The following is a 50,140-nucleotide window of genomic DNA, read 5'->3' on the forward strand; positions in this document are numbered from 1 at the left end:
GGCGCTGCTGCATCACCGGGCTGATCTCGAAGCGGCACAGAACCTGCAATGGCTCTGCTATTATTCCACGGTCGGGGTCTATGGCGATTTCGGCGGCCATTGGATCGATGAAACCGCCCCGCTCGTGCCGCGCAATCAGCGCAGCGATCGCCGCCTGTCGGCCGAACAGGCCTGGCGCAATTATGCCGCACGGCGCGGTGTGCCGCTGACCATTCTGCGGCTGGCCGGTATTTACGGCCCCGGCCGCTCCGCCTTTGACAAGCTGCGCGACGGCACCGCCCATCGCATCGTCAAACCCGATCAGGTGTTCAACCGCATCCATGTCGCCGATATCGGCCGCGTCACGGCTCTGGCCGCCCGCCAGCGCCTCAATGGCACGTTCAATCTGGCCGATGACGAACCCGCCGCCCCGCAGGACCTGATCACTCACGCCGCCGCTTTGCTTGGCATGGACCCGCCACCGGCAATCGAGTTCGACAAAGCCGACCTCACCCCCATGCAGCGCAGTTTTTACGCTGACAATAAGCGCGTCTCCAATGCCGCGATCAAAAAAGCCCTGGGGATCACATTGCTCTATCCCAATTATCGTAGCGGCCTTGCCGCAATTCTCGAGAGTGAACAGCCATGAGCGCGCCCCAGCCCGCCAAATCCGCGCCCGAACGCATTGTGCTTGAAGGCCGTTATACCAGGCTCGAGCCGCTTGATCTGCACCACGCCGCCGATCTGTTTGCCGTGGCTACGATGCCCGGTGGCGCTGAGCGCTATCATTGGCTGTTCAGCTATCCGCCGCAGACCCTGGCGGAACAGGAAGCGCGGATCATTGAGACCAATGCCGGGCCGGAGCGCTATGCCGCCGTCATCGACAAGGCGAGCGGCAAGGCGCAGGGCCAGCAGGGCTGGATGCGGATTTTTCCCGAACATGCCTCCATCGAAATCGGTGGCGTCTATTGGGGCCCGACCATGGCGCGCACACGGGTGGCCACGGAGGCGCTGTTCCTGTTCGCCCGCCACGCCTTCGACGATCTGGGCTATCGGCGCTTCGAATGGAAATGCAACGCGCTCAACCTGCCCTCCAAAGCGGCAGCCGAGCGCTTCGGCTTTCAATATGAGGGGCGGTTCCGCAAAGACCGTATCTTCAAGGGCCAGAGCCGCGACACGGATTGGTATTCCATGATCGACGATGAATGGCCCGCCCTGCGGGCGGAATATGAGCGCTGGCTGAGCCCGGATAATTTTGACGCCGATGGGATGCAGAAGAGCAAGTTGCGGACGCGGTAGTTTTGTCACCTGTGGTTTGGAAGGGCCGCCATGCCGTCTGACCCACCGCATCTCCCTCGGACTTGATCCGAGGGCCTTTCCTAACCCGGCGCAAGTGCTGAGTGGCCCTCGGGTCGAGCCCGAGGGAGAGCGGTGGGGAGGAGAGTTTCAGAGCAGCCCACTGGGCCGGCTTCCCTAAATGCCCTCCACCAGATGCATTACCGCGTCCCGCAGCCGTGCCAAATCCTCGTCCCGGCTCAGCCGGTGATCCCCATCGGGGATCAGCGTCAGCGTCACCGGATCGTGCAGGATATGGGTGACCAGCTTGATCGCCTGGGCCTGGGGCACGTCGGGGTCCTGCCCGCCCTGCAGGATGGTCACGGGGCATCCCGTCTCGATCACGCTGCCGAACAGCAGGTGCCTCTCGCCATCTTCGATCAGCGCACGGGTGATGCGATAGGGATTGTCGGAATATTGGCTGGGCTGGTCGATATAGCCATGGTTCTGCAGGCTTTCATGCTCGGCCGGGGTAAAGCCGGGCAGCATCAATTCGCGCGTCATGTCCACGGCCGGGGCGATCAGCACGAGGCCCGTGCAGCGATTGTCGCCGCGCCGCCGTAGGGCCTGCACCAGTAGCAATGCCAGCCAGCCGCCCATGGAGGAGCCGATAATGATCTGCGGCCCACTGGTGGTGGCAAACACCGCCTCGGCCTCTTCGAGCCAGCGGCTGATCGTGCCGTGATCGAAGGCGCCGCCCGAGGCGCCATGGCCCGAATAATCGAACCGCGTCACGCAAAGGCCCTTTTGTGCGCCCAGACCATCCAGCGCCATCGCCTTGCTGCCCGTCATGTCGGAGCGGAAACCGCCCAGCCAGAACAGGCCCGGCCCCGTTCCGGGGCGCTGTTCGACCGCGATATCGCGGCTGGCGGCGCCTGAACCGACTGCAAGGGAGAAAGCGTTGATGGTGGACATAAGGCCGGCACTCTGCGATTGACTGGGCGGAAGCGTTTCAACAACGCAACAGGGCGCAATATACCCCGTTTGCCAGTTGACTTATGTTCCCGCTAACACGATTTTATGGCCGATTTCACCACTTGGCTTAACAATACAAGGATCCCTGCCATTCGCCGTCCCATGAGACCCGTCGCGCCCCAGAAAGATGGGCCGCTCTCGAACGAGGATATTGCCAGCCCCGACGTCCAGCTTATCGATGCCGAGGGTGAGAACCGCGGGATCGTCAACACCCGTGCGGCTCTTGCAGAAGCGCAGGAGCAGGGTCTTGACCTGGTCCTGATTTCCCCCAATGCCAATCCGCCCGTCGCCAAGATGCTCGATCTTGGCCGCTTCAAATATGCCGCGCAGAAAAAAGCTGCCGAGGCGCGCAAGAAGCAGAAGGTGATCGAGGTCAAGGAAGTCCAGCTGCGTCCCAATATCGATACGCACGACTACGAGACCAAGATGAAGGCCGTCCAGCGCTTCCTCGACGATGGCGACCGGGTCAAGGTGACCATGCGCTTCCGTGGCCGCGAAATGGCGCACCAGGAACTCGGCATGCAGCTGCTGATCAAGGTCAAGGACATGATGGAGCCCGTGGCCAAGGTCGAAAGCCAGCCCCGCTCCGAAGGCCGCCAGATGGTCATGGTGCTGGCGCCCAAGTGAGCGCTCGGCCAAGCTAATGCAAAGAGGCAGGTCCCAAGGGGCCTGCCTTTTTTCTTTTGGGCGTTTGGCCCCCGGTACTTTAACCAACCGCATGGGTGGGGGTGCATAGCGTGATGCCTCATTCCTCCACCGCATCTTCCTCGGGCTTGACCCGAGGACCACTCTGGATGAGCACCGTGTGGCGAATGGCCCTCGGGTCAAGCCCGAGGGAGATCCGGTGGGTGGGCGAGTGAGGCGGGCGCCTTAACCCAGCGCCGCCACCACATCCTTGGCATAGGGAATAGCCGGCTGCGCGCCGGGCTTGAGGCAGGCCAGACTGGCGGCCACCGCGGCGCGCTTCATGGCGGCTTCGAGATCCAGCCCGCTATCGAGCCCGGCGGCCAGATAGCCGCAGAACGTGTCGCCGGCGCCCACCGTATCGACCGGCTTGACCTGCATGGCCGGCACATGGATGAGCCCCGTCCGCGTCGCGGCCTTGGCCCCATCGGGCCCAAGCGTGACGATCACTGTCTGGTCATGCCTGGTCGACCATTCCAGCATGGCCGCATCGAGCTGGTCGATCCCCGTCCCGGTCAGCAGGCCGAATTCGGTTTCGTTGGCGACCAGGATGGCGGCCTTGGGCGCGATGGCCTTGGTGCTGTCGAGAAACGGCGCGGTATTGAGGATGGAGGTGACATTCTGCGCCCGCGCCAGGTCCAGCGCCCGCTCGGTCGCGTCCTGCGGGATTTCCTGCTGCAGCAGCAGCACAGCGCCGTCGCCCAATCCGGCCAGGGCCTTGTCGGCATCGGCCGGGGTCAGCGTGCCATTGGCCCCGGGCAATACGGCGATGACATTCTCGCCATGGCCATCGACAAAAATCATGGCAATGCCGGTCGGGCCGCTGGAAATCTTGAGATCGCTGAGATCGACGCCATCCGCCTTGAGCAATTCGAGCGCCATTTCGGCAAAGGCATCAGCGCCCACCGCCGAAAAATGCCGGACTTCGGCGCCGGCGCGTCGCGCCGCCAGCGCCTGGTTGGCCCCCTTGCCGCCCGCCGCCATCGAGAAAGTGCCGCCCGCAACCGTCTCGCCGGGCTTGGGTAGGCGGCTGACCGTCCCGACCTGGTCCAGATTTGTTGAGCCGAAAACGGTGATCATAGAGAGCCTCCCTGGCGCATTATGCGGCGGCTTTTAGCACGGTATTGAAATTGCGCGAGGTCCAGAGCCGCTTGCTGCCAAAATGTTTGCTGACCTGATCCATGCCGAGGCCAAATCGCCCATTGGGCAGGCGGAAGGCCAGCATGAACACTTCCCGCTCGGTCAGGTCCACCACCTCGAAATCGCCGGCAATGCCGCAGGGCATGGGCAGGGTGCGCGCATCGGGCTCGGCCAGAAAGGTCACATAAAGCTTGGTATCGGCATCCTCGAGGCGGCCCTTGAACGGATCGCGCGCCACCAGCGCCCGCATCTCCGCCTGGCTGCGCAGCACGGTGCCGACCTCGAAGCCGAAATGGCGTTCCAGTGCCGCCTCGATTCTGCCGCGCTCAGGCGCCTCGCCATCGAACAGCACATTGCCGCTGGCCAATAGCGTTTTGACATTGGCAAAGCCCATCGCCTCGAATGCGGCGATCAATTCGGCTGATTTGACCTGCCGCTTGCCCAGATTGACGCCGCGCAGCAGCGCCACATGGCGGCTCACGGCTTGGCCTTTTGCGGATAGACGGTTTCGCCTCGTTCCAGCATGGCGACGAAGCCCGCGATCTTGCGGGCCCGGGCCGCCGGCGTCTTCAGGGAGATCACCCGGAAGATCAGGGCGAAGCGGTTCTGCGCGCTCAGCGTGCGGTAAAACGCCATTGCCGCGGGGCTGGCCTCGATCGCCGATAGCAGGTCTTCCGGCGGGTCCATACTGGTGCGATAGCTCGCATCCCAGCGGCCATCGGCCTTGGCGAGTTCCACATGTTTGAGCCCGTGCTCCGTCATTTTGCCGGTTTCGACGAGGCGCGCCACATTGGCCTTGTTGATATCGCTCCAGGCGCTCTTCTTGCCGCGACGAGTGTAGCGCTGCACGAAGGATACATCGTCCCAGCCCTTGCGGATGGCGTCGATCCAGCCCCAGCACAGCACGACGTCGATCGCCTGCACCGCGTCGATCGAGGGGGTGCCGCTGGCCTTCTTGAAGATGCGGATCCACACCTCGTCCGCTTTGTCGTGGTTGGCTTTCAGCCAGTCATAAAAAGCGTCCTTGTCAGCAAATTCCATGACCTTGTCGGGATCGACGACGACGGGCGCCATCTAGACCTCCGCCACGCCGGCATCCGCCAATATGACTTCGAGCCTGGGATCGAGCAGATCGGCCACCGGCAGGGCGATGCCAAAAATATCGCTCAGCACGTCGCGCATTTCCACGACACTGGTCAGCAATCGCTGCTCGGGCTCACCCTCGAGCGGCTCGATGGTCAGGCGATTGTTGAACAGGCTGATGCGCTGCCCCTTGGGCGACAATGCCACCCGCAATTGCCTGGTGAAGGGCGAAACCGGATCCCCCGCGATCACTGCGTTGAGCGGTTCGTAATCCGCATCGGCCCATTCCTGCGTGGTGAAGCTATAGAGCACGCGCCATTCGTCCCCCAGTTTCACCTCGAGCCGCCAGTCCGGCTCGCCCCCGGTGAGGCGATAGGTTTCGTGCGGGGTCTGTTGCTCCACATCGGCGCGCAGCCGCAGCGGCGCGGTCAGCGTCAGCCCGCCAAAGCCGACATCGGCAATATAGGTGGCGCCGTTGATATCGACGGCGACCAGCATGTGGTCGGGCCGGTCCTTGATCGCCTCGGGCTCGCCCCACAACACCTTCGCAGCCAGCCCGCGCACGGGATAGTCGAGCTCAGCCAGCATGCGCTTGAACAGCAGATTGTGCTCGAAGCAATAGCCGCCCCGCTTTTCGCCGAGCAGCTTCTTCTCCAGGCTCTGCTGGTCCAGCGCCACCGGCAGGCCGAGCAGCGGGCTCAGATTTTCAAAAGGTATGGCCGCGGGGTGCAGCGCATGCAGCAATTCCAGTGTCGCCAGGCTGGGCGCAATCGATCCGGCAAATCCGATTCGCTCGAAATAGGCGTTGAGATTGACCTTTTGGCTCATCGGCCACCCTTGAGGCTGTTTCCGTCGCCGGCGCAATATGGGCGATGAAGGTGGGCTTTGTCACTCTGGCTCGCAGGCTTTCCTGCCCCAGCCATGGCATTGCTATTGTTTTCAAACGCAGGTAAATAATGCGCCCGACCTTGATTGTAACTACAATAGTAGATACATTACATGCCATATGAATGGGACGAGGCCAAGAACCGCGCCAACCGGCTCAAGCACGGTATCAGCTTTGAGGAAGCGCAGCTGATTTTCGCCGGTCCGGTCTTTTCCTGGGTCGATACCCGTTTCGACTATGGCGAGACCAGAATTGTGAGCATCGGCCTGATAAGCGGAATCGTGGCGGTCACGGTGGTGCATACCGACCGTAATGGCACCACTCGCATCATCTCAGCACGACTAGCCAACCAGCGGGAAAGGACAGTTTATGACAGCCATCTCCGATAAACGCCTGGCCGAACTGGCCAAGCGCCGCGACGAGCAGATCGACTATAGCGACATCCCCGAACTGGATGATCAATTCTGGGCCAATGCCCAATTGGTTGAGCCGGACGGCACGCAGCAGGTGACACTGCGCGTCAAGAAGTCAGTTCTCGAAGCCTATAAGGCCACCGGCAAGGGCTACCAGACCCGCATGAACGCCGTGCTGGAATCCTATGCCAAGACCCTGCGGAAATAGGGTGGGTCAGCCGGCATAGGCCACCCAGCCTTTGAAACTGAGCCCGGCATAGAACAGACTCACCTCTGCAAACCCCGCCTCGCGCAACATGGCTTCTTCTTCATCCGGTGCCAAAATCGTGAGCCGGGTGCCGATGGCCTGCCTGGCGCTCGCCAACTGAGCCGGGTCAGTCCCCGGAGCGGCCGAATAGGCGACGTGGCGAGCGATCCATTGGCTGCGCTCCGGCTCGCTTTGGGGGAAGCTGATATGGGCCAATAGGAGAGGTGCGCCGGGCTTCAGGCGGCGGCGAATTTGGCGGAGCGTCGCCAGCCGCTCTTCGCGCGGAATGAAATGGAAGGTGAGGAGACACGTGGCGCCGTCGCATTCTCCATCCGGGGCGCCCTCGATATAGCCATGGTGCAATTGCATGCGGCCGGCATGCGGCTCGATGGCCTGTCTCGCCAATGCCAGCATATCGGCCGAGGGATCGACGCCGAGGAACGACCAACCCGGCTGCGCCTCGGCCAGTGCCTTCAGTTCCAGCCCGCCACCTGCACCCAGCACCAGCACGCGTCCATCTGCCGGAACCCGCTCCGCCAGCAGCAGCGCCACCATGCGGTGCAGGCTCGCAAAACCCGGCACCTGCCGCGGCGGCCCCTCGGCATAGGCGCTGGTGGCGTGGCCATCAAAGGCGTTCGGCTTCATCTTGCACGGCTCCGTCAAATGTAACTTACAATGTTACGTGAGCGTCGGAGCGTTAACAAGACCGGTGGTCACCCCTATTCAAAGATCGCGGCCAGTCGGGCCAGCACATCTTCAATAATGTGGGACGGCGCGGCCTCGCCCGTCTTGCTGGCACTGCGGGCCACCAGATCGACGGCCTTGACCTGATCGAGCTGGATAACGCCGGTCACCGAGGTTCCCGCCCCCGAAAGGCTGACATAGGTGCCGCCGAAGCGCGAGGCATTGCCGATCGTGGTGATCGGGGCGACATAGGGCAGGTGGGTCGCATTATAGTCGCGCGTGGTGAGGATCAGCACATAATGCTTGCCGGTCTGCTCGCGGCCGGAGGAAGGGCGAAGATCGAGATGATAAATCTCGCCGCGCTCGGGGATCTGCTTTCTTACCAAGTCTCACGCCCCGCGGGCGGAGCGTCCAGCCAGTCGCGGTCGGCTTCGGCCAGCGCATCGATACCTGCGGCCTTTTCCTCGGCCAGCAATTGCTGCAGCGAGTATTTGGGCTTGGCAGGCTTGGCGATCAGCGCGCCGTCTTCCACGGTGATATCGAAGACCGCGCCGATCTTGACGCTCATCGTTTCCAGCATTTCGGGCGGAATTGCCAGCATGGCCGAACCGCCGACCTTGCGCAGCTTTGCAGCAGTCATGGCAGCAACCTCATAAGTTATATCAGAATATAACTTATGCGACCGCTTGCTACAAGATGGCCAAACTACTGCGCCTTGCGCACGCGGATGACCACGTCGACATGGCTCACCTTCATGCCCTTGGGGGCGTCGGGGAGGGCGGCGAATTCGACGGAGCTGGCGGGGATGTCGATCATCCGCTGCTCGTCTTCCACATAGAAGTGGTGGTGGTCGGAGGTGTCGGTATCGAAATAGGAGCGCGAGGCATCCACCGCCACCTCGCGCAACAGGCCCGCTTCGTGAAACTGGTGCAGCGTATTGTAGATGGTAGCGAGCGAAACATTGACGCGGGACTGGCTCGCCTCGTCATGCAATTGCTCGGCGCTGACATGGCGGTGCGGACCGCCGAACAGCAATTCGGCCAGCGCCACGCGCTGCCGGGTCGGACGGAGACCGGCCATGCGCAACACGGCCGTAAGGCAGGGCTTGCGCGAGGGAACGGACCGGGCGGTCTGGGTACGATCTGACATTGGGTCCTTTTACTTCACCAAAGGGCCGGAAAACCTAAGCTCCTTATAGCTATGGCGGCTTTTTCGCACAAGCGTCACAGGCGCCGCAGGGGCAATGGTGCGGCCAAAGGCGGTATGGCGGCTCTATTGACCCTCCGGGCCGCCCTCTATACGAGACGTGCCCTAGGGTTAACCGAGGGACTTTTGATGGCCGATCGGCAGAGTGCATTTGGGTATGAAGAGCTTTTGGCGCATGGCCGCGGCGAATTGCCGGGCCAGATGGATGCCCGCCTGCCGGCCCCGCCCATGCTGATGTTCGACCGCATCACCCAGATCGACGAGACCGGGGGCGCCTATGGCAAGGGCCAGGTACGGGCCGAGCTCGACGTCAATCCGGACCTGTGGTTCTTCAAATGCCATTTCATCGGCGATCCGGTGATGCCGGGATGCCTGGGGCTCGATGCCGTGTGGCAGATGACCGGCTTTTTCCTCGGCTGGATCGGCCAGCCCGGCAAGGGTCGCGCCCTTGGCGGTGAAATTAAGTTTACCGGTCAAGTGACCGATGATGTCAAATTGGTCGAGTACGGTATCGACATCAAGCGCGTCATGCGCTCTCGTCTGACGCTGGGCATTGCCGATGGCTGGGTCAAGGCCGACGGCAAGGTGATCTATGAGGCCAAGGACCTGCGGGTGGGCCTGTTCAGCGATAGCCAGCTCAAGGACCAGAAGGGCGCCTGATAGCCTGGGGCGGACAATCCGCCTCACTTGAAAACCGATACGAAGCGCCCAGCTTAAGGGCGCCCCGAACTTGACGGAGCGAGGTTGCAATGAGACGAGTTGTCGTCACCGGCATGGGTATCATTTCCTCGATCGGCAATAGCCTGGACGAGGTCACCGCCAGCCTAAAGGCCGCCAAGCCCGGCATTGTCTTTGCCGAGGACCAGGCCGAACTGGGCTTCCGCAGCCAGGTCAAGGGCGATCCGCGCCTCGATCCGTTCGAATTGCTCGACCGCCGTGTCACCCGCTTCATGGGCCGCGGCGCCGCCTGGAACTATCTGGCCATGCAGCAGGCCATTGCCGATGCGGGGCTTGAAGAGAGCGACATTTCCAACCCCATGACCGGCATTGTCATGGGCTCGGGCGGCTCCTCCACCCGCACCATTGTCGAGGCCGCCGACACGACCCGCAAGAATACCAGCCCCAAGCGCATCGGGCCCTTGGCGGTGCCCAAGGCCATGGGCTCGACCGCCTCGGCCACATTGGCCACCGCGTTCGGCATCAAGGGCGTCAATTATTCCATCACCGCGGCCTGCGCGACGTCCAAGCATTGCATCGGCAATGGCATGGAACAGATCATGCTGGGCAAGCAGGATGTGGTGTTTGCCGGCGGCCATGAAGACCTCGACTGGACGCTGTCCAACCTGTTCGACGCCATGGGCGCCATGAGCTCCAATTTCAACGACACGCCGGAAAAGGCCTCGCGCTGCTATGACGTGGCGCGCGATGGCTTCGTCATTTCGGGCGGCGCCGGGGTGCTGGTGCTCGAGGAATATGAACACGCCAAGGCGCGCGGCGCCAGGATCTGGGCGGAACTGGTCGGCTATGGCGCGACCTCGGACGGCCTCGACATGGTCGCCCCCTCGGGCGAGGGCGCGGCGCGCTGCATGCAGATGGCGCTGAAAAATGTCGGCCCCAAGGTCGACTATATCAATCCGCACGCCACCTCGACCCCGGTGGGCGACCTCAAGGAAATCGAGGCCATCCGCGCCGTGTTCGGCGATGCCGGCAAATGCCCGCCTATCTCGGCGACCAAATCGCTGACCGGCCACAGCCAGGGCGCCACCGGCGTGCATGAAGCGATCTATTCGATCCTGATGATGAAGCATCGTTTCATCGCGGCCAGTGCCAATATCGAAAATCTCGACCCGGCCTTCGAAGACATGCCCATCCTGCGCCAGCGCCGCGACGATGTGGACCTGGGCGTGGTGTTGAGCAATTCATTCGGTTTCGGCGGCACCAATGCCGCGCTGGTGTTCAAGCATATTGATGCTTGAGGAGGCACGACCTCGTGGTTCGACAAGCTCACCATGAGGTCTACTTTCTAGACCGCGATATTCCGAGTAGACCTCATCCTGAGCCTGTCGAAGGACGAGGTCGTGGCACCGGCCTAATACGAAAACTCCGAAAACCGGGCGTCCTTGCCATCGTAGGTCAACACCCGCCCGATCAGCGGCGTACCGATGCCGGTAATCAGCTTGATGGCTTCCATGGCCATCAGCGTGCCGATCACCCCGGTCAGCGGCCCCAATATGCCGGTGGCCTCGCATGATGGCAGGTCATCGTCGCTGGCGTCATCCGGATAGAGCGCGGTAAAACCCGGTCCACCGGGGGCGAAGACCGTGACCTGGCCGTCAAACATCGAGACGGCGCCGGAGACCAGCGGCTTGCCCAGGCGCTCGGCTGCTGCCGCGACGAGGCGTCTTGTGACCAGATTATCAGTGCCGTCGAGCACCAGGTCATAGGCGCCCACCAGCCGGTCGACATTGCTGCCATCCACCCGCTCGGCATGGGGCACGATGCCGGCATGCGGATTGAGCGCCGTGGCAAAAGCGGCGGCGCTCGCGACCTTGCCGGTGCCGATGCCGGCGGTAGTGTGGATCACCTGTCGCTGCAGATTGGAGAGCGAGACGCTGTCGTGATCGACAATGCCCAGCGCCCCGACGCCCGCTCCCGCGAGGTAAGCGATCACCGGGCTGCCCAGCCCGCCGGCGCCCACCACCAGCACGCGGGCCCGTTGCAATGCCTGCTGGCCGCCCCCGCCCATGCCCTTGAGCACCAGGTGGCGGGCGTAGCGGCGGCTCTCCTCGGGGGAAAACACCATGCTAGTCGCCCAGCGGCACGGCGATGAAGCGCCGGTCGGGGCCTTCAAAGCCACCGGGATAGACAGCGACAATGGCCACGGCCTTGTCGATCTGTTGCGCCCAGAAGGGCTGCAGCACCGCATAGAGCCGGTATTCCTGCGCACAGCCGCGCGATTCGGGAATGCTGGTCTCGTCATGCACCAGCCGCGTGTTCTCACCCTCGCTCAATGTCAGCTGATAGCCCAGGGGCGGCATGCTGAACCAGTCGGCGCAGGGCAGCGGGGAGGTGACGATATGGCTGGCGAGGCTCAGCCGATAATCGCCGCGCGGCTCGTCGCGGCCATAGCCGGGCAGGCCGAAACTCAACTCGCCCGGATTGCTATCCAGCGCGCCATCGCCATTGAGCGCCAGTACTTCGACCGCCCCATCGATGCCCAGCCGATCCAGCACCGGCTTGGCCTGCTGTTGCGCCCGTTGCCGGACTTCGGCAAGGGTCGTGGTCTCGTCATCCACCCGGATGCGGACCGGGGTGTCCTTGACCCAGGCGTCCTTGGCCGTGTCGATGACGTAGAGATTGGCATAGGCAAAGCCCGAGCCATCCTGGATGCCGAATTCCTCAAAGGCAAAAAAACCGCCATCCTCGGAAAAGCCGATGAAGTCGATGCCCGCCCGATCACCAGCCCAGGCCGGCACGGCCAGCAGCATCAGCAGGGCGCTAGCCCACGCTCCGGCCAGTCGAGCCAAATCCCTTGGCGCCGCGTTCCGTTTCATCCAGCGTCTCCTCAAGCCTGAACCGCACGTCGCTGACCGGCGCGACCACCATCTGGGCGATGCGGTCGCCGCGCCGCACCGCGAAATCATCTTCGCCCAGGTTGATCAGGGGTACCATGACCTCACCGCGATAATCGGCATCGATTGTCCCGGGCGCATTGAGCACGGTAATGCCGAACTTGACCGCGAGGCCGGAGCGCGGCCGCACCTGCGCCTCGTAGCCCTCGGGCAGGGCCATGGCAAAGCCGCAGGGCACCAGGGCCCGCTTGCCGGGCGCCAGCACCAGAGTGTCGCCCTGGGGCAAGGCCGCGACAAGGTCCATTCCCGCCGCCCCCGCGCTCTGCCGCGCCGGCAAGGGCAGGCCCTCGCCATGGGCCAGCCAGACCAGACCGATGGAAAATGGGGCCTCAGCCATCACTGCACTCCGTCTTTGAAAAAGCGCAAGCCAATCGGAACATTCATGGCGCGCGCACCACGGCATAGATTTCGTCGGGCAGCACGGCGGTGCCATCGATCAGGTCGAGAATGGGAATGACCATTTCGGCGGACGAGCCATCGGGAGAGCGTTTCATATTGGTCTCGGTAACGGCGAGGCCGGAAAAGCGCAGGGTGATGGTGCGCTTGGCAAAGAAGGCGTCGAGCATCTGCTTGGTCTCGGCATCCAGTTCCTCGCCCATATCCACTTCGGTCTTCATCTCGGTGGTTGAAACCGAGATACGCACCAGCCCACGCCCGGCGCTGCGGAAATGCACCGGCGCTTCCACTTCGCCGAGGTCGAGGCTGGCAAAACGCCCTTCCTGATCGACCAGACAGGTGGCGCTGCCATCCGGGTTTTCGGTGAGCTTGCCGCTGGTGCAGAAGCGGTCATCGTCCTTGCTGCCGGCAGGGCCCGAATTCATCTTGAGCATGGCATAGAAATCGGCCGCCATGACCTGGGTGAGGCTGGCCTTGGCCGTGGTCGGGCTGGTCAGCGCGATATCCACCTTGGCGTCGATACAGCCGGTGAGCATCAGGCCCAGCCCGACCATGGCGGCGAGCTTGGCAAGCATTTGGGCGGCCATGATCGTCCTCTTGAAAAGTGCCGGCAATCTAGGGACCGCTATCGGGGAGGGCAAGTCAGGAGGTCGAGAGCAGCACGCGCACCGTGGCCACGGCAAAGAAAATCGTGCCCGCCGCCGCCACCAGCAATAGGGCCCAGCGCGTCAGCCGATCGGGCGGGCGCTTATTGGCGTGATAATCGTTCAGCGCCAGCTCGGCCTGCCCCAGAATGACCGGCACGCGCTGCGCGGCCTCGGCAAAAATGCCGAGCTGATCCCTGATATCCTGCACCCGGCCGAGCGGGCCCTCTTCCTTGCGCAGCCAATCACCGACCACCGGCTCGGCCACGGTCCAGATGTCCAGCGACGGGTCGAGCGCCCGCGCGACGCCCTCCACCAGCACCATGGATTTTTGCAGCAGCACCAGTTCGGGCCGGGTCTGCATGTTGAACAGGTCGGTGATGACAAAGAGTTGTCCGAGCACCCGCGCCATGGAAATGTCCTGCGCCGTGCGGCCATGCAGCGGCTCGCCGATGGAGCGGATGGCCAGCGCAAAATCGTCGACCGACTGGTCCTTGGGCACATAGCCGATATCGAAATGGCGTTCGGCCACCAGCCGATAATTGCGGGTGATGAAGCCATAAAGGATATCGGCGAGAAACCGGCGTTCGCGGCGGTTGATGCGGCCCATAATGCCGAAATCCACCGCGATCACGTCGCCACTGCGCGGATCGGCAAAGAGGTTCCCCGGATGCATATCGGCATGGAAAAAGCCGTCGCGAATGGCATGGCGCAGAAAGCTCTGCAGCACCTTGGCCGCCAGCGCCTTGCGATCCACCCCCGCCGCATCGAGCGCGGCATGATCGCGAATCGGAATACCATCGACCCAGGTCGTGGTCAGCACATTCTGCGCCACATGATCCCAGCTGACGGTCGGGATGACGAAGCCGGTATCGTCCTTGATATTCTCGGCCATTTCCGAAATGGCGGCGGCTTCGAGCCGCAGGTCGAGTTCCAGCCGGGCCGAGCGGTCCAGCGTTTCCACCACTTGGGTCGGCTTGAGGCGCTTGGTCGAGCGCACGAAGCGTTCGGCCAAAGCCGCGCCGGCATAATAGCTCTCGATATCGGCCATGAAGCGCTGCGCCACGCCGGGCCGCAGGATCTTGACGGCCACGGTCCTGGGCAGCCCATTGGCCGGCACCAGCCGCGCCTTGTGCACCTGGGCAATGGAGGCCGCAGCAATGGGCGGGCTAAGTTCAGTCAGCTCCGCCGCCTTGCTTTCCAGCGCCTCGCTGAGGATGGCCGGCACCAGCGCGGCATCGAACGGGTCCATCTTGTCCTGCAGGCCCGCCAGATCATTGGCGATCTGCGGCCCCACCACATCGGGCCGCGTCGCCAGCGTCTGGCCGAATTTGACATAGGTCGGCCCCAGCAGGTTCAGCGCCTTGTTCAGCCGCTCGACATGCCCGGTCTTGCGCACGCTGGGCCGCTCGATTAGCCGCCCCAGAAAAATCCCGAGCTTCAGCGGCCCCGGCAGGTCCTTGGCCGAAACAATCGACAGCGCCCCCTCGCGCGCCAGCACATAGCCGGCCCGCGCCAGCCGGTAATAGGCGGAGATCAGCATGCTTCACCTCTCCCTTTGGGGGAGAGGTGCAGTACGACCATGATGCTCAATCCAATCACGGTGTCGTTCCCGCGAAAGCGGGAACCTCCGTTTAGGGGGCTCCCCAAGCAAATAGAGGTCCCCGCTTCCGCGGGGATGACATTGTGGGTTTGGCCGATACGGGCGAACTGCAACATCGGGTTCAAATCTTCCACCCGGAAAACAGCGCCGCGATATTGCCGGTATAGGGCGTGTGTTTCACCCGCTTGAACCCGGCCTGCGCCAGCATCCCCGAGAACATTGGCGGGCTGGGGAATTTGCGGATCGATTCGACGAGATATTGATAGGGCTGACCGTCTCCGGTGACCATCTTGCCCATGGGCGGGATCACCCGGTCGGAAAAGGCATTGTAGAGACTGTCGAGCCCGGGCACATCGACCTGGGAAAATTCGAGCACCAGAATGCGCCCGCCGCGCTTGAGCACGCGATGCGCCTCGCCCAGCGCCTGTTGGATGCGCGGCACATTGCGGATGCCGAAGGCGATCGTATAGGCGTCAAAACTGTTGTCGGGAAACGGCAGCTCTTCGGCATTGGCCTCGACGAAACTGGCCTGGGCCGGAAAGCGCCAGGCCTTGGCCCGCTCGGCGCCCACCCGCAGCATGTCCGAATTGATGTCGGAGACCACGACCTCGGCATAGCCCACCGAGGCATTGATGATGCGCTCTGCCACGTCCCCCGTGCCGCCCGCCATGTCGAGCACCTTATAGGGGCGCGAACCGGTCTTGGGCGGGGCGAGATCGGCCACCATGGCATCCTTCCAAATGCGGTGAATGCCCCCGCTCATCAGGTCGTTCATCAGATCGTAGCGGTCGGCCACGTCGTGAAAGACCTTGTTGACCAGGCCCTGCTTGTCTTCGAGCGCCACGGTCTGTTCGCCGAAATGGGTGGTTTCACGCGCACCATTCATGGCATTGCTCGCTTCTCTTTTGCGTTTCGCGCGCACCATATAGAAGCGTTCCATGCTTTGCCAATTGCGCAAAGCGGCACAGTGGACACGAGGTTGAGATGCCCGAACTGCCCGAGGTCGAAACTGTCCGGCGTGGTCTTGAGCCCTGGATCGAGGGCGCCACCATCGACAAGGTCACGCTCAACCGCCCCGACCTGCGCTTCCCCTTCCCCAAGGATTTGCAGTCGGCCCTTGAGGGCCAAAAAATAGTTTCGGTGGGCCGCCGCGCCAAATATCTGCTGATCGGGCTCTCCAATGGCAAGACGGTCCTCAGCCATCTGGGCATGACCGGCAGCTATCGCTTTGCCGAACATGGCATCGACAAGCCGCCGCGCTATCATGAAGTCGAACCCACGCCCAAGCACGACCATATGGTCTGGGACATTTCCCATCCCAAGCATGGCAAATCCCACCTCATCTATGCCGATCCGCGCCGCTTCGGTTTTGTCGATCTCTATGATCATGTCGAGGACAGCCCCTATCTCAAGGGTCTGGGGCCAGAGCCCTTGGGCAATGATTTCAACGCCGATGAAATGGCCGAGAAATTCACCGGCAAGAAGACCCCGATCAAGGCCGCCCTGCTCGATCAGCGCGTCGTGGCGGGGCTAGGCAATATCTATGTCGCCGAAGCCCTGCACCGCGCCCATATCCTGCCTACCGTGCTCGCGGGCACGCTGGTCACCGCCAAGGGCAAGCCCAAGCTGGTGCTGGACGACCTCGCCCATGCCGTACGCCAGGTGCTGATCGAAGCCATCGAAGTGGGCGGCTCGACGCTACGCGATTTCCGCAATGCCGAAGGCGGCTCGGGCTATTTCCAGCACCGCTTTGCCGTCTATGACCGGGAAGGCGAGCCCTGCCCCACCCCGCTCTGTACGGGCACGATCCAGCGCATCGTCCAATCGGGCCGGTCCACGTTCTTTTGTCCGGTGTGCCAGAAGAAGGCATAAGCCTGGGGTGAGCCCGATCCATCCCACCCCCGGTGTCATCCCGGCGCAGGCCGGGACCCATCCCGAGATCGCCCCGCAGCCGCAAGGTCTATGAAAGAGCCCACCCCTCTCAGGATGGGCCCCGGCCTGCGCCGGGGTGACACCGCGTGTTTGGCCCTTGCGGAACCTGTCAATTAGCTCGGCACAGCGGGAATAAGCAGCAAAATCACGCCGATCGCGGCGATGAGCAGGCCCGGCCAATTGGCCTTGAGGCCAAGAAAGCCCATGCCGCGGCGGCGCGGCTCCAGCGTCCGACCGGCGGGGTCGTTGGCTGAGGCATGCGGGTCAGTCATCCGACCGCGAAAGATCGCCGCCAATGCCATATAGATCAGACCAGCCGCCACAAGCAGGGCGCCAATAAGCGTGGTGGTTGCCATCGCTGCCTCCTCGATAGTGCAAACGGGATGCCGCACGCTTCGTTCCGGCGGGGGGCACACATCTATCCAACCCGGGTGACACTTGGCGAGGCGGGTGGCTGTGCTAGTATTCGCGTCCAACATGGCAAGCATGCATCCCCATGCGCCCCCTGAATCCAGTTGACGCTTCCCCCCCTTTCCCCTATAGACCGCCCCACTTGGCGGCTTGACGTAAGGCCGCCGCTTTCATTTCATCCCGGACGGTGCGCTGCCAAGGCGCCTTCGGCCGGTTGGACGCCAAGAGGACCGTTATGGCCAATACGCCGTCAGCCAAAAAGGCTACCCGCAAGATCGAAGCCCGCACCGCGGTCAACAAGTCGCGCCGCTCGCGCGTCCGCACCTTCATCCGCAAGGTTGAAGAAGCCATCGTGGCCGGCGATCATGCCGTGGCCTTTGCTGCCCTCAAGGCTGCCGAGCCCGAAATTCACCGTGCAGCCACCAAGGGCATCGTTCATGCCAATCTGGCGGCCCGCAAGGTCAGCCGCCTCAATCACCGCGTCAAGGCTCTCGCCTGATCGGTTGAGCCCTGCGCAGCGTGGCTGCGGCAGGATGATGATGGGCTCCCTCGGGGGCCCATTTTCTTTGCCCTTCCGTCTGCCGGAATCGCGGCAAGGATTTTCCGCCTTGACGGTTTGATGTCATCGGGATGACGCGATTGCGACATAACGGTCGTTTCACCCATCCTTGCAAAATGCTCAGCGCGCGCAAGGATTTGTGAGCCCATCCGGGGTTTTTGCAATTGTCACGAAGCCGTTGGAACCACTCCAGGCCGTGGTTTATGGAAATATAATTTTGGTTAAGTCGCAGCCCTTGTGACAAGAATCTGCATGGAGTCACAGAGCCTTGCCGGAGCCAGGTTTTACCGGGGCCGGGTGGCGGAAAAGACATAGTCAGAGTCAAGCCCCCATTTTCGGAAAAGGGGCATTGCCCCCCTAAAATCGACCCACTACTATGGCCTGGTCAGCTCGAAAACGGGGGCCATCAAGGACCTTCTCAGCGAGCGGATGGGGTCATATTCGGGGCGTTTGTTTTGGGCGCGTTTCGGCAGCAATGCCGGGGCGGTTTTTCCGGTAATCCGGGCAAATTGGGTTCAGTAGAGCGCCGGCCGTTTCGGTCCGGCTTCACGTCAAAGAGTAATGCAGGCTAACGGTGGCGTTCCCATCGGGGCTGGAGTTTTGCGTCCGGGTCATCGGGCGCCCCGGCGAAGCTATGGCCAATTGGACGGGCAAGTCCAAGCGGGGTGGCGAGAACGAAGAACCAAGGGGCCGGCGCTTTCGCTACCCGGCTTGGACAGTCACTTGGCCGGGCTTTGCGGACCGGTCGAAACAACAGCACATGGGGCACTCACGATGATGATGCAGACCGCCGGAAAGGATGATTGGGGAAGTCCCCAGCCGTCCTCCACCACTCCGACACCTAAAGGCGAAATGTCTGTCATGATCACATCCGGCTCCGAAGCACAGCGCGACCTCTTCAACCGGGTGCGCGCCCGCCTCAAGGCCGGTGTTGGCGAAGATGTGTTCACCTCCTGGTTTGCCCGGCTTGAGCTGGAGGAAATCGTCGACGATCTGGTGCATCTGTCGGCGCCCACGCGGTTCCTGTGCTCCTGGGTGCAGTCCAATTATGCCGACCGCATCATTGAATCCTTCCGCCAGGACGTCGATGTTGTCACCCGGCTGCAGGTAACCCTGCGCGTCAATGGCCAGGCCACCAAGAAGCTGGCTCCCGCCGCCGAGATCGCGCCCAGCAGCGATGCGACTGCCCCCGCTGCTGTCGCCGCTGCGCCCCAGATGCCCGCCACGCCGCGGCTGGTGCGCGACAATAGCGCATCCAAGGGCGATGCCCTGGCCGGCAGCGCCATTGATCAGCGCATGACCTTCGAGACTTTCGTGCCCGGCGCGGCCAATGAAATGGCCTTCGGCGTCGCCAAGCAGATCGCCCACGCCGCCGCCAACAATTCGGTGACCTTCAATCCGGTCTATATTCATTCCACGGTCGGCCTGGGCAAATCCCACCTGCTCAACGCCATCGCCCATGCCGTGCAGTCGGCCGATGCATCCAAGAACATCGTCTATCTGACCGCCGACCATTTCATGTACCATTTCATCACCGCCGTGCAGCGCCAGTCCGCGCTCGGCTTCAAGGAATGGCTGCGCCGGGTCGATCTGCTGTTGATCGATGACATGCAATTCCTGCAGGGCAAATCCGCCACCGAATTCGGCCATACGCTGGGCACGCTGCTCACCGGCGCCAAGCAGGTCGTGGTGGCCGGTGATGCGCCGCCGCGGGATCTGGAAATGATCGACGAGCGCATCCGCTCGCGCCTCTCGGGTGGCCTCGTCGTGCCGATCACCGGCTTTGACATGGAATTGCGCCGCGCCATCGTGCAGCGCCGCGCCGACCAGGCCAGTGCCCGCTACGGCATGCATTTCCCCACCCCGGTCATCGATTATGTCTCGCGCGCCGTGGTCAGCCATGGCCGCGATCTCGATGGTGCGGTCAATCGCCTCGTCGCCGCCAATCAGCTGACCGGTGAATTGATCACCGTGCCCTTGGCCGAAAAGACCCTGGCCGACCTGATCCGCGCCCGCGACGCCAAGCGCGTCCGCATCGAGGACATCCTCAAGATCGTCTCGCGCCACTACAAAGTGCCGCGCAATGAATTGCTCTCGGCCCGCCGCAGCCGCGACGTGGTCCGCCCGCGCCAGATCGCCATGTTCCTCGCCAAGGCGCTGACAAGCCGCTCGCTCCCCGAAATCGGCCGCCGCTTCGGCGGACGCGATCACACCACGGTGCTCCATTCGGTCCGCAAGGTGGAATCGATGATCAAGGACGACATCGAACTGGCCCAGGAAATCGAACTCTTGAAGCGCATGCTCGAGGAATAGGTTTTACCCCTCTCTCCTTGTGGGAGAGGGACGATCATTCTGCGTTCAGCAGAATGATCCGGGTGAGGGGTGCTGCGCCCTCCTATGCTTTGCCGCTGGTTGAGAGCGCTAACCCCCTCATCCGCCCCTGCGGGGCACCTTCTCCCACCAGGGGAGAAGGAAGGGAGCAAAAAATCTCTCTTTGTGGAATCCCTGCGGCAAACCACCCGCTGCCCTTGCCTTTGCGGTCACAAATTGTAAATGTCCAACCCCGGCTTGCCGGGGTTTTTTGTCGCTCCCAAGGGCGGCTCGCGTAGTGCCAAGGATTGATCGTCAATGAAAGTCACGCTCGAACGCAATCATCTGCTCAAGTCGCTGAGCCATGTGCATCGCGTGGTCGAGCGGCGTAATACCTACCCCATTCTCGCCAACGTGCTGTTCAAGGCCAGCGAGGACCGGGTGGAGCTGCGCGCCACCGATCTCGATATCGAAGTGACCGAGGCCGTGCCGGCCATGGTCTCCACCCAAGGCACCACCACAGTGCCCGCGCACACGCTCTATGAAATCGTGCGCAAGCTGTCCGATGGCGCCGAAGTGCGCCTTGAGACCGATGGCGGCGAGAACATGGTGCTCACCTCCGGCCGCTCGCGCTTCAATCTGGCATGCCTCTCCCCCGATAGCTTCCCGGATCTAAAATCAGGCAGCTTCGGCCATGAATTCGCCATCGCCGCCTCGGCCCTGCGCGAGCTGATCGAGCGCACCCAATTCGCCATCTCCAATGAGGAGACGCGCTATTACCTCAACGGCATCTATTTCCATGCCGTCGAAAATTCAGCCACGGGCACCGTGCTGCGCGCTGTCGCCACCGATGGCCACCGCATGGCCCGCGCCGAAATCGAAGCCCCTGCCGGCGCCAAGGGCATGCCCGGCATTATCGTGCCGAAAAAGACCGTCGGCGAAGTCCAGAAACTCCTCGACGGCGCCGAAGGCGAGGTCAAGGTCGAAGTCTCCGACACCAAGATCCGCTTCACCGTCGGCCCGGTCGTGCTGCTGAGCAAGCTCATCGAAGGCACATTCCCCGATTATGATCGGGTGACCCCCAAGAACAACGACAAGCAGATGAATGTCGACCGGGCGAGCTTCGCCACCGCTGTCGACCGTGTCTCGACCATTGCGTCCGATCGCGGCGGCAAGGCCGTCAAGCTGTCCGCCAAGGATGGCCTGCTCGAACTCTCGGTGACCAATCCCGACCACGGCACGGCCAGCGAAGAACTGGCCGTCGAATTCGACACTGATGGTTTCGAGATCGGCTTCAACGCGCGCTACCTGCTCGACATTATCGGGCAGATCCGCAGCGAAAGTGCCATCTTCATGTTCAACGACGCCGGCTCCCCCACGCTGGTCAAGGACGAAGGCGAGACCAAGGCGCTGTATGTCCTGATGCCGATGCGGGTCTAGAGTTGAAACCCTCCTTCCTTCTCCCCTTGTGGGAGAAGGTGCCCGAAGGGCCACCGAATTCGCAAAGGCGAATTTCGGTTGGGATGAGGGGTTCCTTGCCGGCATCGCACCCCCTCACCCGTCTCGCGCTTTGCGCGATCCACCCTCTCCCACAAGGGGAGAGGGATAGCTCGGTGCAAGGCTAACCATGCGCCACCTCTCCCGCCTCCGCCTCACCGCCTTCCGCAATTATACGGCGGCGGCTTTGGACCTGGACGACCGCCATCTGGTCCTCACCGGCCCCAATGGCGCCGGCAAGACCAATCTGCTCGAAGCGGTGAGCCTGCTGTCGCCCGGCCGCGGCCTGCGCCGGGCCAGCTTCGACACCGTGCAGGCCCAGGGCAGCGACATCGGCTGGGCGGTGGCGGCAACGGTCGAGACCGATGATGGCCCCGCCGATATCGGCACCGGCGCCACGCCCGATGGCGGCCGCCGCGTGCGTATCAATGGCGCCAATGCCCGCTCCATCGAGGCGATGAGCGATTATCTGCGCGTGCTATGGCTCACCCCGGCGATGGATGGCCTCTTCTCCGGCCCCGCCAGCGACCGCCGCCGCTTTTTGGATCGTCTGGTCACCACGCTCATCCCCAGCCATTCCTCTTCGGTCTCCGACTATGACAAGGCCATGCGCCAGCGCAATCGCCTGCTCGAAGAGGGCGGGGACGCGCGTTGGCTCTCAGCCATCGAAGTCCAACTGGCAGAACTCGGCGCCTCCATCCACCTGGCGCGCACCGATAGCCTCACGCATTTGCAGGCGCTGATCGAACAAAGCCTGGATGACTCGAGTTTTCCCGCCGCCCATCTGGCGCTGACGCCATTGTTTGAAAACGAGGCGGAGCCCAGCTCTTCGGCAGCGCTCGAAACGGCGCTGATCGTCACCTGGCAGGGCTCGCGCGCCCTTGATCGCGCCGCCGGACGCACCATATCTGGTCCACACCGTGTCGATCTGGAAGTGACCTATGCCCAAAAGGGCATGCCGGCTGCTTTAGGCTCGACCGGCGAGCAGAAAGCCTTGCTGATCGGACTGATCCTGGCCCATGCCAGATTGGTCAAATTGCGCACCGCGATTACGCCATTCCTGCTGCTCGATGAAATCGCCGCCCATCTCGATCCGGACCGTCGCCGGGCCTTGTTTTCCGCCCTCGATGGGCTCGGGACGCAATGCTTCCTCACCGGCACTGACCGGCTCCTGTTCGAGGCCCTGGGCCCCCGCGCCCAAACCATCACGGTGCGCGACGGACGGCTCTACAAGGATTGAAGTTGGCGCCACCGATGCTCCCACCCGGGTGATTAAAACGCGGATCGCCCGATGGCCGGAATTCCGGCCGGGAAATCCAGCGTCATCCCCGGTCAAAAGCCCCTAAAAAGGCCATTTTGCTTGGGGATAGACCCCGCTTCCGTTAGAACTAATTCACTCTGAAACGACCTGATTCGGACCCCATGACCGATAGCGAAATTCCCGTTCCGACCGAATATGATGCCGACAGCATTAAAGTGCTCAAAGGGCTCGATGCCGTGCGCAAGCGCCCCGGCATGTATATCGGGGATACCGATGACGGATCGGGCCTGCATCACATGGTCTATGAGGTGGTCGACAACGCCATCGACGAGGCCCTGGCCGGTCACGCGGACCTCGTGACGGTCACCCTCAATGCCGATGGCTCGGTCACCGTGACCGATAATGGCCGCGGCATTCCGGTGGGTATCCACAAGGAAGAGGGCGTCTCAGCGGCCGAGGTCATCATGACCCAGCTGCATGCCGGCGGTAAGTTCGACCAGAATTCCTATAAGGTTTCGGGGGGCCTCCATGGCGTGGGCGTGTCCGTGGTGAACGCGCTCTCGGTCTGGCTCAAGCTCAAAATCCGCAGCGGCGGCCAGATCCATGAGATGAGCTTCACCCATGGCAATGCCGACGCACCGCTCAAGGTCACCGGCACCTATGAAGGGCGCAACGGCACCGAGGTCAGCTTCATGCCCTCGTCCGACACCTTCACCATGATCGACTTCGATTTCAAGACGCTCGAACATCGCCTGCGCGAGCTGGCCTTCCTCAATTCGGGCGTGCATATCCTGCTCGCCGATCGCCGCCACCCCGAGCCGGTCGAGATCGACCTGTTCTATGAGGGGGGGCTCGAAGCCTTCGTCAATTACCTCGACAAGTCCAAGCAGGCCGTCATCGATCGTCCGATCACGATGATATCGGAAAAGGACGGCATCACCGTCGAAGTGGCGCTGCAGTGGAACGACAGCTACCACGAAAACGTGCTCTGCTTCACCAACAACATCCCCCAGCGCGATGGCGGCACGCACCTGGCCGGCCTGCGCGGAGCCTTGACGCGCCAGGTGGTCGGCTATGCCGAAAGCTCGGGCATTTCCAAAAAGGAAAAGGTCTCGGTCACCGGCGATGACACGCGCGAGGGCCTGACCTGCGTGCTGTCGGTCAAAGTGCCCGATCCCAAGTTTTCGTCGCAGACCAAGGACAAGCTGGTCTCCTCCGAAGTGCGCCCCGTCGTTGAGAACATCGTCAACGAAAAGCTGGGCCAGTGGTTCGAGGAACATCCCAACGAGGCCAAGATCATTGTCGGCAAGGTGGCCGAAGCCGCCGCCGCCCGCGAAGCCGCCCGCAAGGCGCGCGAACTGACCCGCCGCAAGGGGGCGCTGGAAATCTCGTCCCTGCCCGGCAAGCTCGCCGATTGCCAGGAACGCGATCCTGCCAAGTCCGAAATCTTCATCGTCGAGGGCGACTCGGCCGGTGGCTCGGCCAAGCAGGGGCGCGACCGCTCCAATCAGGCCGTGCTGCCGCTGCGCGGCAAGATCCTCAATGTGGAACGCGCCCGGTTTGATCGCATGATCTCCTCCGACCAGGTCGGCACGCTGATCACCGCGCTTGGCACCGGCATTGGCCGCGAAGAGTTCAATGCCGACAAGCTGCGCTACCACAAGATCATCATCATGACCGACGCCGACGTGGACGGCGCCCATATCCGCACCCTGCTGCTCACCTTCTTTTATCGACAGACGCCCGAATTGCTGGAGCGCGGCCATATCTACATCGCCCAGCCCCCGCTCTACAAAGCCATGCGCGGCAAGTCCGAGCAATATTTGAAGGACGAGGACGCCCTCAACGATTATCTGATCGAGGCTGGGCTCGACGAAGCCGTGTTCACCACGCGCGACGGCCACCAGCATGCGGGCGCGGACCTGCAAGCCATCGTGCAGCAGGCGCGCAACATTGTGGGCGCCATCAACAACCTCAACACCCGCTACAATCGTAGTCTGGTCGAACAGGCCGCCATTGTCGGCGGGCTCGATCCCGAGGGCCTGAACGATCCGAGCCGCATCAGCGGCACCATGGACCGTATCGCCAACCGGCTCGACCGCATCTCGGACGAGCTGGAACGCGGCTGGTCGGGCGTCATCACCGATGAAGAGGGCCTGGCCTTTTCGCGCACCGTGCGCGGCGTCGCCGAAACCCACCAGCTCGACAAGGCCCTGCTGCAAAGCGCCGACGCGCGCAAGCTGCGCCAGCTGGCCGAACGGCTCGACGAAATCTATGGCGGCGTGCCGACGCTGACCCGCAAGGGCGAAACCATCCAGATTTTCGGACCATCGAGCCTCTTCAAAGCCGTCACCGATGCGGGCCGCAAGGGCGTATCGCTGCAGCGCTACAAGGGCCTGGGCGAAATGAACGCCTCCCAGCTCTGGGAAACCACGCTCGACCCCAATGCCCGCACCCTGCTCAAGGTGGAAATCAACGAAACCACCGAAGCCGACGCCATCTTCACCGCCCTCATGGGCGACCTCGTCGAACCCCGCCGTGACTTCATCCAGGACAACGCGCTCAGCGTGAGCAATCTGGACGTCTGATGACTTAGGCGGCGGCGATCCGGCGCCGCCGCTCACCGGCGATTATGGCCAGCAATACGCCGCCCAGAATGGCCAGACTGCAGATCAGCAGCCGGGCCGTTGGGGTTTCGCCCAGGAAAGCCACGCCGCCAATGGCGGCCAGGGCCGGAACGCTCAATTGCACGATTGCCGCCTGCTTGCGTTGCAGGCCCGGCAGGGCCGCGTACCACACGGCATAGCCCAGGCCTGAGGCCACGGCACCCGACAGCACCGCCCATACTAGGCTTCGCCAATCCCCCAGCGGATGCAGCGGGCCCAGCCCGATCAGCAATAGTGCCAGCGGCGCACTGCGCAGGAAGTTTCCGGCCGTGTCGAGCAGCGGGCTGCTCGAGCCGCGGCCGACCAAGGAATAGACGGCCCAGCTTATGCCCGCCAGCATCATCAGCCCGGCTGCCACGGGGTCAGGCGCGGTGAGCCCCGGCCAGACCAGAAAGCCAAAGGCCAGCAGCGCCACCCCGATACCCAGCCATTCCGCCGGTCCGGGCATTTCCCCCTTGTGGACGCTCCACCCCAGCATGGTGAACTGCACGCTGGCAAACAGGATCAGCGCCCCCGTCCCGGCACCCAAGGCGATATAGGCGTAGGAAAACGCCAAGGCATAGGCGCACAATCCCCCTGTTCCCACCCAGCTTCCGGCCGCCAGCACCGGCCGCAAGCCGTGCCGGCGCAGCAGGATCAGGCCGGCCAGTACCAACGCCCCCGAAAGCAGGCGCACCCCGGTATAGAGCCCCGCATCGGTCATGCCGCCCGCCAGCGCCAGTCGGGCCAGCACGGAATTGGCAGCGAAGGCGAGGATGGCAATCAATGTCAGCCCGGCAAGTCGAAGCATGATGCAGCCCATTGCACGGCGGGTCATCAGCCTACGCCCCGATCGGGTCATTGTCATCAACGGCCCAGCCACTGGCTTTGCGCCGCAGAACCCGGCTATGCTGGCTCCTGCCGACCATTGCCGGCACTCGAATCCATGGCGTGTTTCATGAAAAAGATCGACGAAACAAGCCCATTGCGGCTGCGGCCTGTCGCGCTTGAAGACGAAGCTGCGGTCCGCTCGGCGACGTGCGAACTGGCCGCAGAAGGTTTCACTTTCGCCTTTGGCCTCGACACGGCAAGCTCGTTTGCCGATTATCTGGCGGGCCTCGAAGAGCGCCGCCAGGGGCGAAATCTGGCAGGCGCTGTGCCCGAAACCTTCCTCCTCGCCGAAGTCGACGGCAAAATCGTCGGCCGCCTGTCGCTGCGCCACGCGCTTAACGATCAATTGCGAACCAATGGCGGCCATATCGGCTTTGGTATCTTGCGCGCGCACCGCCGGCGCGGCCACGCCTCCGAAATCCTGCGGCAGGCGCTTATCCTCGCCCGCGACCTCGGCCTTGAGCGCGCCCTCCTCACCTGTAACGAGAGCAATACCGGCTCACGCCGCGTGATCGAAAGCCAGGGCGGTGTGTTCAGCGGGCACTCACCCGCCGATCCCACCAAACGGCTCTATTGGATCGCATTGGCTTAGAGCCGCGTCCTGAACAATGCGTTCTCCCCATCTGGCTTTTTCCCGCGCCAGCGGCGACATATCTAGCGAAGGCCCCGCCAATGGGGCCAAGCACACGGGTCCCGCCATGAAAAAGATCGGTTTTCTGTCCTTCGGCCATTGGTCGCCCTCGCCGCAGTCCGGCACCCGCACGGCGGGCGATGCGCTGCTGCAATCGATCGATCTGGCAGTCGCTGCCGAGGAATTGGGGGCCGATGGCGCCTATTTTCGCGTGCATCATTTCGCCCGCCAGTTGGCCTCGCCTTTCCCGCTCCTGGCGGCCATCGGCGCCCGGACCAAAACCATCGAGATCGGCACCGCCGTCATCGATATGCGCTACGAAAACCCGCTTTACATGGCCGAGGATGCCGGCGCGACCGATCTGATCGCCGGCGGCCGCCTGCAATTGGGCATCAGCCGCGGCTCGCCCGAGCAGGTGATCGATGGCTGGCGCTATTTCGGCTATGCCCCCGTCGAGGGCCAGACCGACGCCGATATGGCCCGCAGCCAGACTGAAGTCCTGCTCGAAGTGCTCAAGGGCCACGGCTTTGCCGAGCCCAATCCGCGCCCCATGTTCCCCAATCCGCCCGGCAAGCTGCGGCTCGAGCCGTTTTCCGAGGGCCTGCGCCAGCGCATCTGGTGGGGCGCCGCGACCGACGCCACCGCCATCTGGGCGGCCAAGCTGGGCATGCATCTGCAAAGCTCGACGCTCAAATTCGATGAAAGCGGCAAGCCCTTCCATATCCAGCAGGCCGAGCAGATCCGCGCCTATCGCGCCGCCTGGAAAGAGGCCGGCCATGCCCATGAGCCGCGCGTCTCGGTCAGCCGCTCGATCTTTGCTTTGGTCAATGACACCGACCGCGCCTATTTCGGCGGCGGCGGCCGCGAAGAGGATAGTTTTGGCTATATCGAGCCGGAAAAGCGCGCCGTGTTCGGCCGCGGCTATGCCGCCGAACCCGATGTGCTGATCAAGGAACTGGCGGCCGACGAAGCCATTGCCGAAGCCGATACCCTGCTGCTCACCGTGCCCAACCAGCTCGGCGTCGAATACAATGCCCATGTCATCGAGTCGATTTTGAAGCTGGTGGCCCCGGCGCTGGGCTGGCGCTGACCGCAATGTGATCGCCCCCTTGTTGCCCACCGGCAACAGGGGCCGCATAACCGGGAAATCCTCACATAAACCGGCCACAATTTCCCATGAGAACGCTGCTGTAGCCGCGCAGGAAGCGCCCCCTTGTCAATCAGCACGGGAATGATGCGCCAGCGGACGGCTTGGTCGCCTTTAGGGTTTGCTAACCTCTTTGTTTGCCATCATGGCTTATGAGAGTAGAAGGCAAGGCTCAGGCTCTTTCTATTTCGGGTTCGATTGATGGATTTTCGCATTTCCGCCGATGATCGCGTTGGCGCCCAGCCCAAGGGCAAGCCGGCTGCGGCCAGCCGCGCCAAGGGCGGCGAGCGCGTCGAGCCCTCCATGGGCAAGGCGGTCGGCGTTTTTGTCGATGACGAACGCTCCGGCGGCGCCTCCCCCAATCCCAAGGGCAAGCCGCCCAAGCAACCCCGCCGCGGCAAAGCCTCGGTCGCCCGCGAGAAAAAGCCAAAAAAACGCCGCTCGCGCACCGGCGGCTTCCTCATGGGCATTTTCTATTGGGGCTTCGTGCTCTGCCTGTGGGCCGGCATCGCTGTCATCGGCGTCGTGGTCTATTACGGCGCGCAATTGCCCTCGTCCAACACCTGGGCCATTCCCGATCGTCCGCCCAATATCCGGATTCTCGCGGCTGACGGGAGCCTGATCTCCAATCGCGGCCAGACCGGCGGCGAAGCGATCACCTATCGCGAATTGCCCTATTATGTGCCCGCGGCCATCATCGCCAGCGAAGACCGCCGCTTCATGAGCCATTTCGGCGTCGACCCCATTGGCCTGCTCGCCGTGGCCGCCGAAAGCGTGCGGGCGCGCGGGGTCACCCGTGGCGCCTCCACCATCACCCAGCAGGTGGCGAAAAACCTCTTTCTCACCCCGGACCAGACCCTGGGCCGCAAGATCCAGGAAATGATCCTGGCCGTGTGGCTGGAGCAGAATTTCACCAAGGAAGAAATTCTCGAACTCTATATGAACCGCGTCTATTTCGGGGCCGGCGCCACCGGCATCGAGGCCGCCGCGCAGACCTATTTCGGCGTCTCCGCGCGCAATCTCTCGCTCGGCCAGGCCGCCATGCTGGCCGGCATCCTGCCCGCGCCCTCGGCCTATAACCCCAAATCCAATCCGGAACGCGCCAAGGAACGCCAGCGCCTGACGCTCAATTCCATGGCTGAGGAAGGCTATATCACCCGCGAGGAAGCCACCGCCGCCCAGATCGATCCCAACCAATCCGTGCGCACCCGCGTGGCGGGCTCGGAATCCTATGTCGCTGACTGGGTCGAAAGCCTGATGACCGCCTATATTGGCGAGATCGATACCGACGTGGTGGTGCAGACCACCATCGACTGGAAAATGCAGAAGGACGCCGAGTTCATCGTCAAGGAATTGGTGGCCTCCGAAGGCCCCAAGCGTGGCTTCAATCAGGGTGCTCTCGTCGCCATGGATGTCGATGGCACAGTGCGCGCCATGGTGGGTGGCGTGGATTATCAGGCCAGCCAATATAACCGCGCCGTCACCGCCAAGCGCCAGCCCGGCTCGACCTTCAAGCCCTTCGTGTATCTCGCCGCCATGGAAAAGGGCTATACGCCCGACACTTTGGCCGAAGATGCCCAGTTCGAATATAATGGCTGGAGCCCGCGCAATGCCTCGGGCAAATATGCCGGCACCGTGACCCTGCGCCAAGGCCTGGCCTATTCGCTCAATACCATTGCGGCGCGCCTTGCCATCGACGTCACGCCCCAGGCCGTGGTCGATGTGGCCACCCGCATGGGCATTTCCAGCCACCTCACCGCCGTGCCCTCCATTGCTTTGGGCACCCAGGAAGTGAACCTGCTCGAATTGACCGGCGCCTACGCCCCCTTCGCCAATGGCGGCATGGGCGTCATTCCCAATGTCATCACCAAGATCGAGACCAAGGACGGCAAGCCGCTCTACGAGGCGTCCGATGCCGGCCCCGGCCGCGTGATCGCCCCCAATGTGCTCGACGAAATGAACGACATGTTGGAAACCGCAGTCGAAGTGGGCACCGGCAAGGGCGCCAATCTCAATGGCTGGCAGTTCGGCGGCAAGACCGGCACCTCGCAGAATGCCCGCGATGCGCTGTTTGTCGGCTATACCGCCGCCATGGTCACCGGCGTCTGGCTGGGCAATGACAATGACACCAAGACGACCCTGTCGGGTGGTAACGTGCCGGCCGTCATCTGGTCTGAGTTCATGACCAAGGCCCATGCCGGCAAGCAGATCGCCCAGATCCCGCACGGCTCCTATGACAATAGCCAGACCGTGGCGCAGCCTGTTGTCGATCCAGCCACCGGCCAACAGGTCATCGATCCGGCGACCGGCCAGCCCATGGTCCAGCATGTCGATGCCCAGACCGGCCAGCCGGTGGCGCCGCCATCCAACCAGCCGATCCAGACCGGCCAGATGGTCGATCCCATGACCGGCCTGCCGGTGGGCCAGCAGGTTGTCGATCCCAATGCCCAGGCCATCGATCCGGCCACGGGAATGCCCATGCAGCAGGGTGGGGGGTTCCAGCAAGGTCCTGCGGTCGGTGTCGGCACCACCGCGCCGATCGATCCCGATACCGGCATGCCCATGGTGCTGGTGGTCGATCCCTCCACCGGCCAGCAGGTCTGGGTCCCCTCGGCCCCGGCCCAGCAGCAGCAACAGGGCCAATTCGCCCCGCCCCAGCCGGTCGGCGGCGACCAGGTGATCTACCAGGAGCCCGAACAGCCACAGCAGCGCACGCTGATGGACCTGATCTTCGGGAATTAGGGCCGCCTGTCAGGCCAACGCAATCTGCACCCAGCTCGGCTCCGCCGGGCTGGGTGTTGTCATTTCAGGGTGAGCTGGGCTGCAATGGCGGCCTTGTCGATCACCGACCAGACGGCCGCGATCCGCTCGCCGGTAAATTGGTAAAAGACATTCTCGCTGAACGAGACGCGCCTGCCATTGACCGCAAGACCAAAGAGCATGCCCTTGGGCGTGCAGTTGAATTGCAGCCGGCTCGCGATACGCGGCGGCTCGGACACCAGCAGCTCGATATGGAAATGCAGATCGGGAATCGCCCGAAAATCCTCCTCCAGCATGCTGCGATATCCTGATAGCCCGATCCGCTCGCCATTGTAGTGAACGTCCTCGGCAACGAACTGCCCCAGCCGCGGCCAATCCTGACTGTTGAGACAGGCAATATAGCCCCGGTAGATATCGGTGAGGATTGTATTGGTCATGAAGGCACCATGCTCATTCGATCGCGGGGCCATGCTGAACCCGCCCGGCCCGCGGCTCAACAGAAAACGGGATCGCCTTGGGCGATCCCGTTTGTCCTATTGCAGCACCACGATCGGCGCCCCCGACGGCACCCGCTCGTACAAATCGATCACATCCTGAAACAACAACCGCACGCAGCCGCTCGACACGGCCTGCCCGATCGACAGCACATCCATATTGCCGTGGATGCGATAGAGCGTGTCCGTATTGCCCTGATGGATATAGAGCGCCCGCGGCCCCAGCGCGTTCTCCAGACCGGGCGGTTGGCCATGGCGATAGACTTCGAGTTCCGGCTGGCGGAGGATCATGTCCGACGGTGGCGTCCAGACCGGCCATTTGCGCTTATAGGCCATATGGGCCCGTCCTTCCCAGGCAAAGCCGGCCCGCCCGATCCCCACGCCATAGCGCATGGCGCGGCCATTCGGCAGCGTCCAATAAAGGAACCGGTTGGCCGTATCGACAATGATCGTGCCCGGCGCTTCGCCGGTCTCATTGGCCACTTCCTGGCGCCGATAGATTGGATTGAGCAGTTCCACTCGCGCGGCGGGAATGGGGAATTGCTCATCCGGCAGCGGGCCATACATGGCCAGCGCTTCGGGCGTGACCTCATAGGTTATTGGCCCTGCCGGCACGACAATGCGCGGATTGGGTGTGGTGGGCGTGCAACCGGCCAGAGCCAAGGCAGCAAGGCTTGCGCCACCCGCCAGCAATTGCCGCCGCGTCAGCGACGGGGTGAGAACAGAAGGGGTCATGAACAAATGTCTTTCGGCGGCCGCAATGCGGGCCGCTTGGAGGAGAGGTCAGCTTTTCGCGAGCGAAAAGCGCGGGTGAGAAAGGCGCAAACGCGCCGGGACCTAGCCCGCTATCGGCGGCTTGAGGTGTTCGAGGATCAGCCGCGACGCGGTGAACTGCTCGGCTTGGCTGGTATACTCATCGCTGGCATCGTCAAATGGCGCGACGCAGGCATCCGCCAGAATCCCAGGATGCCCATTGCAGGGCATGACAATCCCGGTCTGCTTCTTGCCGCAGACCTTGAAGGACACCACCGGATCGCTCTCGGCGGCTGGTGCGAAGCAAACATCATCCGCCGCTGTGATCGCCACGCTGGGCACATCGCTTGAATAGGCCATGGCATAGCCACTCGCCCCGCCCCAGACCGAGGCGAGCGTAAAAAGCACGGCAATGACAGGCAAAAAGCGCTGCATGGCCGTTCTATAGGGGGCGCAGAGCAGGCGATCCACCGAGGTCACGCAGGTGTGACCTGGCTTGGGCGTGATAGCCGGAGAGCCGATGCGATCCCCTCCCCTTGAGGGGAGGGAGGCGCGTCGGGGCTTGTGGGTCTATCGCGTCGAGGGATCGACGCCCTTATAGGTCGCCGGAATCGAGAAATAGGCGCGCGGGATCTGCACGTCTTTTTCGACATCATAGAGCGAGAAGGTCAGTTCGGCCCCGCTGGGCTCGACCAGGCTCCACTGCGCCAGATCGAAGGTCGTGGTGTCGAAAATCAGCGACACCTGCACGGTGCCGGCCACGGTCTGGTCGACCACGGTGATCGACATATAGCCGTCCGAATTGGTGACATTGACCACATTGGCGGTCAGCAGGTCGATCTTGTCGCCGAGGAACTGGCGCAGCGGGATCGTGTCCTGGGGATAGGCGTAATAGGTCTCGTCCTTGCGGTTGAGCACATAGAAGCCACGGCCCACCGAAACGATTTCCTCCCGGCTGGGCGGGTTGTAGCGGAAGCGCACCTTGTCGGGGCGCTCGAGGAAGAAGGTGCCCTCGGTGCGCCCGCCATTGGTATCGATCTGCAGGAACCGGCCCGCCATGGAGCGGATCGCCGAATTGTGCTGATTGATATTGGCAATGAGCTGCTGCTCCTCGGCACTCAGCGCCCGATCAAGCGCAAAGGCGGGCAGGCTCAGGGCAAGGGCGGTGGACAGACCGAGCAGCAGGGCATCGCGGCGAATCATGAAAATCTCTGTTCCTGGCTGAGGGTGAGGTGACCCTAACCTAGAAAACAATTGCGGCAACAGCTGGAAGGTTGCATTCACGGAGCGTTCATCCACCATGCCAGGCGGACGCTTTGGGAGAGATGAAATGCTGCGCTTGTCGATTGCACTGGGGTTTGCGGCGATGACCGCCTTGCCCGCCCTGGCGGCGCTGCCGCCGCAATATCAGCGACAAAAGGAATTGCAGGCGATCATTGCCGATGCAGCGGTGGTCGATGCCTTCGGGTTTGACGGCATTGGCGCGGTGGAATTCGTCGCGCCCGATCTCTATCGGGTGACCGGCGGGAACTGCACGCTTGAGGTCAAAATCGTCGACGTGCCCAATAGCCACGGCGAAGGCTGGGCGGGCCCAAGGGAATTTGCGCTCGAGGTGGGTGAACCCGTCTGCAAGTGAGTTTTTTGGCATTCGGACAAGGATAGCCCCGATCCAGTCCCCTCCCCCTTGAGGGAGGGCTCAGCTTTTCGCTAGCGAAAAGCAGGGGTGGGGGTTCTGCGGCCTTCACAAACGCCATGCCGGTGGGGAGTTCAGAACCCCCACCCTCAATCCCTCCCCTCAAGGGGGAGGGAAGTCAGCTTTTTTGCGAACGCGAAAAAGCGGGGATCGGGGCTTGGAGCCTAGTCTGATCCCACCAAAATCTCGCGCTTGCCGGCATGGTTGGCCTGGCTGATGACGCCTTCACGTTCCATGCGTTCGATCAGGGTCGCCGCCTTGTTATAGCCGATGGCCAGGCGCCGCTGGATATAGGAGGTGGAGGCCTTCTTGTCGCTCAGTACGATATGGACGGCCTTGTCGTACAGCTCGTCGCCCGAGCCGGCATAATCGTCGCCGCCGCCATCGCTGTCGCCGCCGAATTCGCCGCCTTCTTCGTCATCGGCGGTGATGGAATCAAGATAATCGGGCGTGCCCTGGCTCTTGAGATGGGCAACCACGGCTTCCACTTCTGCGTCGGACACGAAGGGGCCATGGAGGCGCTTGGTGCGGCCGCCGGAGGCCATATAGAGCATGTCGCCATTGCCCAGCAGCTGTTCGGCGCCCTGCTCGCCCAGAATGGTACGCGAATCGATCTTGGAGGTGACCATGAACGAAATACGCGTGGGGAAGTTGGCCTTGATCGTGCCGGTAATGACGTCGACCGAGGGGCGCTGGGTGGCGGTGATAATATGGATGCCGGCGGCGCGGGCCATCTGGGCGAGGCGCTGGATGGCGCCCTCAATGTCCTTGCCCGCCACCATCATCAGGTCGGCCATTTCGTCGACGATCACCACGATATAGGGCAGCACTTCGAGGTTGAATTCCTCACTCTCGAAGATGGCTTCGCCGGTTTCGCGGTCAAAGCCGGTCTGCACCGTGCGGGTGATGACCTTGCCCTCGGCGGCGGCTTCGCTGACGCGCTGGTTGAAGCCGTCGATATTGCGCACGCCGATCTTGCTCATCTTGCGATAGCGATCTTCCATCTCGCGCACGGCCCATTTGAGCGCCACCACCGCTTTTTGCGGGTCGGTGACGACGGGGGTCAGCAGATGGGGGATGCCGTCATAGATGCTCAGTTCCAGCATCTTGGGATCGATCATGATCATGCGGCACTGCTCGGGCGTCATCTGGTAGAGCAGGCTCAAAATGAAGGTATTGATACCCACCGACTTGCCCGAGCCGGTGGTGCCGGCGATGAGCAGATGCGGCATACGCGCGAGGTCGGCAATCACCGGCTCGCCGCCGATGGTTTTGCCGAGGCAAATGGGCAGCTTGCCCTTCATCTTCTCGAAATCGGAGCTGGCCAGCATTTCGCGGAAATAGACGGTTTCGCGGTTCTGGTTGGGCAGCTCGATACCAATGGCATTGCGGCCCGGCACCACGGCGACACGGGCGGAAATGGCGGACATTGAGCGGGCAATATCGTCGGCCAGCGAAATGACGCGGCTCGATTTGATGCCTGGCGCGGGTTCGAGTTCGAACAGGGTCACGACGGGACCGGGGCGGACATTGATGATGTCGCCCTTGACGCCGAAATCTTCCAGCACGCCTTCGAGCTGGCGGGCCATTTCCTCCAGCCGCTCGGGCGCATGCTCGGGCGAGGGGCCCTTGTGGCGCGGCTCGGCGAGCAGGCTCAGCGGCGGCAGTTCAAACCCGCCGGGCTCGTCGAGGAACGAGCTTTGCGCTTCACGGGCCATGCGATTGCCCGGCACGGGACGCGGCGCGGGCGCAGTGACGCGTGGCTTGGTCGGATCGGCCGGGTGGAAGCGGGAATCGCCCTGCTGGCGGTGATTGACCACCGACGGCGGCAGCGGCGCATCGGGCACGAAGGGAATGGAATCCTCATCGGGCTCATCGGGATAGTCGACTTCGGTGTCGTCATAGCTGGGCCGCGCATTAATGCGGGGCGAGACATCGCCCGGCGCAGCAAAGCCCGGCTCGACCTGCGGGGTGCTGGGCGAATGGATGCGGCGCTGCGGACCATCGAAGGAGGGCTCGCCACGCGGAGCGACGACAGGGGCGCGGCCATCAAGACTGGGCTCGAGATCATCATCACGCCAGGGCGCGGCATCGGCAGCGCGCTTTTCGGCATGGCTGGCGCGGGCGCGGCGGAAGGCGGTGCGGAGCGAATAGCCCATATGGACCATGGCGCCCAGGGCGATATCGACGATCGGGTTGGTTTCCGGCTCGTCATCGGCCTCAACCGGAGCAGCACTGGATTTGCGCCCGGCAGCGGCGGCTTGCGCCTTGCGCGGCGCGGTCGAGACGGTGCTGCCGAGGCCCATGCCGATCCAGAACAGCGCCAGAGCCGGGGCCGAAATAATGATGGCGAACAGCGCCGAGGTGACCGCCTGCGGCTGGGCGCCGGTGATCATGGTTGCAAGGGTCATGAAGCCGGTGCCGACGAGGCCACCCAGCCCCGTGGGCAGCGGCCAGGTTTCGGGCATGGCAACGAAGGAAAAGACGCCGGTGGCCAGGATCGTGGCGCCCACCCAGCCGATCAGGCGCAGGCCCATATGCGTGGGCACGCGACGGCGCACCATGGCCCAGCCCCAGAGCGCGGGCGGCACCATCAGCACCAGGGCGGCCAGGCCCAGCGTCTGGAACAGGATGTCGGCAATGGCCGAACCGGGAAAGCCCAGCCAATTGGCCGCCGGCTTGCTCGTGGCATAGGAGAAACTGGGGTCATCCACCGACCAGGACGCGAGCGCAGCAAGGCAGATCGCGACGAGACCGAGCAGCACGAAGCCGACCAGCCGCATGGGAATGCGAATCGACAAAGCGGGCGGCGGCGCCGGCATGGCCTTGGCCCCGCTGCGCGTGCCGCGCTGCGGCAGGGATCGGATTTCGTCGAGCACTGGTGCGGGATGGCTGGGCATGGAGCAAACTCAATACTGCCCGGAATTGACCGGGCCCAATTGTGCTCATGCTAGCGGGACCGGGTTAACCCAAGGCTAACCATGGGGACGGGGATGGGCATTTGGGTGAAGGGGAGCGGGCTGTGATCCCGCCACCTACCGCTCTCCATCTATCACCGACGCTCCCCCGCCCACGGTTCTCCCTCGGGCCTGACCCGAGGGCCACCCTCAGCTCGGCACAAGTGGCGAGAGGCCCTCGGGTCGGGCCCGAGGGAGAGCCGGTGATGGGATGTGGATCGGTGATGAAAGATGGATCGGGCAAAAAAAGAAAAGGCCCGCCACGAGGGGCGGGCCAGGTCGCCGCAATCGTCCAGGGAGGGAGAACGAAGGGGGAAGCAATTGATCGTGGTGTGCAGCCCGTGCAGTTTGCGAGTGGGAAGCCTCTGTGGCGGGCCAAGAGGGACACGAGCCGCACGCCGCGATCAATTTTTTTGGTCACCGGTAGAAACCCGGCGGCGGAGGGCGCCGCCGGGTGAAGTCGCTCTTACGAGTTGTAGGCGCGCTCGCCGTGGCTCGACAGATCCAGGCCATCGCTTTCGCTCGATTCGGAGACGCGGGCGCCACCGAAGATCGCCTTGACGATGAGCATGGCGACCAGGGCCACGACACCGGACCAGACGATGGCGATGATCACGCCGGTGAGCTGGACCATGAACTGGGCGCCCATTTCATAGCCGTCCAGCGGATAGCCGCCGAAGCCGGGATTGGCGACAATGGCGGTGCCCAGGGCGCCGACAATGCCGCCGACGCCGTGGATGCCGAACACATCGAGGCTATCGTCATACTTGAGCATCGGCTTGAGGTTGACGACCGCCCACAGGCAGACGAAACCGGCAACCACACCCAGCACGATGGCGCCGCCGACACCGGCAAAACCGGCAGCGGGGGTGATCGCGACGAGGCCGGCAACGGCACCCGAGACAGCACCCAGGGCCGAAGCATGGCCGCGGGTAACCTTTTCGCCGATAGCCCAGGCCAGAGCCGCAGCGGCAGGAGCCAGCACGGTGTTGATCAGGGCAACGGCGGTCAGGGCATTGGCTTCGAGATTGGAGCCGGCATTGAAGCCGAACCAGCCGAACCACAGCAGGCCGGCACCGATATAGGTGAGGACCAGATTGTGCGGAGCGATCGGCTCCTTCATGTAGCCCAGGCGCGGCCCGAGCACGATGGCAGCAACGAGCGCGGCCACACCGGAATTGATGTGAACCACGGTGCCGCCGGCAAAGTCATAGGCGCCCATGCCGAACAGCAGGCCGGGGCCCGACCAGACCATATGGGCCATCGGGATATAGGAGAAGGTGAACCAGATGGCCAGGAACGCCATCAGCGCGCCGAACTTCATGCGTTCGGCGATACCGCCCACGATGAGGGTCGAGGTGATGCAGGCAAAGGTCAGCTGGAAGACCACAAAGACCATTTCGGGCAGCTCGAACCCGGCCGAGAAGGTCGCGGCGCGAGAATCAAGGGTGACGCCCGAGAGGAAGAATTTGGAGAAGTCGCCGACGAAAGCCGACAGGCCCCCTTCGGTCGGGCCGGCGAAAGCCAGCGAATAGCCATAGGCGACCCACAGAATGGCGATCATCGAGAAGCCGAGGAACACCTGGGTCAGCACGGAGAGGATATTCTTGGCGCGCACCAGGCCGCCATAGAACAGGGCCAAGCCCGGAATGGTCATGACGATGACGACCATGGTGGACACCAGCATCCAGGCCACGTCGCCCTTGTCGACGACGGCAGTCACTTCAGCGGCCGCCTCGGCTGCTGGCGCGGCAGCGTCCTGCGCAAATGCCGGCAGCGCCAGCAGCAGGGAGGCGATTGCAGCACTCCCCAAAACTTTTGACATCTTCATCTTGTTGTTCTCCCGATGACGCTTAGAGGGCAGAAGCGCCGGTTTCACCGGTGCGGATACGGGTGACGGCCAGAAGATCGAGCACGAAGATCTTGCCATCGCCGATACGGCCGGTCTGGGCGCTGTCGCGGATGGCCGTGGACACGGCATCGGCTAGGGCGTCATCAACGGCGATTTCAACTTTGAGCTTGGGCAGGAAGTGCACGGCATATTCGGTACCGCGATAGATTTCCGAATGCCCCTTCTGGCGGCCGTAACCCTTCACCTCGGTCACGGTCATGCCGTGCACGTCGAGCGAGTTGAGAGCCTGGCGAACCTCTTCGAGGCGTGATGGCTTGATAATTGCAATCACCAGTTTCATGTGAGCCCCTTTGCGACTTGGCGCTGGTCTGGAATGCCCAACTAGACTCAAGCGCCGTGCCAACTCCGAATGGCGCGAAAATCATCAGTAAAAACAATGCATTAGTAATTCATAAACGATTCACGGCGCCGCCCCCGCCGCCAAATGCACAAAAAATGTGCAAAACTGCAGCGAATTGGGCAAAATTACGGCAAGCCTGCCGCGACCTTGCGCCTCTTGCACCCAAGGCGTGCAGGCGCTCAATAGGGGAAAGGAGAACTGACATGGCCAGCGCTGCACAAACCCATGACGTGCTGATCGCCGGTGGCGGCCCGGTGGGGCTGACGTTGGCGCTCGCCCTGGTGCAATCGGCCCGCGGCATCCGCGTCGGGCTGGTCGATCGGCGGCCGCTATCGGTGCCGCGCGACAATCGCGCCTCGGCTATCGCTGCTGGCGTGCGCCGCGTGTTCGAGGCCCTGGGCGTGTGGCCCGCCATGGCCGCCCAATCGCAGCCGATCACCGCCATGCGCATTACCGATTCGGGCGAGGGGGATATTTCGCGGCCGCTCTTCCTCAGCTTTGAGGGCGACGTGGCGCCGGGCGAGGCCTTTGCCCATATGGTGCCCAATCGCGTCAGCGGACAGGTGTTGCTTGATGCGGTTGGCCAGCAGATCGAGGTGATCGCGCCGGCTGAGATCACTTCGTGGCAAAGCGATGCCCACTCCGCCCGGTTGGTGCTGGCCGATGGCCGCGTGCTCGTGGCGCCCCTGGTGGTGGCGGCCGATGGCGCGCAATCGGCGCTGCGGCAGATGGCCGGCATTGGCGTTGTCGAACATGATTATCGCCAGACCGGCCTGGTCACCACGATCAGCCATGAATTGCCCCATGACGGCGTCGCCTACGAGCATTTCCGCCCCGCCGGCCCCTTTGCCAGCCTGCCGCTTACGGGCAATCGCTCGTCACTGGTCTGGACCGAATCCAGCGCCGAAGCGCCGCGGTTCCTGGGCATGGACAAGGCCGCCCTGGCGCTCGAAATCGAGGCGGTGATGGGCTCGACGTTGGGCGCTGTCACGGTCGAAGACGATCTGGCAGGCTTCCCGCTGCGCATGCGCATCGCCCGCGATTTCGTCGCGCCACGGCTAGCTCTGGTGGGCGACGCCGCCCATGTGGTGCATCCGATTGCCGGCCAGGGGCTTAATCTGGGGCTCAAGGATGTGGCGGCTTTAGCCGAAGTGGTGATCGACACCATCCGACTTGGGCTCGATCATGGTGGGGATGACGCGCTGGCCCGTTACCAGAGCTGGCGCCGGCTCGACACTTCAGCCATGGCCATGGTGACCGACGGCATGAACCGGCTTTTCTCCAATGACGCCGCCCCGATCCGCGCCGTCCGCGATTTCGGCCTGGGCCTGGTCGACCGCGCCGGCCCCATCAAGGCCGCCATGATCCGCACCGCGGCGGGGGTGTCGGGCAATGGGCCAAAACTGCTCAGCGGGCTGCCGATCTAGTTCTGGCCCCGCGTCAGCGTCTTGATCTCATCCGGCTCGACGCTCCGCGCTTCATCGAGGCTGAGCAGCGGCACGCCCTTGTTGATGGGGAAGGCCAGGCGCGCCGCGACCGAGATCAGCTCGGTATGGTCCCCCGACAGGATCAGCCGCGTCTTGGTCAGTGGGCAGACCAGCATTTCGAGCGTGCGCACATCCAGCACATGGCGGGGATCGACGCCGGAGGGCATCAGTTGAGCGGGGGGCGGTCATTGCCGCCGCGCGCCATTTCAAATTCGGTCATGGCGATCAGGGTTTCGGCGCGCTGCTCCAGCGTCTGGGCTTCCAGCAGTACCTGTTTTTCGGCGGCGCCATAGGGGGAGACCATGCAGCAGAAATTGACCAGGTCGGCCGTGCCGGTGCGCTCGATCTCTTCGAAATTGAGGTCGATATTGGCAAATTCGGCATAGTCGCGCATCATCTTGATGAAGCGCTCGCGATCCACCGCGTCTTCCCCGAAATCGCGGGTGAAATCCATGGCGAAATCCTCGGCGGCGATTACCGCCTGCCGATAGGGCGTCATCACCGTCAATTCATGGGCCAGGCGGAAACGGGTAACGCCTTCCAGAATAATGAAATAGCGCCCCTCCCCGCTTTCCTCGAAATGGGTGATCCGGCCCAGGCATCCGATCTGCTGCAGCGGGCTACGACCCCGTGGGCTTTCCTCGGACGTGTCCTCGGGCTGGATCAGCCCGATCAGCCGGTCGCCGCGCAGGGCTGCGTCCACCATTTCGATATAGCGTGGCTCAAAGATATTGAGCGGGCGATGCGAAAAGGGCAGCAGCAGCGCCCCGGTCAAGGGAAAGACCGGGACGGATTTGGGCAGCTCGGCAGCAGAAGTCGGTCGCTTGGGCATGAGGTCTCCGGCTCAGGAAAATAGCGCAGCCGACAGCAGCCGGCGGCCCTTGAGCGTGGCGGGGTCCTTGGGACCCCAGGCTTCAAAGAATTCGAGCAGCTTCTTGCGCGCGCCGTCCTCATTCCAGGTGCGGTCGCGCTTGAAGATGGCAACCAGCGCCTCGGCCGCCTCGACGCGTTTGCCTTCGGCATTGAGTACCACGGCTAGGTCGAAACGGGCCTGGTGATCATCCGGGTTGGCGGCAAGCGCGGCTTCCAGCGCCGAGGTTTCCGACAGGTCCGCCGCTTCACCCAGGAGGCGAATCGAATTGGCAAGGCTGGTATAGGCTTCGCCCTTGCGCTCGGCTTCGGGGATCATGTCGAGCGTGGCCTGGGCCTGCTCGGTCTCGCCAGCGGCCAGATACACCTTGGTGAGGCCGATCAGTGCCACGGCATGATCGGGAACATGCTGGATCACCATGCCGAAAATCTGCGCGGCACGGCCGAGGTCGCCGGCGGTGAGCGCTTCCTCTGCGGCAGCCAGGGCTTCGGTGATCTGCGCTTCCATCGAGCCTTCGGCGGGAGCCGGCTCGGGCGCACCGGCAATCACCTTGTCGGCAAAGCGGCGCACTTCGCCCTCAGGCATGGCGCCCATGAAGCCATCGACCGGGCGGCCGCCGGAAAAGGCAAAGACGGCCGGAATCGACTGAATGCCGAGCTGGCCGGCAATCTGGGGGTTTTCGTCGATATTGATCTTGATCAGGCGGATCTTGCCGGCCTTTTCATTGACCACTTTTTCCAGCGCCGGCGTCAGCTGGCGGCAGGGGCCGCACCAGGGCGCCCAGAAATCGACCAGCACGGGCGTATCGAGCGAAGCATCGATCACGTCGGCCTTGAAAGCCTGATCGGTCGAATCCTTGATCAGCGCGCCAATCGGCGCAGCAGCGGGAGAAGTCGGTGTTGCAACGTTAAACGGAGTGGACATCGGCGTGACGGGCCCTTGGCGTTTTTCGAATTTTGGGTCGGTTCTGGGCTCTTCTTGCGCCCGCAAACCGTGGTGTGACAAGCCCTTCTATCCACAAGGCGACCGGAAGATGACGAAGCGGTCAAAATGTGGGTTGCAATCAGGCAGGTGATTGGGCATATAGGCGCGCATCGGGGCACTGCCAAGGCGGTGACGACGATATGGAGTGCGGGTGTAGCTCAGGGGTAGAGCATAACCTTGCCAAGGTTAGGGTCGTGGGTTCGAATCCCATCGCCCGCTCCAAATACCAAAGTCCGGCATGGCTTTGGTGACAAAGGGTCCTTCGGGACCCTTTTTGTTTTTCCGGGTTTGTTTTGTGGCCCGACGTTTTTCCCGCAACCGAAATGGGCGCCGATAGTTCTCCTGCCGGCAGAACAGGGAGACTTGCGCCATGGCACATGTACGCTACGAGGTCGTCGAGCATGACGGCGGCTTTGCCTATAAGGTGGGGGACGTGTTTTCGGAGAGCTTTCCGACCCATCGCGCGGCTTTGGACGCGGCCATTGCCGCCGCCGACCGGCAGCAGGCGGCCGGGCAGACCCAGGCCATCGGCTATCAGGACGCCGAAGGCCGCTGGCACGAAGAGCTGGCCCGCGGCGATGACCGGCCCCAGACCGAAGTCGAGGACGACCTGATCGAGCCGGTTGGGCGCCGCCCGCGGCGGTAACTTCTGCGCAGATACATCCCACCCACGATGTCACCCCGGCGCAGGCCGGGGCCCATCCTGAGATCGTGGGCCACGCCGCCAGATCGATGGAGGAACGCTCGCACACCTTGCGGCAGCGGCACTATCTCGAGATGGGCCCCGGCCTGCGCCGGGGTGACACCGTGGGGTGGGGTGGCGCTAATGCCAGGACCGAGCGCCGGCTGTCAGCCATTTCCCGAATCAAGAAACGCCATCAACTCCTTGGCGGCGGCGCTGCCGGCGCGGTTGGCGCCGATCGTGGAGGCCGAAGGGCCATGGCCGACCAGATGGATGCGCTTGTCGCGTTCCACCTGCGTGGCCAGCCGCCCGCTCATGACGATGCCGCCCGAGGGCTCGCGCAATTGCAGCGGCGCCAGATGATCGAGCGCGCTGCGAAAACCGGTGCACCATAGAATAACGTCGATATCGAGCATGCGGCCATCGGCCCAGCGCACCCCTGTTGGCGTGATTTCGTCGAACATGGGCTGGCGGTCCAATACGCCCCGGGCGCGCGCCGCCTCGATCGCCGGGGTGACGGGCAGGCCGGTGACCGACACGACCGAACCGGGCGGCAGGCCCTGGCGCACGCGCTCTTCCACCAAAGCCACCGCGGCGCGGCCGGCATCAGCATCAAAAGGACCGTCGCGAAAGCGTGGCGGTGTGCGGGTGACCCAGCTGGTCTGCGTGACCTGCGAGATTTCATCGAGCAGCTGGATGGCCGAAATGCCGCCGCCGACCACCAGCACATGCAGGCCGGCAAATTCGGCGGCGCTTCTATAGTCGCGGGTGTGCAACTGGCGGCCGGTGAACAGGTCCTTGCCGGGATATTCCGGGATGAACGGCTTTTCCCAGGTGCCGGTGGCGTTGATCAGCCCTTCAGCGGAAAACACACCCCGATCGCTCTCAACCCGCAGCCTCGCGCCCCGGTCACAAACCACGCTGACCGAAGCGGGGCGCAACACGTTGAGGCCGAAACGCTCTTCATAGGCCGCGAAATAGCGCGGCACGGCGACAGCGGCCTGCACTGAATCGTCGCCCCCCGCCAGTTCGGCAAAGGACAGGCCCGGCAGGTCATGCACGCGATTGACCGTGCTCAGCGTCAGCGAAGGCCAGCGATATTGCCAGGCGCCACCCGGCGCGGGCGCCTGGTCGAGCACGATGAAATCGCGGCCCGGCGCAAGGCCCATTTGCTTGAGGTGATAGGCCGAGGACAGCCCCGCCTGTCCCGCGCCAATCACGACGACGCGGGTTTTAAGCGCAACGCGCAAGGCAGGGGATGGATCTGACAAAGGCGGGCTCCCGGGGCGAGCCCATATTTAAGGGCGGCAGGCCATGGGAGCAAGCGTGGTGGATCCGCCTCTTGACTCCCATCTACGATCAATCTATTTAACGCATATGTTAATTAACGGATGCGTTAAATGCAGACCGACCCGCTAAGCCTCACGCTGGCCGCCCTGGCCGACCCGACCCGCCGCGCCATTCTGGCCCGGCTGGGAGAGGGCGAGGCCAATGTCAATGAACTGGCCGAGCCCTTCGCTATCAGCCTGCCGGCCATTTCCCGCCATCTCAAGGTGCTCGAAAATGCGGGCCTGGTCTCGCGCGGCCGCACCGCGCAATGGCGCCCGGTCCGCATCGAGGGCGCGCCGCTGCGCGACCTTGCCAGCTGGCTCGAGCACTATCGCAAATTCTGGGACGAGGGCTTCGACAAGATGGATGCCCTCCTCAAGGACCTCAGCACAGGAGATTCCGATGCAGCCAAAAACTGAAGCCATGGCCGAAAACGAACTCTTCATCGACCGCACCTTTGACGCGCCGGCCGCGCTGGTGTTCCGCCTCTGGAGCGATGCGGAATTGCTCAAGCGCTGGTTCGGTCCAAAGGATTTCACCTGCCCCAGCTATACGCTCGATTTCCGCGTCGGCGGCGCCTATCGCGGCATGATCCGCTCGGCTGATTATCCCGATGGCTGGTTTGGCGGCACGTTCAAGCAGATCGTGCCCAACAGCAAAATCGTCATGAGCTTTGCCTGGGAGGCGGGCTCGGGCCAGACCGATCTGACCGATATCACCATCACGCTCGATGAAGCCGATGGCGTCACCAGCCAGCGCTTCCACCAGGCCCCGTTCGCCTCGGTCGCCGAGCGGGACAGCCACCTGAGCGGCTGGAGCGAATGCCTCGACAAGCAGGTAAGCTACCTGCGCGACAATCCCGCCTGAGGAGAGCAATATGCAACAGACCCATCACGGCTCCTGCCATTGCGGCGCCGTCAGTTTCGAAGCCGATGTCGATCTCAGCGCCGAATCCCGCCGCTGCAACTGCACCTATTGCGCCAAGACGCGCTATTGGAAGAGCTTTGTCGGCGTCGACGACATCCGCCTGCTGACCGGCGCCGATAATCTCGCCGACTATCGCGCCCCGGATTCGCTCTGGCCGCCCGATCATATCCATCACCATTTCTGCAAGACCTGCGGCGTGCAGCTCTATTCGCGCGGCTTTCTCGAACAGATGGGCGGCTGGTTCTACGCGCTCAACATCGCCGTGCTCGACGGCCTCTCGCCGCAGGATTTTGCCAAAGTGCCGATCACCTATGAAAACGGCATCCTGGACAAGCAGATGGAGCCGCCCGCGGTGACGTCCTACCTCTGAACGTCCTGCCGGGTCCCTGTGGCCGATGCGCCACAGCCGCCCGCCATCCCCATTCCCCGCCAGGAACCAGTCTTTCAGGCCCCCGTTAATCCAGCACGGGGCGGTAACCGCGCGGGACCTCCCAGTCTCGCGCTTCCGCAGTGAGTGGCCTGTCCACTCCCTTGAAAGGATCAGAGCAATGAAACAGCTTCTTTTGGCTGGTGTAGCCGCGTTGGCGCTTGGCATGGCCATGCCGGCCTTCGCCCAGGATACGCTGATCGGCACCGAAGATGATGTGCAAGCCGGCGCCACCATTGGCGCGGGTGGTGGCGGCATCGCCGGCGCGACTGTTGGCGCCGTGGTGGCCGGCCCGCTGGGCGCCGCCATCGGCGGCTTTGCCGGGGCCACGCTGGGCGCCGAGGCAGGCATCGAAACCTCGGTGGTCGATTATGCCGGCGCCCATCCGGTCGCGCCGGTCTATCTCGATGGCGCGCTCGATATCGGCTATGTGCTGCCGCCCGACGTGGTGATCTACCCGGTCGAGACCAACCCGTCCTATGGCTATATCTATGCCAATGACCGCGTCTGGATCGTCGATCTGCAAAGCCGCGCTTTGGTGCAGTCGCCGGGCTATCTGGTGACCCAGAACTATCTCGATTACGCCATCGCCAACCCGATCGATCCGGTGCCCCTGCAAGGCGATGTGGTCGTGGGCTATGTGGTGCCGCCCGATGTCGCACTGACTCCGGTGCCCCAATCGAGCTATTCCTATGTCTATATCGAGGGCCGCCCGGCCCTGGTCGAAAGCACCAGCCGCGCCGTGGTCTGGATCAACTAGTCCCGGCGCCGCACAACTATTCCTCCCTCTCGAGGGCGGGATGGGGTGGAAGTTCCGTAGTCACGCCCGCCCCGAAGCCGTCCGGTTCACTCCGGGCGGCTTTGCTTTGACCGCCTGCCGAGTTTGGGCAATATAGCCGCACGAAAATCGGAGGGGCGCATGGCCGATATTCTGGACTATTGTGTGGGGCTCAAGCAGGTCAGTTTCAAACCCGGCCAGCTCATGTTGCCCGAGGGCGAGCGGCTGGGCCGGCTCTATGTGCTGGTCTCGGGCCAGGTGGAGGTGATCCGCGAACGCACCCAGGTTACCCATGTCGATGAGCCCGGCTCGATCTTCGGGGAAATGGCGGTGCTGCTCGACATGCCCCATTCGGCCAGCGTCAAGGCGCTCTCCGCCGTCACCGCCTATGAAATTCCCGACGCGCTGACCTTCCTCGACACCCGCCCCGAATTTTCTCTCCACATCGCCACCATGCTGGCGCGGCGGCTTTATTACACCACCTCTTATCTGGTCGATCTGCAGCAGCAGGCCGCCGGCAAGCGACGGGATCTCGACTTGGTCGATCAGATCCTGGCCACCTTGGTCGAACCCGCCGATCGCAAGAGCAAAGCCGCCCGATGAACAAACCCGCCCTCACCATCACCTATTGCACCCAGTGCAATTGGCTGCTCCGCTCGGCCTGGATGGCCTCCGAAGTGCTCTCCACCTTCAGCCTCGAAATGGGGGCGGTAACGCTGGTTCCCGGCACGGGCGGCATTTTCGAGATCAGCCTCGATGGTGAATTGCTCTGGGAGCGCAAGCGTGATGGCGGCTTCCCCGACGTCAAGCAACTCAAGCAAATGGTACGCGACCGCATCGATCCCGACCGCGATCTGGGCCATATCGACCGCTCCCATACGGGCTGATCCCTCTTTCTTTTCTTATATCTTGGGTTAATCTTGCTCATTGCAAAGCGACGCGCCGTCGCGTCGCTCCTTGAGGGAGAGCCTGGGGTCATGGCGCATAAGTTCAAGATCACTGCTGCCAAGAATGGCGAGTTCGTCGCCAAGTTCGTCTACAATAGCGAAATCATGGTCTGGTCGGAAACTTACAAGTCCAAGGCCAGCGCGCAGAACTGCATCGAGTCCATCAAGAAGAACGCGCCCGGCGCCGCCATAGTCGATCTAACCAAGGGCGAAGAGGGCAAGGGCTACCGCTTCGAACTCGCCGCTTCCAAGGATGGCCAGACCTTCGTGCGCTTCGTCGCCGCCAATGGCGAACCCATGGTGCGCTCGGAAACCTACAAATCCAAATCCAGCGCCAAGAACTGCATCAAATCGGTGCAGGAACGCGGTCCCAAGGCGGAAACCATCGACGAGGCGTAAGGCCACCCAACCTCGTCCCATCCACGATGTCATTCCGGCGCAGGCCGGAATCCATGCTGAAGGCTATCCCGGCGCTGGATATGCGTGGATGGCCACGGACCTGGATTCCGGCCTGCGCCGGAATGACTTCGTGGTTTGAACGCGTGAAAACAAATTCTTCCCGCCGGCCCAACCCTCGCCGCACCAAACCCCATTCCCAAGCCCCGGCCGCCCGGTCTAGTCTTGCCGGCAAATCGTTCCGGGAGAATGCCGCCTCATGTCATCCATCCTCAAGCTGCTCGCCACCGCCGCGGCCTCGCTGGCCTTCGGCGCCGTTTCCGTTCAGGCCCAGGATGCCCTGCCCGATCTTGAGGGCCGCACTATCGTCGCGGTCACCGAAAACGCCTATGTGCCGCTCAATTTCGCCGATCCCAAGACCGGCGAGGGCATTGGCCTTGAATATGATCTGTTCAACGAAATCGCCAGGCGCCTCAATGCCAAGGTCGATTGGCAGCTTTCCAGCTGGGACGTGATGATCCAGGCGGTGCGCGATGGCCAGTTCGAAGTGGGCATGGATGGCATCACCATCAATGAGGAACGCGCCGAGCTGATCGACTTCTCGGATCCCTACCTGACCAGCGAGCAATTCATGCTGGTGCGCGCCGACGAGAGCCGCTTCACCGATGCCGAGAGTTTTGCCGGCGACCCCAACCTGCTGATCGGCGCCCAGGCCGGCACCACCAATTTCTATGTCGCGGTCTATAATGTGCTCGATGGCGAAGAGAGCAATCCGCGCATCAAGCTGTTCGACACCTTCGGCACCTCGGTCTCGGCGCTGCAGGCGGGCGATGTCGATACCGTCCTGATGGACCAGACCTCGGCCAATGGCTATATCGGAGCCAATCCGGGCGCCTTCAAAGTCATTGGCGGCCCGCTCGGCGCCGAGGATTTCGGCTTCATCCTCACCCAGGGCTCCGATCTGCTCGATCCCATCAACGCCGCCATCGCCGCTATCAAGGCCGATGGCACTATGGAAAAATTCCAGCAGAAGTGGTTCTACGAATACAACGCGGCCCAGTAAGCGGCGTGCCAGCCATACCTTCCTTCACCTCTCCCTCCGGGGGAGAGGTCGGCGCACCGCGCCGGGTGAGGGGGCCTTGCTCCGCAGCTCTGCCGCACATCGTGGCTCCCCGCACCCCACCCGCATTCCCTCCCCATCAAGGGGAGGAAGGCGCAGGAACTGCACTCTCGGCTCTATCGTCTCCCTCCCCCTTGTGGGGAGGGATCAAGGGTGGGGGTGAGTCACAGGCGCCAAATCTAGATACTCTCCCCGGTGCAGCCCTGTGTCTGCGGCTGCCACCATGAAGATACCATGACCTACACCCCCCGCCGCCCCTCCATCCTCGCTCGCACGCCCTGGTGGCTGCTCGCCATTGCCCTGCTTTTCGTGCTTGGCCTGTGGGCCATGACGGCCAATGCCGGCTATGCCGTCATCTTCCGCGCCCTGTCGGGTGGCATAACCACCACGCTCTGGGTCACTGGCGTCGCCTTCACCGCGGCTACCATGCTGGGCCTGCTGATCGCGCTCGCCCGCACCTCGACCAATCGCGTGCTGCGCGAACTGGCCACTTTCTATGTCGAGATCATCCGCGGCATTCCCGTGCTGGTCTTTCTGTTCTACGTCGCCTTTGTCGGCGCGCCCGGCATGGTCGCCGCCATCAATTGGCTGCTGCAGCCGACAGGCGGCACGATCACCATCCGCCAGTTCGATTTCGCCTGGCGGGCCATCGTGGCCCTCACCATCTGCTATTCCGCCTTCATCGCCGAAATCTTCCGGGCCGGCATCGAAGCGGTCAATTCCGGCCAGGTCGAAGCGGCGCGTGCGCTGGGCCTCTCGCGCTGGCATTGCTTCCGCTTCATCATCGCCCCGCAGGCCCTGCGCACCATCCTGCCCCCGCTGGGCAATGACTTCGTCTCCATGGTCAAGGATTCGGCCCTGGTCTCGGCCTTGGGCGTGCAGGACATTACCCAATTGGGCAAAGTCTATTCCTCCAGCACCTTCCTGTTCTTCGAGACCTATAACGTCGTGGCCTTCCTCTATCTCACCATGACCATTTCCCTGTCCCTGCTGGTCCGCCTGCTGGAAAACCGCCTGCGCAACGAACGGCGCTGACCGCTTGAAGCCGGTGCGCTTTTGCTCCCCTCCCCCTTGAGGGGAGGGGAGCAAAAG

At 63.2% G+C, this 50,140-nt stretch carries 56 protein-coding genes and 1 tRNA gene (1 of these 57 cut by a window edge); 29 read left to right on the forward strand and 28 right to left on the reverse strand.

What is annotated here, in order from left to right; genetic code table 11:
- Both ACI3KW_RS18605 and ACI3KW_RS18610 read left to right on the forward strand, forming a co-directional pair.
- A protein-coding gene (locus ACI3KW_RS18605; protein ID WP_404849327.1) for an SDR family oxidoreductase crosses the window boundary here: on the forward strand, nt 1-628 show its 3' portion. 245 nt of this gene lie to the left of the window's left edge; only the last 628 of its 873 coding nucleotides appear in the window; its start codon lies beyond the left edge, outside the window; its stop codon occupies nt 626-628.
- Complete coding sequence (locus tag ACI3KW_RS18610; RefSeq protein WP_404849328.1) at nt 625-1,278, forward strand: GNAT family N-acetyltransferase; 654 nt, start codon at nt 625-627, stop codon at nt 1,276-1,278. Before ACI3KW_RS18605 ends, ACI3KW_RS18610 begins: the two co-directional genes overlap by 4 nt.
- Before the next feature lie 174 nt (nt 1,279-1,452).
- On the opposite strand, the gene ACI3KW_RS18615 is transcribed toward ACI3KW_RS18610, so the two are convergent.
- Entirely contained in the window at nt 1,453-2,229 is a 777-nt protein-coding gene (locus ACI3KW_RS18615) for an alpha/beta hydrolase (protein ID WP_404849329.1), read from the reverse strand.
- A 150-nt stretch (nt 2,230-2,379) separates the two neighbouring features.
- Between ACI3KW_RS18615 and infC the strand changes: the two genes are divergently transcribed.
- Complete coding sequence (infC, locus tag ACI3KW_RS18620; protein WP_200877219.1) at nt 2,380-2,916, forward strand: translation initiation factor IF-3; 537 nt, start codon at nt 2,380-2,382, stop codon at nt 2,914-2,916.
- Between the two features lie 243 nt (nt 2,917-3,159).
- On the opposite strand, the gene ACI3KW_RS18625 is transcribed toward infC, so the two are convergent.
- The 4 genes from ACI3KW_RS18625 to ACI3KW_RS18640 are packed head-to-tail and all read right to left on the reverse strand — an operon-like array spanning nt 3,160 to nt 6,024.
- The gene (locus ACI3KW_RS18625) at nt 3,160-4,053 is read right to left on the reverse strand and encodes a ribokinase (RefSeq protein WP_404849330.1); all 894 of its coding nucleotides are present in this window, start codon (nt 4,051-4,053) and stop codon (nt 3,160-3,162) included.
- A gap of 19 nt (nt 4,054-4,072) precedes the next feature.
- Entirely contained in the window at nt 4,073-4,594 is a 522-nt protein-coding gene (locus ACI3KW_RS18630) for a DUF1697 domain-containing protein (RefSeq protein WP_404849331.1), read from the reverse strand.
- A complete protein-coding gene (locus tag ACI3KW_RS18635) occupies nt 4,591-5,187 on the reverse strand; it encodes a YdeI family protein (RefSeq protein WP_404849332.1) in 597 nt (198 codons plus the stop codon). The genes ACI3KW_RS18630 and ACI3KW_RS18635 overlap by 4 nt, the downstream gene beginning before the upstream one ends.
- A complete protein-coding gene (locus tag ACI3KW_RS18640; protein ID WP_404849333.1) occupies nt 5,188-6,024 on the reverse strand; it encodes an arylamine N-acetyltransferase in 837 nt (278 codons plus the stop codon).
- 171 nt (nt 6,025-6,195) lie between these two features.
- Here ACI3KW_RS18640 and ACI3KW_RS18645 point away from each other — a divergent pair, with 171 nt between their 5' ends.
- Both ACI3KW_RS18645 and ACI3KW_RS18650 read left to right on the forward strand, forming a co-directional pair.
- Complete coding sequence (locus ACI3KW_RS18645) at nt 6,196-6,471, forward strand: BrnT family toxin (protein ID WP_404849334.1); 276 nt, start codon at nt 6,196-6,198, stop codon at nt 6,469-6,471.
- A complete protein-coding gene (locus tag ACI3KW_RS18650; RefSeq protein ID WP_404849335.1) occupies nt 6,452-6,703 on the forward strand; it encodes a BrnA antitoxin family protein in 252 nt (83 codons plus the stop codon). The genes ACI3KW_RS18645 and ACI3KW_RS18650 overlap by 20 nt, the downstream gene beginning before the upstream one ends.
- Before the next feature lie 6 nt (nt 6,704-6,709).
- On the opposite strand, the gene ACI3KW_RS18655 is transcribed toward ACI3KW_RS18650, so the two are convergent.
- From ACI3KW_RS18655 to irrA, 4 genes are all read right to left on the reverse strand, one after another.
- Complete coding sequence (locus ACI3KW_RS18655) at nt 6,710-7,387, reverse strand: class I SAM-dependent methyltransferase (RefSeq protein WP_404849336.1); 678 nt, start codon at nt 7,385-7,387, stop codon at nt 6,710-6,712.
- 74 nt (nt 7,388-7,461) lie between these two features.
- The gene (locus ACI3KW_RS18660) at nt 7,462-7,812 is read right to left on the reverse strand and encodes a type II toxin-antitoxin system PemK/MazF family toxin (protein WP_404849337.1); all 351 of its coding nucleotides are present in this window, start codon (nt 7,810-7,812) and stop codon (nt 7,462-7,464) included.
- Entirely contained in the window at nt 7,806-8,066 is a 261-nt protein-coding gene (locus ACI3KW_RS18665; RefSeq protein WP_404849338.1) for an AbrB/MazE/SpoVT family DNA-binding domain-containing protein, read from the reverse strand. The genes ACI3KW_RS18660 and ACI3KW_RS18665 overlap by 7 nt, the downstream gene beginning before the upstream one ends.
- Before the next feature lie 65 nt (nt 8,067-8,131).
- Nucleotides 8,132-8,575 (reverse strand): iron response transcriptional regulator IrrA, encoded by a 444-nt coding sequence (gene irrA / locus ACI3KW_RS18670; RefSeq protein ID WP_113121919.1) that lies wholly within the window; start codon nt 8,573-8,575, stop codon nt 8,132-8,134.
- A 186-nt stretch (nt 8,576-8,761) separates the two neighbouring features.
- Between irrA and fabA the strand changes: the two genes are divergently transcribed.
- Nucleotides 8,762-9,292 (forward strand): 3-hydroxyacyl-[acyl-carrier-protein] dehydratase FabA, encoded by a 531-nt coding sequence (fabA, locus tag ACI3KW_RS18675; RefSeq protein WP_113121920.1) that lies wholly within the window; start codon nt 8,762-8,764, stop codon nt 9,290-9,292.
- 89 nt (nt 9,293-9,381) lie between these two features.
- Nucleotides 9,382-10,608: a beta-ketoacyl-ACP synthase I gene (gene fabB, locus ACI3KW_RS18680; RefSeq protein ID WP_404849339.1), complete on the forward strand. Its 1,227-nt coding sequence runs from the start codon at nt 9,382-9,384 to the stop codon at nt 10,606-10,608.
- A gap of 113 nt (nt 10,609-10,721) precedes the next feature.
- Here fabB and ACI3KW_RS18685 read toward each other — a convergent pair whose 3' ends face one another.
- The 6 genes from ACI3KW_RS18685 to ubiE all read right to left on the reverse strand — a co-directional run bounded on the left by ACI3KW_RS18685 (nt 10,722) and on the right by ubiE (nt 15,832).
- A complete protein-coding gene (locus ACI3KW_RS18685; protein WP_404849340.1) occupies nt 10,722-11,435 on the reverse strand; it encodes a HesA/MoeB/ThiF family protein in 714 nt (237 codons plus the stop codon).
- Nucleotide 11,436: 1 nt separating this feature from the next.
- Nucleotides 11,437-12,186: a DUF2259 domain-containing protein gene (locus ACI3KW_RS18690; protein ID WP_404849341.1), complete on the reverse strand. Its 750-nt coding sequence runs from the start codon at nt 12,184-12,186 to the stop codon at nt 11,437-11,439.
- The gene (gene dut / locus ACI3KW_RS18695) at nt 12,131-12,601 is read right to left on the reverse strand and encodes a dUTP diphosphatase (RefSeq protein ID WP_113121924.1); all 471 of its coding nucleotides are present in this window, start codon (nt 12,599-12,601) and stop codon (nt 12,131-12,133) included. The genes ACI3KW_RS18690 and dut overlap by 56 nt, the downstream gene beginning before the upstream one ends.
- Nucleotides 12,602-12,644: 43 nt before the next feature.
- Complete coding sequence (locus ACI3KW_RS18700; RefSeq protein WP_404849342.1) at nt 12,645-13,247, reverse strand: hypothetical protein; 603 nt, start codon at nt 13,245-13,247, stop codon at nt 12,645-12,647.
- A gap of 55 nt (nt 13,248-13,302) precedes the next feature.
- Nucleotides 13,303-14,847: a 2-polyprenylphenol 6-hydroxylase gene (gene ubiB / locus ACI3KW_RS18705; protein ID WP_404849343.1), complete on the reverse strand. Its 1,545-nt coding sequence runs from the start codon at nt 14,845-14,847 to the stop codon at nt 13,303-13,305.
- Between the two features lie 181 nt (nt 14,848-15,028).
- Complete coding sequence (gene ubiE, locus ACI3KW_RS18710) at nt 15,029-15,832, reverse strand: bifunctional demethylmenaquinone methyltransferase/2-methoxy-6-polyprenyl-1,4-benzoquinol methylase UbiE (protein WP_404849344.1); 804 nt, start codon at nt 15,830-15,832, stop codon at nt 15,029-15,031.
- A gap of 59 nt (nt 15,833-15,891) precedes the next feature.
- Between ubiE and mutM the strand changes: the two genes are divergently transcribed.
- Nucleotides 15,892-16,779, forward strand: a complete 888-nt coding sequence (gene mutM / locus ACI3KW_RS18715; protein ID WP_404849345.1) for a bifunctional DNA-formamidopyrimidine glycosylase/DNA-(apurinic or apyrimidinic site) lyase — start codon at nt 15,892-15,894, stop codon at nt 16,777-16,779.
- Between the two features lie 173 nt (nt 16,780-16,952).
- On the opposite strand, the gene ACI3KW_RS18720 is transcribed toward mutM, so the two are convergent.
- Nucleotides 16,953-17,195 carry a hypothetical protein gene (locus ACI3KW_RS18720; protein ID WP_404849346.1) on the reverse strand — a complete coding sequence of 81 codons (243 nt, stop codon included), beginning with the start codon at nt 17,193-17,195 and terminating at the stop codon, nt 16,953-16,955.
- Between the two features lie 290 nt (nt 17,196-17,485).
- Here ACI3KW_RS18720 and rpsT point away from each other — a divergent pair, with 290 nt between their 5' ends.
- The 5 genes from rpsT (at nt 17,486) to gyrB (ending at nt 25,465) form a co-directional block, all read left to right on the forward strand.
- Nucleotides 17,486-17,749, forward strand: a complete 264-nt coding sequence (rpsT, locus tag ACI3KW_RS18725) for a 30S ribosomal protein S20 (RefSeq protein ID WP_113121929.1) — start codon at nt 17,486-17,488, stop codon at nt 17,747-17,749.
- Between the two features lie 921 nt (nt 17,750-18,670).
- Entirely contained in the window at nt 18,671-20,122 is a 1,452-nt protein-coding gene (gene dnaA / locus ACI3KW_RS18730) for a chromosomal replication initiator protein DnaA (RefSeq protein ID WP_404849347.1), read from the forward strand.
- A gap of 315 nt (nt 20,123-20,437) precedes the next feature.
- Nucleotides 20,438-21,559: a DNA polymerase III subunit beta gene (gene dnaN / locus ACI3KW_RS18735; RefSeq protein ID WP_404849348.1), complete on the forward strand. Its 1,122-nt coding sequence runs from the start codon at nt 20,438-20,440 to the stop codon at nt 21,557-21,559.
- A gap of 187 nt (nt 21,560-21,746) precedes the next feature.
- A complete protein-coding gene (recF, locus tag ACI3KW_RS18740; RefSeq protein ID WP_404849349.1) occupies nt 21,747-22,856 on the forward strand; it encodes a DNA replication/repair protein RecF in 1,110 nt (369 codons plus the stop codon).
- A 182-nt stretch (nt 22,857-23,038) separates the two neighbouring features.
- The gene (gyrB, locus tag ACI3KW_RS18745; protein ID WP_404849350.1) at nt 23,039-25,465 is read left to right on the forward strand and encodes a DNA topoisomerase (ATP-hydrolyzing) subunit B; all 2,427 of its coding nucleotides are present in this window, start codon (nt 23,039-23,041) and stop codon (nt 25,463-25,465) included.
- 4 nt (nt 25,466-25,469) lie between these two features.
- On the opposite strand, the gene ACI3KW_RS18750 is transcribed toward gyrB, so the two are convergent.
- Nucleotides 25,470-26,360: a DMT family transporter gene (locus ACI3KW_RS18750; protein ID WP_404849351.1), complete on the reverse strand. Its 891-nt coding sequence runs from the start codon at nt 26,358-26,360 to the stop codon at nt 25,470-25,472.
- A 120-nt stretch (nt 26,361-26,480) separates the two neighbouring features.
- Between ACI3KW_RS18750 and ACI3KW_RS18755 the strand changes: the two genes are divergently transcribed.
- The 3 genes from ACI3KW_RS18755 to ACI3KW_RS18765 all read left to right on the forward strand — a co-directional run bounded on the left by ACI3KW_RS18755 (nt 26,481) and on the right by ACI3KW_RS18765 (nt 30,933).
- Entirely contained in the window at nt 26,481-27,005 is a 525-nt protein-coding gene (locus ACI3KW_RS18755; protein WP_404849352.1) for a GNAT family N-acetyltransferase, read from the forward strand.
- A 106-nt stretch (nt 27,006-27,111) separates the two neighbouring features.
- On the forward strand, nt 27,112-28,134 hold the full coding sequence (locus ACI3KW_RS18760) for an LLM class flavin-dependent oxidoreductase (RefSeq protein WP_404849353.1): 1,023 nt from the start codon (nt 27,112-27,114) through the stop codon (nt 28,132-28,134).
- A 258-nt stretch (nt 28,135-28,392) separates the two neighbouring features.
- Nucleotides 28,393-30,933 (forward strand): transglycosylase domain-containing protein, encoded by a 2,541-nt coding sequence (locus ACI3KW_RS18765; RefSeq protein ID WP_404849354.1) that lies wholly within the window; start codon nt 28,393-28,395, stop codon nt 30,931-30,933.
- Between the two features lie 59 nt (nt 30,934-30,992).
- Here ACI3KW_RS18765 and ACI3KW_RS18770 read toward each other — a convergent pair whose 3' ends face one another.
- The 4 genes from ACI3KW_RS18770 to ACI3KW_RS18785 all read right to left on the reverse strand — a co-directional run bounded on the left by ACI3KW_RS18770 (nt 30,993) and on the right by ACI3KW_RS18785 (nt 33,401).
- Nucleotides 30,993-31,388: an ester cyclase gene (locus tag ACI3KW_RS18770; RefSeq protein ID WP_404849355.1), complete on the reverse strand. Its 396-nt coding sequence runs from the start codon at nt 31,386-31,388 to the stop codon at nt 30,993-30,995.
- A 96-nt stretch (nt 31,389-31,484) separates the two neighbouring features.
- Nucleotides 31,485-32,180, reverse strand: a complete 696-nt coding sequence (locus tag ACI3KW_RS18775; RefSeq protein WP_404849356.1) for a L,D-transpeptidase — start codon at nt 32,178-32,180, stop codon at nt 31,485-31,487.
- 102 nt (nt 32,181-32,282) lie between these two features.
- Nucleotides 32,283-32,678: a hypothetical protein gene (locus tag ACI3KW_RS18780; protein ID WP_404849357.1), complete on the reverse strand. Its 396-nt coding sequence runs from the start codon at nt 32,676-32,678 to the stop codon at nt 32,283-32,285.
- Between the two features lie 90 nt (nt 32,679-32,768).
- Nucleotides 32,769-33,401: an outer membrane lipoprotein carrier protein LolA gene (locus ACI3KW_RS18785; protein ID WP_262170610.1), complete on the reverse strand. Its 633-nt coding sequence runs from the start codon at nt 33,399-33,401 to the stop codon at nt 32,769-32,771.
- A 127-nt stretch (nt 33,402-33,528) separates the two neighbouring features.
- On the opposite strand from ACI3KW_RS18785, the gene ACI3KW_RS18790 reads away from it, so the two are divergent.
- Nucleotides 33,529-33,834, forward strand: a complete 306-nt coding sequence (locus ACI3KW_RS18790; RefSeq protein ID WP_404849358.1) for a hypothetical protein — start codon at nt 33,529-33,531, stop codon at nt 33,832-33,834.
- Nucleotides 33,835-34,055: 221 nt separating this feature from the next.
- Here the strand turns inward: ACI3KW_RS18790 and ACI3KW_RS18795 are convergent, their stop codons facing one another.
- The 3 genes from ACI3KW_RS18795 to ACI3KW_RS18805 all read right to left on the reverse strand — a co-directional run bounded on the left by ACI3KW_RS18795 (nt 34,056) and on the right by ACI3KW_RS18805 (nt 39,040).
- Nucleotides 34,056-36,791: a DNA translocase FtsK 4TM domain-containing protein gene (locus ACI3KW_RS18795; RefSeq protein WP_404849359.1), complete on the reverse strand. Its 2,736-nt coding sequence runs from the start codon at nt 36,789-36,791 to the stop codon at nt 34,056-34,058.
- Between the two features lie 523 nt (nt 36,792-37,314).
- Nucleotides 37,315-38,679 (reverse strand): ammonium transporter, encoded by a 1,365-nt coding sequence (locus ACI3KW_RS18800; protein WP_404849360.1) that lies wholly within the window; start codon nt 38,677-38,679, stop codon nt 37,315-37,317.
- A gap of 22 nt (nt 38,680-38,701) precedes the next feature.
- Complete coding sequence (locus ACI3KW_RS18805) at nt 38,702-39,040, reverse strand: P-II family nitrogen regulator (protein ID WP_035101987.1); 339 nt, start codon at nt 39,038-39,040, stop codon at nt 38,702-38,704.
- 263 nt (nt 39,041-39,303) lie between these two features.
- Here ACI3KW_RS18805 and ACI3KW_RS18810 point away from each other — a divergent pair, with 263 nt between their 5' ends.
- Entirely contained in the window at nt 39,304-40,527 is a 1,224-nt protein-coding gene (locus ACI3KW_RS18810) for an FAD-dependent monooxygenase (RefSeq protein WP_404849361.1), read from the forward strand.
- Here ACI3KW_RS18810 and ACI3KW_RS18815 read toward each other — a convergent pair.
- From ACI3KW_RS18815 to trxA, 3 genes are read right to left on the reverse strand one after another with little or no spacing between them, the layout of a single operon-like run.
- Nucleotides 40,524-40,754, reverse strand: coding sequence for a Trm112 family protein (locus ACI3KW_RS18815; protein WP_200877212.1), 231 nt, complete (start codon nt 40,752-40,754; stop codon nt 40,524-40,526). The genes ACI3KW_RS18810 and ACI3KW_RS18815 overlap by 4 nt on opposite strands.
- A complete protein-coding gene (locus ACI3KW_RS18820) occupies nt 40,754-41,419 on the reverse strand; it encodes an LON peptidase substrate-binding domain-containing protein (protein ID WP_404849362.1) in 666 nt (221 codons plus the stop codon). Before ACI3KW_RS18820 ends, ACI3KW_RS18815 begins: the two co-directional genes overlap by 1 nt.
- A 12-nt stretch (nt 41,420-41,431) precedes the next feature.
- The gene (trxA, locus tag ACI3KW_RS18825) at nt 41,432-42,382 is read right to left on the reverse strand and encodes a thioredoxin (RefSeq protein ID WP_404849363.1); all 951 of its coding nucleotides are present in this window, start codon (nt 42,380-42,382) and stop codon (nt 41,432-41,434) included.
- Between the two features lie 207 nt (nt 42,383-42,589).
- Here trxA and ACI3KW_RS18830 point away from each other — a divergent pair.
- Together ACI3KW_RS18830 and ACI3KW_RS18835 are read left to right on the forward strand one after the other, a co-directional pair.
- Nucleotides 42,590-42,664: transfer RNA gene (locus ACI3KW_RS18830), tRNA-Gly, on the forward strand.
- Nucleotides 42,665-42,812: 148 nt separating this feature from the next.
- Nucleotides 42,813-43,088, forward strand: coding sequence for a hypothetical protein (locus ACI3KW_RS18835; protein ID WP_052153617.1), 276 nt, complete (start codon nt 42,813-42,815; stop codon nt 43,086-43,088).
- A 203-nt stretch (nt 43,089-43,291) separates the two neighbouring features.
- Here ACI3KW_RS18835 and ACI3KW_RS18840 read toward each other — a convergent pair whose 3' ends face one another.
- On the reverse strand, nt 43,292-44,395 hold the full coding sequence (locus ACI3KW_RS18840) for an NAD(P)-binding domain-containing protein (RefSeq protein WP_404849364.1): 1,104 nt from the start codon (nt 44,393-44,395) through the stop codon (nt 43,292-43,294).
- 129 nt (nt 44,396-44,524) lie between these two features.
- Between ACI3KW_RS18840 and ACI3KW_RS18845 the strand changes: the two genes are divergently transcribed.
- The 9 genes from ACI3KW_RS18845 (at nt 44,525) to ACI3KW_RS18885 (ending at nt 50,083) form a co-directional block, all read left to right on the forward strand.
- The gene (locus tag ACI3KW_RS18845; RefSeq protein ID WP_404849365.1) at nt 44,525-44,872 is read left to right on the forward strand and encodes an ArsR/SmtB family transcription factor; all 348 of its coding nucleotides are present in this window, start codon (nt 44,525-44,527) and stop codon (nt 44,870-44,872) included.
- Nucleotides 44,856-45,320, forward strand: a complete 465-nt coding sequence (locus ACI3KW_RS18850; protein ID WP_404849366.1) for an SRPBCC domain-containing protein — start codon at nt 44,856-44,858, stop codon at nt 45,318-45,320. The genes ACI3KW_RS18845 and ACI3KW_RS18850 overlap by 17 nt, the downstream gene beginning before the upstream one ends.
- A gap of 10 nt (nt 45,321-45,330) precedes the next feature.
- Nucleotides 45,331-45,750, forward strand: coding sequence for a GFA family protein (locus ACI3KW_RS18855; protein ID WP_404849367.1), 420 nt, complete (start codon nt 45,331-45,333; stop codon nt 45,748-45,750).
- A 178-nt stretch (nt 45,751-45,928) separates the two neighbouring features.
- Entirely contained in the window at nt 45,929-46,567 is a 639-nt protein-coding gene (locus ACI3KW_RS18860; protein ID WP_404849368.1) for a DUF1236 domain-containing protein, read from the forward strand.
- A 159-nt stretch (nt 46,568-46,726) separates the two neighbouring features.
- The gene (locus ACI3KW_RS18865; protein WP_404849369.1) at nt 46,727-47,188 is read left to right on the forward strand and encodes a Crp/Fnr family transcriptional regulator; all 462 of its coding nucleotides are present in this window, start codon (nt 46,727-46,729) and stop codon (nt 47,186-47,188) included.
- Complete coding sequence (locus ACI3KW_RS18870; RefSeq protein WP_404849370.1) at nt 47,185-47,472, forward strand: SelT/SelW/SelH family protein; 288 nt, start codon at nt 47,185-47,187, stop codon at nt 47,470-47,472. Before ACI3KW_RS18865 ends, ACI3KW_RS18870 begins: the two co-directional genes overlap by 4 nt.
- A gap of 90 nt (nt 47,473-47,562) precedes the next feature.
- Entirely contained in the window at nt 47,563-47,931 is a 369-nt protein-coding gene (locus tag ACI3KW_RS18875) for a YegP family protein (protein WP_113121896.1), read from the forward strand.
- Nucleotides 47,932-48,187: 256 nt separating this feature from the next.
- Complete coding sequence (locus tag ACI3KW_RS18880) at nt 48,188-48,991, forward strand: transporter substrate-binding domain-containing protein (RefSeq protein ID WP_404849371.1); 804 nt, start codon at nt 48,188-48,190, stop codon at nt 48,989-48,991.
- Nucleotides 48,992-49,282: 291 nt separating this feature from the next.
- Nucleotides 49,283-50,083, forward strand: a complete 801-nt coding sequence (locus ACI3KW_RS18885; RefSeq protein ID WP_404849372.1) for an amino acid ABC transporter permease — start codon at nt 49,283-49,285, stop codon at nt 50,081-50,083.
- The last annotated feature ends 57 nt before the right edge of the window (nt 50,084-50,140 follow it).

Source organism: Devosia sp. ZW T5_3, assembly GCF_044987315.1.
GTDB lineage: Bacteria > Pseudomonadota > Alphaproteobacteria > Rhizobiales > Devosiaceae > Devosia.

Bases quoted from the DNA above. Each gene is read 5' to 3' on its own strand.
- ACI3KW_RS18610 (WP_404849328.1), top strand. From the start codon at position 625: ATGAGCGCGCCCCAGCCCGCCAAATCCGCGCCCGAACGCATTGTGCTT.
- ACI3KW_RS18615 (WP_404849329.1), bottom strand. From the start codon at position 2,229: ATGTCCACCATCAACGCTTTCTCCCTTGCAGTCGGTTCAGGCGCCGCC.
- ACI3KW_RS18625 (WP_404849330.1), bottom strand. From the start codon at position 4,053: ATGATCACCGTTTTCGGCTCAACAAATCTGGACCAGGTCGGGACGGTC.
- ACI3KW_RS18635 (WP_404849332.1), bottom strand. From the start codon at position 5,187: ATGGCGCCCGTCGTCGTCGATCCCGACAAGGTCATGGAATTTGCTGAC.
- ACI3KW_RS18640 (WP_404849333.1), bottom strand. From the start codon at position 6,024: ATGAGCCAAAAGGTCAATCTCAACGCCTATTTCGAGCGAATCGGATTT.
- ACI3KW_RS18645 (WP_404849334.1), top strand. From the start codon at position 6,196: ATGCCATATGAATGGGACGAGGCCAAGAACCGCGCCAACCGGCTCAAG.
- ACI3KW_RS18650 (WP_404849335.1), top strand. From the start codon at position 6,452: ATGACAGCCATCTCCGATAAACGCCTGGCCGAACTGGCCAAGCGCCGC.
- ACI3KW_RS18655 (WP_404849336.1), bottom strand. From the start codon at position 7,387: ATGAAGCCGAACGCCTTTGATGGCCACGCCACCAGCGCCTATGCCGAG.
- ACI3KW_RS18665 (WP_404849338.1), bottom strand. From the start codon at position 8,066: ATGACTGCTGCAAAGCTGCGCAAGGTCGGCGGTTCGGCCATGCTGGCA.
- irrA (WP_113121919.1), bottom strand. From the start codon at position 8,575: ATGTCAGATCGTACCCAGACCGCCCGGTCCGTTCCCTCGCGCAAGCCC.
- fabA (WP_113121920.1), top strand. From the start codon at position 8,762: ATGGCCGATCGGCAGAGTGCATTTGGGTATGAAGAGCTTTTGGCGCAT.
- fabB (WP_404849339.1), top strand. From the start codon at position 9,382: ATGAGACGAGTTGTCGTCACCGGCATGGGTATCATTTCCTCGATCGGC.
- ACI3KW_RS18685 (WP_404849340.1), bottom strand. From the start codon at position 11,435: ATGGTGTTTTCCCCCGAGGAGAGCCGCCGCTACGCCCGCCACCTGGTG.
- ACI3KW_RS18690 (WP_404849341.1), bottom strand. From the start codon at position 12,186: ATGAAACGGAACGCGGCGCCAAGGGATTTGGCTCGACTGGCCGGAGCG.
- dut (WP_113121924.1), bottom strand. From the start codon at position 12,601: ATGGCTGAGGCCCCATTTTCCATCGGTCTGGTCTGGCTGGCCCATGGC.
- ACI3KW_RS18700 (WP_404849342.1), bottom strand. From the start codon at position 13,247: ATGGCCGCCCAAATGCTTGCCAAGCTCGCCGCCATGGTCGGGCTGGGC.
- ubiB (WP_404849343.1), bottom strand. From the start codon at position 14,847: ATGCTGATCTCCGCCTATTACCGGCTGGCGCGGGCCGGCTATGTGCTG.
- ubiE (WP_404849344.1), bottom strand. From the start codon at position 15,832: ATGGTGCGCGCGAAACGCAAAAGAGAAGCGAGCAATGCCATGAATGGT.
- mutM (WP_404849345.1), top strand. From the start codon at position 15,892: ATGCCCGAACTGCCCGAGGTCGAAACTGTCCGGCGTGGTCTTGAGCCC.
- ACI3KW_RS18720 (WP_404849346.1), bottom strand. From the start codon at position 17,195: ATGGCAACCACCACGCTTATTGGCGCCCTGCTTGTGGCGGCTGGTCTG.
- rpsT (WP_113121929.1), top strand. From the start codon at position 17,486: ATGGCCAATACGCCGTCAGCCAAAAAGGCTACCCGCAAGATCGAAGCC.
- dnaA (WP_404849347.1), top strand. From the start codon at position 18,671: ATGATCACATCCGGCTCCGAAGCACAGCGCGACCTCTTCAACCGGGTG.
- dnaN (WP_404849348.1), top strand. From the start codon at position 20,438: ATGAAAGTCACGCTCGAACGCAATCATCTGCTCAAGTCGCTGAGCCAT.
- recF (WP_404849349.1), top strand. From the start codon at position 21,747: ATGCGCCACCTCTCCCGCCTCCGCCTCACCGCCTTCCGCAATTATACG.
- gyrB (WP_404849350.1), top strand. From the start codon at position 23,039: ATGACCGATAGCGAAATTCCCGTTCCGACCGAATATGATGCCGACAGC.
- ACI3KW_RS18750 (WP_404849351.1), bottom strand. From the start codon at position 26,360: ATGACCCGCCGTGCAATGGGCTGCATCATGCTTCGACTTGCCGGGCTG.
- ACI3KW_RS18755 (WP_404849352.1), top strand. From the start codon at position 26,481: ATGAAAAAGATCGACGAAACAAGCCCATTGCGGCTGCGGCCTGTCGCG.
- ACI3KW_RS18760 (WP_404849353.1), top strand. From the start codon at position 27,112: ATGAAAAAGATCGGTTTTCTGTCCTTCGGCCATTGGTCGCCCTCGCCG.
- ACI3KW_RS18765 (WP_404849354.1), top strand. From the start codon at position 28,393: ATGGATTTTCGCATTTCCGCCGATGATCGCGTTGGCGCCCAGCCCAAG.
- ACI3KW_RS18770 (WP_404849355.1), bottom strand. From the start codon at position 31,388: ATGACCAATACAATCCTCACCGATATCTACCGGGGCTATATTGCCTGT.
- ACI3KW_RS18775 (WP_404849356.1), bottom strand. From the start codon at position 32,180: ATGACCCCTTCTGTTCTCACCCCGTCGCTGACGCGGCGGCAATTGCTG.
- ACI3KW_RS18785 (WP_262170610.1), bottom strand. From the start codon at position 33,401: ATGATTCGCCGCGATGCCCTGCTGCTCGGTCTGTCCACCGCCCTTGCC.
- ACI3KW_RS18790 (WP_404849358.1), top strand. From the start codon at position 33,529: ATGCTGCGCTTGTCGATTGCACTGGGGTTTGCGGCGATGACCGCCTTG.
- ACI3KW_RS18795 (WP_404849359.1), bottom strand. From the start codon at position 36,791: ATGCCCAGCCATCCCGCACCAGTGCTCGACGAAATCCGATCCCTGCCG.
- ACI3KW_RS18800 (WP_404849360.1), bottom strand. From the start codon at position 38,679: ATGAAGATGTCAAAAGTTTTGGGGAGTGCTGCAATCGCCTCCCTGCTG.
- ACI3KW_RS18805 (WP_035101987.1), bottom strand. From the start codon at position 39,040: ATGAAACTGGTGATTGCAATTATCAAGCCATCACGCCTCGAAGAGGTT.
- ACI3KW_RS18810 (WP_404849361.1), top strand. From the start codon at position 39,304: ATGGCCAGCGCTGCACAAACCCATGACGTGCTGATCGCCGGTGGCGGC.
- ACI3KW_RS18815 (WP_200877212.1), bottom strand. From the start codon at position 40,754: ATGCCCTCCGGCGTCGATCCCCGCCATGTGCTGGATGTGCGCACGCTC.
- ACI3KW_RS18820 (WP_404849362.1), bottom strand. From the start codon at position 41,419: ATGCCCAAGCGACCGACTTCTGCTGCCGAGCTGCCCAAATCCGTCCCG.
- trxA (WP_404849363.1), bottom strand. From the start codon at position 42,382: ATGTCCACTCCGTTTAACGTTGCAACACCGACTTCTCCCGCTGCTGCG.
- ACI3KW_RS18835 (WP_052153617.1), top strand. From the start codon at position 42,813: ATGGCACATGTACGCTACGAGGTCGTCGAGCATGACGGCGGCTTTGCC.
- ACI3KW_RS18845 (WP_404849365.1), top strand. From the start codon at position 44,525: ATGCAGACCGACCCGCTAAGCCTCACGCTGGCCGCCCTGGCCGACCCG.
- ACI3KW_RS18850 (WP_404849366.1), top strand. From the start codon at position 44,856: ATGCAGCCAAAAACTGAAGCCATGGCCGAAAACGAACTCTTCATCGAC.
- ACI3KW_RS18855 (WP_404849367.1), top strand. From the start codon at position 45,331: ATGCAACAGACCCATCACGGCTCCTGCCATTGCGGCGCCGTCAGTTTC.
- ACI3KW_RS18860 (WP_404849368.1), top strand. From the start codon at position 45,929: ATGAAACAGCTTCTTTTGGCTGGTGTAGCCGCGTTGGCGCTTGGCATG.
- ACI3KW_RS18865 (WP_404849369.1), top strand. From the start codon at position 46,727: ATGGCCGATATTCTGGACTATTGTGTGGGGCTCAAGCAGGTCAGTTTC.
- ACI3KW_RS18870 (WP_404849370.1), top strand. From the start codon at position 47,185: ATGAACAAACCCGCCCTCACCATCACCTATTGCACCCAGTGCAATTGG.
- ACI3KW_RS18875 (WP_113121896.1), top strand. From the start codon at position 47,563: ATGGCGCATAAGTTCAAGATCACTGCTGCCAAGAATGGCGAGTTCGTC.
- ACI3KW_RS18880 (WP_404849371.1), top strand. From the start codon at position 48,188: ATGTCATCCATCCTCAAGCTGCTCGCCACCGCCGCGGCCTCGCTGGCC.
- ACI3KW_RS18885 (WP_404849372.1), top strand. From the start codon at position 49,283: ATGACCTACACCCCCCGCCGCCCCTCCATCCTCGCTCGCACGCCCTGG.